Here is a 52,103-nt window from a genome sequence, read left to right as displayed (position 1 = left end):
TTTTACCTTCGGGAGAAAAATAACTTTTACGCCCAAAAGGAGAGGACTTCAAATGCATTTGTCGGGCCAGTTCCGAGAAAGGGAACAGAGAATGGAGGCGACCTAATTCACTCGTTGCAAAACTTTGACGATATTTTTTAAGCATATCGAACTCGGTAAAACCTAAACAAGGTTCGATTTCTGAGATTTTTTGTATCTTTACCATGTGTTTTTATTTTTAATTACCCCCGTTTTGGCCGTCAAACCGTTTTTTGGGGGGAATGCTTAAAGATACAAAAAAGGCAACTAACTCGCAATGAATTAGTTGCCTTAAATTTTATTATTTTAGGAATATCCCTAAAATAAAGGCATAAAAAAAAGTCTGTGCATGCTTTCGCATGGCAGACTTTCAATTCTCTCTAAGCTGTTTCTGAATTATTCAGCTACAGTTTCAGTTGCAGTGCTATCAGCATTCAAAGAATCTGCTGCTGCGGCTGCTGCTTGTTCAGCTTCAAGAGCTGCTGCTTCTACTGCTGCGATTGAGTCAGCGATACGGATAGAATCTGCAGTTGCTTTTGCTGCGTCAGCTGCTTTGTTACCACATGATGCGAATGATACTGCTACGATAGCTACGGCCATCAAAACTAATTTTTTCATTTTCTTTGCTTTTTAAAAACGTAATACAATCAATTGCTTTATTAAAACGATGCAAAGGTATGTACTTTTTCAATATGTTGTTCTCGAAACGCCAACTTTTTTTATATTTTTTTTTGTAACTGGCCACTTTTCTCCCCTTTTTATATGTTTTAGAACATGCTAATCGACAGCAATACTGTTATATAAGTATCTTTTTATGCTTCTTTTGGGCGTTTTTTCAAATTCAGTAGGGTAGAGTTGGATCTTGCTGATTTTCTCATAAGCGGCTACGTTGCTGTTCAGGTTCTTAAGATTTTCATCCATGATTGTTTTCAGGTTATCCGGATTATTTAATCCGAGAGAATCCAACGCTTCGTAATCGGCATAAACAAGTGCCACTAATTTTTTATTGCGTTCGATAACAAGACTTTCGAGAATGAAAGGCAGGTTATTCAGTTTGGTTTCCAACTCTTCGGGGAAGATATTCTGTCCGCTAGAACTTAAGATCATAGTCTTGAGTCGTCCCCGGATGAAAATATTTCCGTTGCTGTCCATGGAACCGAGGTCACCGGTACGTAGCCAGCCGTCCTGCGTGAATACTTCCTGTGTTGCTTCCTGGTTCTTGTAGTAGCCCACCATCACATTTTCTCCCCGAACCTGGATTTCTCCGGTTTCTGCTTCCGGGGTTTCCTTATAGATACGTGCTTCCATTATATCTAGAATCTTTCCGGAAGAACCTAGTACAAATTCATCCCAGGGGGCGTAGCTGATAAGCGGACCGCATTCTGTCATTCCATAACCGATAGTAAAAGGGAATTTGATTTTGTAGAAGAATTCTTCTACTTCCTTATCCATAGCGGCGCCACCGATAATGATCTCTTTAAACCGTCCTCCCAGTGCATCAATCAGTCTTTTACGTATCTGGTTGTAGATTTGGGTGTCGAGCAGAGGGATATTGAGTGCCCACTTCATACCTTTTTTATTAATGAGTGGCTGGATAATATTCTTATATATCTTTTCAATCACTAACGGGACGGTAATAATAAGGTTAGGTTTCACTTCCTCAAAAGCCTTCATTATAATTTTAGGAGAAGGCGTTTTTCCAAGCAAAGTGACATGGGTGCCGACAGCCGTTGCTGTCAGAAAGTCGAATGCGCAACCGTATGCGTGGGCGAGGGGAAGGAAAGAAAGCACTTTATCCCCTTTTTTAAGGAGTTCGGTACGAATACCGAAAGTGACATTGCCGGCAAGGTTGTTTCCTGTCAGCATCACACCCTTACTGAAACCGGTGGTTCCGGAAGTGTAATTTAACAGCATCACTTTGTCATTGGATAAAGTGGTGTACTGAACATCTTCACGGGTAAATCCTTTCGGATACAAAGCATGCATCTCTTTATCGGTATTTTTCAGAAACTTCTGTATGGTTTCCCCGTCACGTTGATAAAGACACCGGAAATCCGTCAATGAGAATACTCCCCGTAGTCCCGTTAATTTTTCCTCTTCCAGATTCTCCCAAATGCTGTCACTGGTGAACAGGAATACAGATTCGGAATGATTGACGATATGATGAACGTCATTAGGCGTAAAATCTTGAAGGATAGGGACAATGATCGCTCCGTATGTGATCGTTGCCATATAGGCGATGCACCAATGAGCGTTATTTTTGCCGATAACTGAAATCTTATCTCCTCTGCGAAGGCTACAATGTTTGAATAACAGATGTAAACGGGCGATTTTTTCAGCTACCTCACCGTATGTATATTGGGTATCTTCTCCATAATCAGTATAACAAGGCAGATCCCAATTCTCACGAAAACTATTTTCGTATAGTTTAATGAAATTCTCTTTAATCATTGCACGTTTTTTAGTGAATTGTGCAAAAATAGGAATAAACTTTCGTATCCTAAAGTGTTTTACTGATAATAATGTGTAACTTTGCAAAGTTAATGTGTTTATAACAGCTTATGATAGATACCACTGTATTTCAAAATAAGACAGCCGTTTATTATACTTTAGGCTGCAAATTAAATTTTTCAGAGACTTCAACTATCGGTAAAATCCTGCGTGAGGCAGGAGTCCGGACTGCGCGCAAAGGAGAGAAAGCAGATATCTGTGTGGTAAATACCTGTTCGGTGACAGAGATGGCGGATAAGAAATGCCGGCAAGCCATCCACCGCTTGGTAAAGCAGCATCCCGATGCTTTTGTGGTAGTGACCGGATGTTATGCGCAATTGAAGCCTGGCGACGTGGCAAAGATAGATGGAGTAGATGTAGTGCTGGGAGCGGAACAGAAGGGAGAACTACTTCAATATCTGGGCGACCTCCAAAAGCATGAAAAAGGAGAGGCTATCACCACTACAACCAAAGATATCCGTTCGTTTTCTCCCTCGTGTTCACGGGGAGACCGTACCCGTTTCTTCTTGAAGGTGCAGGATGGATGCGATTACTTCTGTTCATATTGCACGATTCCTTTTGCCCGCGGGCGAAGTCGTAACGGGACTATTGCTTCCATGGTTGAGCAGGCCCGGCAGGCAGCTGCTGAAGGCGGAAAAGAAATCGTTCTGACCGGAGTGAATATCGGAGATTTTGGTAAAACAACAGGAGAGAGTTTTTTTGATCTGGTAAAAGCATTGGATCAGGTAGAGGGAATCGAACGTTATCGTATCTCTTCCATAGAACCCAATCTGTTGACTGATGAGATTATCGAGTTTGTGTCTCATTCCCGCAGTTTTATGCCTCATTTTCATATCCCTTTGCAATCCGGTTGCGATGAAGTTTTGCAGTTAATGCGCCGTCGTTACGACACTGCTCTTTTTGCTTCGAAAGTGAAGAAGATAAAAGAGGTGATGCCGGATGCTTTTATCGGAGTGGACGTGATTGTGGGAACCCGTGGAGAAACACCCGAATACTTTGAACAGGCTTATCAGTTTATTGACGGATTGGATGTGACGCAGTTGCATGTGTTTAGCTATTCCGAACGTCCCGGAACGCAAGCCTTAAAAATAGAATATGTGGTTTCTCCGGAAGAGAAGCATCAGCGTAGTCAGCGTCTGTTGGCACTATCGGACCAAAAGACACAGGCTTTTTATGCACGTCATATCGGGCAGACAATGCCGGTATTGATGGAAAAATCGAAAGCTGGTGCTCCGATGCATGGATTTACGGAGAATTATATTCGTGTAGAGGTGGAAAGTGATGACTCGCTGGATAATCAGGTAGTTAATGTACGTCTGGGAGAGTTTAATGAGGAGATGGCAGCACTTAAAGGTACAATTTTGATATAAGTTATGAGATCAAAACTTATCTATTGGTTGGTATACAGTGGAATGTGGCTGTTTTCAGCTCTTCCGTTCCGGGTTTTATATATGCTTTCGGATTTAAATTATCTGCTGATGTATCGTGTTGGAAAATATCGTCGGAAAGTAGTTCGGGGAAATCTATTGAGATCATTTCCGGAAAAAACTGATGCGGAGAGATTACAGATAGAACGCAAGTTTTATCGCTATTTGTCGGATTATATGCTTGAAGATTTGAAATTGTTGCACATGTCTGCCGAAGAACTTTGTGAGAGAATGACTTATAAGAATACGGAGCAATATCTTGAACTGACAGAAAAGTATGGAGGTATTATAGTAATGATTCCTCATTATGCCAATTATGAGTGGTTGATAGGCATGGGAGCAATCATGAAACCGGGGGATGTTCCCGTACAGGTTTATAAACCGTTGAGGGATAAATATTTGGATGAGTTGTTTAAACGTATTCGTTCTCGTTTCGGGGGGTATAATATTCCGAAACATTCTACAGCCCGTGAAATTATTAAGCTCAAACATGATGGAAAAAAGATGGTAGTCGGTTTGATTACTGATCAATGGCCCAGTGGATATGATAAATATTGGACTACCTTTTTAGGACAGGAAACTGCTTTTCTGAATGGTGCGGAGCGAATTGCCAAAATGATGAATTTCCCTGTTTTCTATTGTGAGCTTAGTAAGAAGCGCAGAGGATACTGTGAAGCGGAGTTCAAGTTGATGACGGAAACACCGAAAGAAACAAGAGAAGGAGAAATCACGGAAATGTTTGCTCATAGATTAGAACAGACGATTCGTAAAGAACCGGCATATTGGTTGTGGTCTCATAAACGTTGGAAAATGACTCGTGAAGAAGCCGATCGATTAGAAGAGAAAGAGCTGAACAAGAAAAAAGAATAATAATGAAAGTTTCAGTTGTAATTTTAAATTGGAACGGGTGTGATATGCTCCGTACTTTTCTTCCGTCCGTCGTCCGGTATTCGGCAGGGGAGGGGATTGAGGTCTGCGTGGCTGACAATGGTTCTACGGACGCTTCCGTTACTTTGCTTCAACAGGAATTTCCTTCTGTCAGAACGATTGTTCTCGACCAAAATTATGGCTTTGCGGATGGATATAATTTAGCATTGCAGCAGGTCGACGCAGAATATGTAGTTCTTTTGAATTCGGATGTCGAGGTGACGGAGCATTGGTTGGAACCAATGATTGCTTATCTTGATAAGCATCCGGAGGTAGCTGCTTGTCAGCCGAAGATACGAAGCCAGCGGCAAAAAGAATATTTTGAATATGCCGGAGCAGCCGGTGGCTTTATTGATAAATACGGTTATCCTTTTTGTAGGGGGCGTATTATGGGAGTTGTGGAGAAAGACGAAGGTCAGTATGATACGGTAATTCCTGTTTTCTGGGCCACGGGGGCAGCGTTGTTTATCCGGCGCACTGATTATGTGAATGTCGGAGGATTGGATGGACGTTTCTTTGCTCACATGGAAGAAATAGATTTGTGCTGGCGACTCCGTTCGCGGAATCGTGAGATTGTCTGTGTACCTCAAAGCATTGTCTATCATGTGGGGGGAGCTACTCTTAAAAAAGAGAATCCTCATAAGACTTTTCTTAATTTCCGTAATAATCTTGTCATGCTCTATAAGAATCTTCCACAGGAGGAGTTAAATAAAGTGATGCGTATCCGGACCTGTCTCGATTATCTGGCGGCGTTCAATTTCTTGTTGCAAGGGCACTGGGATAATGCTAGTGCTGTGATGCGTGCGCGGAAAGAGTATAAACGATTATGTCCGTCATTTTCTTTATCCCGTGAAGAAAATATGAGAAAAAAAACTTTGAATCCGGTACCTGAACGGACAAAAAGTAGTATATTGTGGCAGTTTTATGCGAGGGGATGCAAACGATTCTCTCAATTGTCGGATTTAAAAGGATAGCAAATGAAATCAAAGGTTAGAAGAGGCATCGGGCTGGTAGCGCATGATGCAATGAAAAAAGACCTCATCGAATGGGTACTGTGGAACTCGGAACTGTTGATGGGTAATAAATTCTACTGTACAGGTACTACGGGTACTTTGATATTGGAAGCATTGAAGGAGAAACATCCTGATGAAGAGTGGGATTTTACGATTTTAAAATCAGGTCCGTTAGGTGGTGACCAACAGATGGGATCACGTATTGTGGATGGGCAGATTGATTATCTCTTCTTCTTCACGGACCCTATGACATTGCAACCGCATGATACGGATGTAAAAGCATTAACCCGTTTGGCCGGTGTAGAAAATATTGTTTTTTGTTGTAACCGTTCTACGGCGGACCATATAATTTCCAGTCCGTTATTTATGGATCCTGATTACGAACGCATTCATCCGGACTATTCCAGCTATACAAAACGTTTCCAGGATAAACCTGTGGTGACGGAAGCTGTCGAATCGGTAAATAGAAGAAAAAAGAAGAGAAAATAAGCCGGTAGTTTACGGCTGTGAAAATAGAAGCAGATCTTGCTTAAAAAAGGAATGCAGATGATACGGATTACTTTATTAATATCGTATTATCTGCATTTCGTCATTTATGTTTCATTTCTAGCTGTGATTATCTTATTTCTTGCTGCAGTGTAGCTCAATTCCTGCGGACTCTATATCTGCTCCCATCGGTGGGTTTCGTTTGGAAAGCCGGAGTTCGATTTCTTCAATACAGGGGAATTGGTCAAAGAGTTTTTGTATAATCCGTCTGCTAACGTGTTCCAGCAATTTCGAGGGAACAGCCATTTCATTTTTTATCACTTGATGTACTTCGGCATAGTTGACGGTGTCGGTAACTTCATCTGTCTGGGCAGCTTTGCTGATATCTACTTTCAGTTTCAGGTCAATGAGATATTCATTCCCAATCAGATTTTCTTGCGGTGCGACTCCATGATAGGCGTAACAACGAATTTCTTTCAAAAGGATATAGCTACTATTTATCTTCATATACTGTCTTTTTAGTGTGATCTTGTTTGACTTTTAACAGGTCTTTCTGTGCAACCATTTGTGGAATCACTTTAAGAAAGACGGGTGTGAGCAGAAGGCAGATGCTTAATGTTATAAGCAGAAGTGCGCTTGCTTGTGCCCAACTATTGTGAATATAACGGCTGACTAATGGACCTAAAAAATGAAGTATCGGTCCATGAATACTCAAGGTGATGATTGAATATCGTCCCAAGTAAGAAACAACCTTTATCTTTTTCACTTTTTTGCAAAGTAACATAATCATAAATATTCCTGCAAACGCAGCGATATATACTTGAAAAATATTTCCCGCATAATTGTTGGTACGCATACCCAATGTGGTAGCGGTAAAGTACATTACCACCAGTGCCAATACAACAAAAACCGGTATCAGTTTGTCGAAACGATGGCTGGGATATAGAAAGAAATTATACCGTCGGATCCAGAAACCGGCCACATAGAAGGGGAGGGCAGTCATGGAAACATCTATATACAGGGGTAACTCTATCTGTAATTTTCCGAGATAAAATCCTGCGCAACCAATCAGGATTGTCACAGCGAACATGACAGGCAGATGCTTTTCGCGCAGAAAGTGAATTAGATAAAACAGGATGTTGCAATTGAATAATGCGAGTAGAAACCAGATCGGTGGATTGAACTTGATAAGGTCGTGTCCATGAAATACAACCAAGAGTTCATTCCACGACACAGGCAGTTGAAATACCCCCGGAGCAATCTTCCAAACAATGTATTTCATTAGAAATGCACTTAGATAGAAGAAAAGAAAAGGAATAATCAATTTGTTTATTTTTCGTAGGATGAATCCGAGCAGGCCTTCGTATGATTTGAAAAACACTCCCGAGATAAAGAAGTAAAGCGGCATGCGGAAACAGGATAACATCGAATTCGTATCCAGTTGTTCGAAGGCCCCTCCAACGTGTGCCATTACCACAAGGATAATGCAGACTCCTTTGGTTAAGTCCACAAAATCAATACGTCTGCTCTGGTTGCCTTCCATTATCTCTTTTAATTTCTCTTTTTCGGCGCAAAGATACTTTATAAATCGGAATAAAAAGAGGAACATTGAAAAAATAAACGAATGATGCGAAAAGCGAAAAAGTATGATATATAGTAATGATATTATTGCGAAAAAAACGGTTGACTATGTTTTGAAACTCCTTATTTTACCTCTGTTATCAATATATCCTTGAAAAACGAATGACGCGGATCACATAGATTTTTAGCGTTCTTAATCTAGTGTTATCCGCGTCGGTAGTGTCCGGAAAATATCCTTTTTGAAAGTTACTTGTATCTTTTATTCTATTTATTCGGATCTCTTCCTGTGTATTTAATCAATTCGCTAATCTTATCATTAAGTGTTTTTGCTTTCATCAACTGTTCCAGAGTGAGATGCATCCGGTATCTCCAGTAGTTTCGTGGATTGGATGGAACATTAATTCGCTCTTCCGTCACATTCGGATTTCTCCATTTCCCGTCTATCGATAACCAATCCTGGAAAGACAAGATACAGAGAATGGAATTACTGTTGAGATGGTTGCGTACGATTTCCTCGCACAACTCCGGGGTGGCAGTTGTCGGTGCAACTCCGTAATGTCCTAACGTTGCATTATAGTAACGTTGGGTCTGTTGATAATCTTCTTCCCACCAGCCACGCAACGTAGACATATCGTGAGTGGAGATTGTGCAGACAGACCGGTACGGATACTCATTTAAATGCCCGAATTCATGCATCGGATTCTTAGGCATTCGCTGAATTTCCAGACTAAGAATCCGGAGATCATTCATCACCGATGACACACAAGCAGGAATCATCCCCAAATCTTCTCCACAAACCAACATGCGGGTTGATTGTGTCAGTTGAGGTAACTTCTTCATAGCCTGTTGATACCAGAACTCGTTGTGCCGGTGATAATAATACTGGTCGTATAGTCTGTTAAACGCATTTTTCTCTTCTTCGTTCAGTGACCGGAATACGAAATCCCGTTGTACACCGATGCGTGGGTGGTATTTACCTTCCTCTTTCTTATCCGCAACAAATAAGACGTTGCTGATTAATGAATAAAGCCCTTCCCGAATCCAGACACTATCTTCATCATTTCTACCGATAAAGAATTGTTCTACCTCCCGTTGTGTTTCGAATCCCGGTTTCATCCGATAAAGTCCGGAGTCATCAACCGATTCAAGGAAATCCTGTTTGACTAAATGGGTATGCGGTCCGAACAACTGTCCGAGGAAAGATTCATGAATGAATGGTAGCAGATATTCATCGCGGAACGTTAGACCATAACTTTCGATTTCTTTCCGGCTCATCGGCAAAGAAGGATCAAACTGGCCTAACAATCCGTGTACAGCGTGCATTGGTATTTCCCAAATACGGAAGAAACCGAGGATATGATCGATCCGGTAAGCATCGAAGTATTCCGCCATTTTCTGAAAACGCTTCATCCACCAGCGGTATCCGTCTTTTTCCATGACATCCCAGTTGTATGTGGGGAATCCCCAGTTTTGCCCGTTGATCGAGAAATCATCGGGCGGAGCACCCGCTTGTCCGTTGAGATTGAAGTAATGAGGTTCTGTCCAGGCTTCCACGCTGTTGCGGCTGATACCAATCGGAATATCCCCCTTTAATACAACACCGTGTTGGCGGGCATATTCGGTTGCAGACAACAATTGCAGATGCAAATGATACTGGATATAATAATACAACGAGATGTGAGGATAATCTGCTGTTCCCGGTTGGCACATTTTTTCTATATCTTCCGCTTGGTAAACAGAGTGTCGCGGCCATTGGCGGAAATTGGGCGTTTTGTAGGCGTCGCGCAGATAACTAAAGACTGCATAAGGTTGCAGCCATTCCTTGTTCGTTTCAAAGAAATCTTTGAAACCTTTGGAAGCCAATACCTTTTCTCCTTCCTGTCGGAACAGTAAGTTGAAAAACTCCCATTTAGTTTGGTTGACCGCTTCGTAGTCAATAGCAGGGAGGCTGTTCAGTTCCTTTTGCTTCTTGCTGAATTTCGATGCTGCTTCTTTATCTTTCAGAGTTCCCATTTGCCTGATATCCGCATACATCGGATGGAAAGCATAAATAGAAATGCTGTTATAAGGATAAGAGTCCGTCCATGCATGTGTCATGGTGGTGTCGTTGATCGGTAAAATCTGAATAACTTTCTGGCGAGTATTTACTGCCCAGTCGACCATACGTTTCAAGTCACCGAAATCACCTACTCCGAAACTTTTCTCTGATTTTAAAGAAAATACGGGTATAGCGATTCCTGCCCCTTTCCATGCGGGAATATCGAAATAAACATATCGGTCGGAAATCACGAGCGTTTCGTTGGTCTTCAGTTCCGGGTCTGCCAGATAGCGGTTAGGATTTTTCTCCCAGCAGTCTGCTTTCTTTTCCTGTTTGTTGTAGAGGATGAATTTATATTCCAGCGGATATTTTAGTTTGCTGGCATCCAGCTCTATCTGCCATTCCGGGAAATTGGTATCACTCATCAACACCGCTTTCTCCGGGTCCCAGTGACCTAATGATTTCTGGTTGCCACAAATTGCCAGGCAATAATCTTTGTTGATACGTGGGGCGTAGGCCTTGATAACCAGTCCCTTCTTATATCTTTGCGGGATATTCTCTTTTTCAGGATGTGCCAGTAAGGCTTCTGTAAAAGCAGAACTATAAAAATACAGTTGTTCCGGGATATTTTTCCAGCAATCATTGATTCTGTATATCTTCCTGGAGCTTCCTGATAAGAAAATAGATCTCGAAAAACTGTCCCATTCCTTGCGGATAACTATTCCGTTTTGCTCTATCTGATAGCTATAATTGATGGTCATCCCTTCTTGAGGGACTTCAAGCTCAAGTTCTGCCGTCCAATAGATACCATCGGTGGTGTGTAAAGGAATTGATTCCGGAAATAAGCCGGAAATCCTTACTTCTTCTCCCCAATTGGTGCGGTATTCAATATTAAATGATAGAATCATATATATTAGATTTTGATTGTATATGTAAGACACTGCAAGTATAAGACATTTTTTTGAATAAAAAATAAAAGGAGCCGCACCGGACTCCTTTTAATCTTTTGTTTATATATTAATTAACATACGTAGGACTATTATCCACATCTGGAAGCGCCGCAAGTAGTACAAATCAGACAGCCTTCCTGATAAACCAATGTCTCGTTGCCACAGTTCGGGCACTTCTTACCTTTGGCTTCCGTTCCATCCTGAATATACTTCTTCAATGCACGTTCTACACCGTTTTTCCAAGTGTTGATACTTTCACTGTTCAATTGCAGAGAGCCAACCAGTTTGATAACCTGTTCAATCGGCATCCGGTAGCGAAGCACGCCAGAAATCAATTTTGCATAGTTCCAGTATTCCTTGTTGAACTTCTCTGACAATCCTTCAATGGTCGTCTTATATCCGCGTTTGTTCTCGAATTGGAAGTCGTAACGTTTGGTACCGTCTTCATCCACATTTTTGATGATACGTCCGCAAGTTACGCTCTTAGGCAGCAAGATACCTTCGTCGTCATCTTGCAAACCAGTGAATATTTCATAAGGGTGTCCGTCCAATAATCCGACAAAAGCTACCCATTTTTCCTTGTTGTTCTGGAAACGGACAACGTCTGCTTCCAATATTCTCGGACGTACCTCTACAACCGTAGGCGGTTTGCAAGGAGGAAGTCCTTCTTTCTTGTCTTTATCCGATTTCGTAGAGATCAGCACTCCGGAGCGTGAACCGTCACGATATACGGTACAACCTTTGCAGCCGGATTTCCATGCCTCTACATACAGGCGGTTTACTAAATCCTCGTCCACATCGTTCGGCAGATTGATGGTTACGCTGATAGAGTGGTCTACCCATTTCTGGATTCTTCCCTGCATCTTCACCTTCATCAACCAGTCGACATCGTTAGAAGTCGCTTTGTAATAAGGAGATTTGGCAACCAGTTCGTCAATCTCTTCCTGGGTGTAACGTCTGGCCGGATCGTATCCGTTAGCTTCCATCCAGGTAACAAATTTATGATGGAATACGATGTATTCTTCAAATGCGTCCCCTGTTTCGTCTACAAAGTCTACATGCACGTTCGTATCGTTCGGGTTCACTTTTCTTCTACGTTTGTAAACAGGCAGGAATACAGGCTCGATACCCGAAGTGGTCTGCGTCATCAAACTGGTCGTTCCGGTTGGAGCAATCGTCAGGCAGGCAATGTTACGGCGACCATATTTCTTCATGTCCTCATACAGTTTCGGATCAGCTGCTGCCAGGCGTTGGATGAACGGATTGTTCTGTTCGCGTTCGCTATTGTATATTTCAAAAGCACCGCGTTCTTTGGCCATTTCCACTGAAGAACGATAGGCGCCGAGAGCTACTGTCTTGTGTACTTTTTCAGAGAATTCCGTTGCTTCTTCCGTTCCGTAGCGCAATCCTAAAGCAGCAAGCATATCACCTTCTGCAGTGATACCTACGCCAGTACGACGACCTTGTCCGCTCTTCTTGTAGATTTTCTCCCAAAGTGCACGTTCCGCATGTTTTACTTCTTCGTTTTCCGGATCTTCGTCAATCTTGGTCATGATACGTTCGATCTTCTCTAGTTCGAGGTCGATAATATCGTCCATGATCCGTTGAGCGAGAGCCACGTGTTTTTGGAACAGGTCGAAATCAAAATAAGCATCCGGTTTGAACGGATTTACCACATAAGAATATAGATTGATAGCCAGTAAGCGGCAAGAATCGTAAGGACATAGAGGAATTTCTCCGCATGGGTTGGTAGATACCGTTCTGTAACCCAGGTCTGCATAACAATCAGGCACAGATTCACGGATAATCGTATCCCAGAACAAAACGCCCGGTTCTGCCGATTTCCATGCATTGTGAACGATTTTCTTCCACAAGGTAGAAGCGTCGATTTCCTTGGTGAATGCAGGTTGGGCAGAGTCGATAGGATATTGCTGTACATACGGCTTTTCGTCTACGGCAGCCTGCATGAAAGCGTCGTCCAACTTGACAGAAACGTTTGCTCCGGTCACTTTACCTTCGGTCATCTTGGCATCAATGAATGCTTCCGAATCCGGATGCTTGATAGACACGCTCAACATCAATGCACCGCGACGTCCGTCTTGAGCTACTTCACGAGTGGAATTCGAATATCGTTCCATGAACGGAACAAGACCGGTAGAAGTCAACGCCGAGTTTTTAACGGGAGAACCTTTCGGACGGATGTGTGATAAGTCATGACCTACACCACCGCGTCTTTTCATTAGTTGTACCTGTTCTTCGTCGATTTTGATAATAGCGCCATAAGAGTCGGCTGCACCGTCCACTCCGATAACGAAGCAGTTGGATAGTGAAGCAACCTGGTAGTCGTTACCGATTCCTGTCATCGGGCTACCTTGGGGGACGATGTACTTGAAGTGATCCAGTAAATCATACAGTTCTTTTGCTGTCAACGCATTCGGATACTTCGATTCTACGCGTGCCACTTCATTTGCAATTCTCCAATGCATGTCTTCCGGGGATTTTTCATAGATATTACCGAAAGAATCCTTTACTGCGTATTTGTTTACCCAAACCCTTGCAGCAAGCTCGTCGCCTTGAAAATATCGTAAAGATTCTTCATAGGCTTCGTCGTAAGAATAAATCTGTTTTTCCACGATTCAATTTGTGTTAAATCTCGTTTTTAATAAGTAATATGTAGAAGTTTACTTATCGTTAACAAATGTAGGCGCAAAGCTAAGAATGTTTTTTCATCTATCAAAATAAAAATGAATTAATTTATTAACAAGTTGCAAGTTTTCCATTTGTTTATGCTAAGTGTTTGATAAACAGTTAGAATTGAATTTTGTTCAAAGGTTAAAGTTCTCCAAAAAGAAAACTATTCTATTCCACTAGTGTGGTGGATTATTTTTTTCTTTTTATATCTTTGCAAAAAAAAGATATGTTTGAAACCGTAAAGAACAGAAGAACTATCCGGAAATATCTGCCTAAAGATATAAATCCGAGTTTGTTAAATGATTTGCTTGAAACCTCTTTCCGTGCTTCTACGATGGGTGGGATGCAACTTTATAGTGTGATTGTGACTCGCGATGCGGAAATGAAGGAGAAACTTTCGCCTGCTCATTTCAATCAGCCGATGGTAAAAAATGCTCCGGTCGTACTGACTTTTTGTGCTGATTTCCGTCGTTTCAGTAAATGGTGTGAACAGCGGAAAGCTGTGCCGGGCTACGATAATTTAATGTCTTTTATGAATGCGTCTATGGATACTTTGCTTGTTGCACAGACTTTTTGTACACTGGCGGAAGAAGCAGGACTCGGCATTTGTTATTTGGGAACTACCACTTATAATCCTCAAATGATTATTGATACCCTCCAACTCCCCGAACTGGTATTCCCTCTCACCACAATAACGGTAGGCTATCCGGATGGTATTCCCGCACAAGTAGACCGCTTGCCTTTGGAAGCTGCCGTGCACGATGAAAAATATCACGACTATACACCGGAAGAAATAGATAAACTCTATGCCTACAAAGAATCATTGCCGGAAAACAAGCAGTTTATCGAAGAAAATAAAAAAGAAACATTGGCTCAAGTCTTTACGGATGTGCGTTACACAAAGAAAGATAACGAATTTATGTCCGAAAATCTATTGAAAGTACTTCGCCAGCAAGGATTCTTGAAATAAGTATTAAGTATAAAGTATTAAGTATTACCCTGGTGCGAAACCGCATAATAAAGCCTGTCCGCATGGATAATACTTAATACTTAATTTCAGTTTCTCTTTTTCAGTAACGATTCTATTTCCTGTACTTCTGCACTAAAGCTTTTGTCCACCTCCAATTGTCCTTTTACGGTTTTGCAGGCGTGAAGTACCGTTGCATGGTCTTTGTTACCGATAAACTTACCTATCTTAGAAGTTGAAAAGTCTGTGTGGTTTTTAGCTAGATACATGGCGATCTGTCGTGCTTGAACGACTTCCCTTTTTCTGGATTTTGTATGTATGGCAGACGGTTCCAGATCAAAATGTTTGCATACCACTTTGAGGATATCATCGATGGTAACCGCTTTTGTTTCGTTATGAACCACGCCATGTACAATGTGTTGTGCCAAATCCAAATCTATTTCTTTGTTGAAAATAGTGGAACGAGCCATGATAGCAATGACGATACCTTCCAGATCGCGTACACTTTCATTCACATTTTCGGCAATATAATCAATCACTTCCGGCGGGAATTGTAATCCGTCGCGGTGTATCTTGTTGCGTAGAATGTTTTTGCGAAGTTCTACCGTCGGCTTTTCAAGCTCGGCTACCATACCCCATTTGAAACGGGTCAGGAGGCGTTCTTCAATACCTTGCAACAATACAGGAGCACGGTCTGAAGTTAATATGAGCTGTTTGCCGTTCTGGTGTAAATGATTGAAGATATGGAAGAAGTTGTTCTGCGTCTTGGTGACACCGGCAAACTCTTGAATATCATCAATGATTAATACATCGATCGTCTGGTAAAAGTTAATAAAGTCGTTGGTCGTGTTATTGCGTACAGAATCCGTATATTGTACCTGGAACAAATGTGCCGAAACGTACAATACTCTTTTCTCTGGATAAATTTCTTTGATTTTCGTGCCTATTGCGTTTGCCAGGTGCGTCTTTCCTACTCCGGATGCTCCATAAAGGAATAACGGGTTGAAAGCAGTCCCTCCCGGTTTTTGCGCTACGGCTTCCGCCACACTTCTTGAAAGTTTATTGCTGTATCCTTCAATGAAGTTCTCAAAATTATAATTGGGATTCAAATGCGGGTCCAAATCCTGAACGGCAGGAGCCTGTAGGAAGCTGGGAGCTTTGTTTCCTCCGATTATGCTTTTGGGAGTAACAGCCGTAGAACGATTGCTTGCTTCGAGATTCACGGTTTGATTCGGAATCGAAGTCTTGTCCACCATGACATTGTACATCAACTTGGTTCCTTCGCCAATGACCTTATATAATGTCTTACGTATAAGATCTACGAATCTCTCTTCCAGTATTTCATAGAAAAACTGGCTCGGGATCTGTAAGATCAACGTTTTGTCCTCATATTTCAACGGAACAATAGGGGCAAACCAAGTATTATATGTCGTCTCGGGAACATTGTCTTTAATAACGTCGAGACAGCGGTTCCAAAGTACGACATGATTTGATTCAATCATAGTAACTTTTAATACATTTATTAATTAAGCAAAACTTCTACGTTTGCAAAATTGGGAATCTTATTCGGAAAAAACAAATCTATTATTTCTTGTTTTTTTCATGCTAACAATAATGTGTTTACTTTCAATGACTTATGCGTTTGTTGTCGGACACACTCTGTTTACCCTCTCTTGCAGTTTTATAAGTATCTGTATGTTAATGTCTTATATATATAATTTTAGCCTTTTTTCTCACTTTTGTACGTTTGTACGGGAATATTATTTCGGTTTGTAGATAGACATTTGAAGAGCAATCTACTTTCTTTTGAAAGCCCTTCGTTATTTAGATAAAATCTATATAACGATAATTTGCTACTTGTCTTTCTTGCCGAATAATGAGAAGTGAACGTACCGTTTCGGATGCTCTTTCAGGTCTTCTAATAAGCTGGCTGCATTTTCAGTTGTTGCATTCAGATTATTATATAAAGTCGGGTCGTTGAAGAGCAGTCCGATAGTGTTATCTTTGCTGTTTAATTTTTCTGTAAGTATTTTTACGTTAGCCAGCGTTTCGTCTATTTTTTTGAAAGTGGCTGCATAGTCTACTTCTTTCAAATTTCCGCTGATGACAACGAAGTTGTCTCCGATGGTGTTCAGTTTACTGGTGAGTTGAGGTATGTCATTACTCATCAGCCCTTTTACCTGCGAACTGACTACTGCCAGGTTGGCGGTTGTCTTCTCTATCGAGTGCAGGGTGGCAGGGATGCTCTTGTCTCCTAATATATTGTTCAGAGAGATGAGGATAGAATCCAGTTTCGGAAGCATTTCTTCTACCTTGGGGATCAGTTTCGCCGCGCTTTCCATCATTCCGTTGTTCAGTGTGCCGGGGATCGTATCTCCTACGGCATATTTTTCGCGCGGGTTGTTTGCCAGAAGAATATTCATGCGTACGCCTCCCATAAGTTCGGATACAAGCTCGGCGCTACTTCCTTTGGGAATCCGCAGTTCCGTGTCCAGTTCCACTTCGACAATTACATTTCCGGGTTTGGCATAATCATAATAGATGTCACGCACGATACCTACACGAACACCGTCGGCAAATACCGGGCTTGATTTGGTGAGTCCGTTTACGTTTTCAAATTTGGCATAGAAATAGCTGGAAGGTTGAAACATGTGTATACCTTTCAGCCAGTTAATTCCGTATATAAGCACACATAGTGCAACGATACCTGCAATACCTATTCTGACTTCTTTTGTAATGTACTTCATTTTATCTTTTTATTTATTTCTTCTTTTCTTGAATTCGGCAATCGCTTCATTGACGTTCATTTTCTCGCCGTTCCGGAAAGCGATGATAAAGGCGTCTTTGAATTGTGCCGTAATGGTGCGCTTCGTACGCAACACCTTGTTATAATCGGCGGAGGCTCCATACGTATATTTGTATATTCCCCCTTCCTTATAATAATCTACCTCTTTCAGTCCTTTCAGCCGTTTGTCGTTTTTGGCGAGAGGTTTGGAAGAAGTAAGTATCTGTATCTTAAACGTAATTTCACTGTCATTGGTTGTACTCTCTACTACAATTGGGCGTTTCGGTGCTGTTTTTGCTGTCGCGGCAGGTTTTGTTTTTGCTTCGGCCAATAGCTTTTCCTGTTGGAGAGCTGTGTTCACGCTTTCGGTATCCTTTTGGGCAATTGCCGGGGCATTGTCTTCTTCCTGTTCGGTTGGGACGATCGTTCTGCTGACTCCCGTTAGGCGCAGTTCATGTTCTCTCTTATAATTTAAGAAAGCACGGTAGATGCCTTTTGCCATGGTGCCGGCCCCTTCTTCGGAATTCAGATAGCGCTCCTCTTCGGGCGTAGAGATAAATCCTAGTTCTATCAGAATGCTCGGCATGGCACTCGCTTTTAAGACAAGGAATCCGGCTTGATGCACTCCACGGTCTGCTCTTCTACAAGTTTGGCGAAATTGTTTCTGCATCAGCGAAGCCAGGTGTACACTCTGCTCCATGTATTTATCTTGCATGAATTCAAATATAATATATGACTCGGCAGAGTTCGGGTTGAAACCGGCATATCTTGTTTTGTAGTCACTTTCGTAGAGGATTACGGAGTTCTCTCGCTTGGCAACTTCCAGATTAGCGTCTGATTTGGCCAAACCCAGTGTCCAGGTTGAAGCACCTTTTGCGGTACGGTTGTTAGCCAGTGCGTTGGTGTGAATGGAAATAAAGAGGTCAGCCTTCGCGTTGTTCGCAATTTCTGCGCGTCGGTCTAAAGGGATGAATACATCTTTGCTACGAGTGTAAATCACTTTGACGTCGTCGCAATTCCTTTTAATCAGATTTCCCACTTTCAGGGCGACGTTCAGATTGATATTTTTCTCTTTCGAGATTTTGCCGATGGCGCCCGGATCATGTCCGCCATGTCCTGCGTCGATAACTACTACAAAATCCTTCCCCCATAAGTGGTTAGTACATGAGGGTAGAAAAAGTAGCCAGAGGCAAATGAATATGTATAATATGTACGGTCTATTCAGTTTCATATCTATAATACGGTGCAAATGTAGTAGAAATTTGTAGAAAACTCATTATTTGCCATTAAGTTTTGTGTTTTTTTCGGTTTAATGGTAGCTTTTTTCCTGAAATCTCCGTTACTTTGTGCTTCGAAGTTAAAATGTACGACGATGCTTAAGTTTTTGAAGAATTGGACGTTACCTATTGCTATGCTGGTAGGTGCTATAGGTTATCCGCTGTTTATCAGCCTTTCTTTTCTGACTCCCTATCTTATTTTTACGATGTTGCTATTGACCTTCTGTAAGGTATCTCCTCGTGATTTGAAGCCTAAACCTCTCCATATGTGGTTGTTATTGATTCAGATTGGCGGAGCGTTGGCTGCTTATTTGTTGCTTTATCGCTTTGATAAAATAGTAGCAGAGGGAGTGATGGTTTGTGTTATTTGTCCTACGGCAACGGCTGCTGCGGTGATTACTTCCAAGTTGGGTGGGAGTGCAGCCAGTCTGACTACTTATACATTGATAGCAAATATCGGTGCGGCTATTGCTGTGCCTATTCTTTTTCCTTTGGTGGAGGTGCATCCTGATGTCACTTTTTGGGAGGCGTTTCTTGTTATTTTAGGTAAGGTATTTCCGTTGTTGATTTGTCCTTTTTTGGTGGCCTGGTTGTTGAGTAAGTGTTTGCCAAAAGTGCATCAGAAGTTATTGGGCTATCATGAACTTGCTTTTTATTTGTGGGCTGTGTCTTTAGCTATCGTAACAGCGCAGACATTGTATTCCTTGCTCAATGACCCAGCGGATGGTTTTACGGAAATCATGATTGCTGTCGGAGCGCTGATTGCCTGCTGTTTGCAGTTCTTTTTGGGGAAGACAATCGGCTCAATTTATAATGACCGTATCAGTGGCGGGCAGGCGTTGGGACAAAAGAATACAATTCTGGCTATTTGGATGGCACATACTTATTTGAATCCATTGTCTTCTGTGGCTCCCGGTTCGTATGTGTTGTGGCAGAATATTATCAATTCGTGGCAGTTGTGGAAAAAGAGAAAGAAAGAGGCTGAGATTTCTGCATAATACTAAAAAACTGAGATTGAAATTAAGGGCAAATGTGGTGGAGCAAAAGATATTTGAAATAGAAGACTTAAAAGAACTGGAAGAATTTTTGCAGTCTCAATCAGAAATAGAACAGTTGCGCGAACGCTTGTTTGCCGAGTTTCTGAAATATGCGGATTATAAAAATGCCGGAGAATGGAATAAAGCCGTTCGCCTTTGCGAGAGTCTGGCTATTATCGGCTGGGGAAATCACGAACCCGTCGAAGCATTGAGAGGACAATTCTTTAATGGAAATCCCGCGACTTGTTTTCAAAATAAATTTGGAGAAACTCGTTTTGTCGATGCCATTTGGTCGAAAAGAGTCAACGGTTTTACTATGGAGCAGGGAAGGACAAGTTATTGTTTCAGTCCTGACGACCCGAATCAAAAGCAATCCGTATTTTGGGAATATGAGATAAAGGAAGATATACAGGATATAAGGCTTGAAAGCCAGAGAAACTGGATTCCTAAAAATCCGGTTTGGATAAAGCGGACAATTGGTAACTGCTATGAAAACTCCAAGGTAGTAATCGAGAGCGTTGACAAAGAACTGAAACCGGAGTTGGATAGAAGGATGCGCCCCGAAATATACGGACGTGCTATTAATCGAATTATAATTAATTGTTCGTATAGTTATTATGACCACGACCATTGTAAAACAAACTATATCATAGCCGATGAAAAGTTGAAATTGAAACAAAAAGATTTCTATCGGACACTGCTCACTATGTTTACCAGGCAAGAAATAGAGAAGAACGGATATATCCTTCGCAATCGTTTTGAATTTGGACCATTCAGGGCAGATACCGGGAAAATTAGAATCGGACTAAACCTTGAAAAAGAATTCAGCGAATTAAGTCATTCCGAACAGAGGTTAAAGCTAAGTGAATATATTCTGTTTGCTTTAAACCACGTAACTGACAAGCTAAAAAAGAAGAAGCTGGATTATGACTTCGACTTGATGCTTGAAGATTTTAATTCAATACTAACCGAGTGGAAAGCATGAAAGATATAATAGAGTTATTACAAAACGAAAGAACAAAAACAGTTGACGCTTTAAAACAAGGCGAGCAGGATAAGTTATCTCATCTTCAACAGTTAGACAAGGCTTTAGGCTGGCTGAAAGTCGTTGAAGATAATGAGTTGGCAACTGTAGGGAGCTATAAGATTCATAGATTGCCTGATCCACGCTCTGGCTTCTCTTATTATCATTTAATGATAGACAACGAAAGGGGCGATCCGAAAGATTGGACAGAGTATAAACCCGATAATCAGTCATTGGAACTCTGCTTTGATGATATTATAATAACACGAAAGTAATCTTTTACGTCAGTTATATTTTAGAACTGGTTCTTTTTTGTTATCTTTGCGTCGAAACATTGTAACACACAAAGAAAACATGAAAAATAAAGCCGTTGTAGTCCTTGTTATTTTAGGAAGTTTGATTATATCGATATTTGCAGGTTGCCGACAATCTCCTTTGAAATACATTCCCCCGACAATAGATTCTGTCAATAACGACAAAAGCAGGATGGGGTTGAACGGAAAAGTCAAAACGTTGGATATCTATTATTATCGTCCGGAAAATACATCGTCTTTCTTTTCGACGAAATTCAAAAAAGGCGAGAAATGGGAAGAGGACGGAATACATCACTACCATTTTCATTTCAATATCGACGGCAATCTTGCTCAATGCAACGAGTACGATAAACAAGAAAATATTATCCGAAAGACCGATTATACCTATGAGACTTGGGGACATACATCTACACTTAGCTTTCCGAAAACTAACAGTACGATTGTCAGTAAGTATAATACTGACGGGAAACTACTGGAAATTGTGTATAGTGATTCCCATGGGGAGATAAATACTTATGACGACAGGGGAAATCTTATCCGAACCAAACAGATTGACGGCACGATTGACAAACCGGCTATGACCGAATATGATTATAACGAACATGATTTGTTGGTAGAGAAGAGGGAATATTATAATATAGGGGAATTATCGGGAAAAACAGTCTATGAGTATGATACAAATGGCTTGTTGGCGCAGACCCAAGTGTATGATTTGTTGAGTCGTGATAGGTCGGAAACGCATTTCATCTATGAATACAGTGACAGTAACCGCGTTGTGAAAAAATATAGGATTGACGATGAAGGTAATAAAGAGTTAGAGTCCTGGTGTAAACGTGAATATTATCCGAACGGTAAACTGAAAACCGTTGTTCGTAATAGTATCGTGCAAGAGAAATACGATGAACAAGGACGGCCGATTGACGAGCGGCCAGGATTTGAAATACTCTACAAAGACTTCCAAGACTACGGCTGTGATGCGAATGGTAACTGGATTGAAACAAAGAATTTTAAAGATTATGTTGATTTTGGTACGGGGCTCGGTCGTATATTAAAACCTTATGTCGAGCGTATCTTTACTTATTACGAAGAATAAAAACTTAAAATTGAACAATATGCACACAAACACACCCACATAGCAAGCGGTAAGATTCCAGAAATCATAGTAACATTGTTAGTGCATACTAAAAAAAAGAAAACGATGGGAAAAGTAATGAAAGTATTCAAGACACTGATGAACGAGTTGTTTGGAACTAAGAGAGAGTATAAAGTGGAAGGTTTGGGCATCTTTACCTGTAAGGTTTGTGATTGGTGGCGAGATAAATGTTACCTTTGGAGTGGTGCAGTGCAATTGCCTTTTTACTCGGTAGAAACTCTTGTATTGATAGAAGGGGACGCTTCTGCTCCGTTCTCCAGGCAATTATTGGAATTACAGGTGCTATTGCAGAACTGGGTACCTATGGCAGAACAACTAGATAGCATGCTGTCCAGCAAAAGCCAGCAGAAACATAAAGAAAAAATATACGGATCCTGGCAGGATGATTTTTATCCCTATACGATCGTGCCGGCTGTACTATATAGTGATAGTTGGGAGATTGTGTTTTACAGGAATAGTGGTGTAAATTATAATTTCACTGTTTTTTGGAAAGAAAACAAAATACAAGATTTACATTTGGGAGGTTTTTGAATCCTCCCTTTATTTATAGCATTTCCCGTTCTTTCTTTGTCAAACTTTTAACTACAATATCGTAGGAGTTGCTTACAAGCTCTTTGATTTTCTCATCAGGTACATCTTGGTTGAAATAAACACTGATCCAATATTTCTTGTTCATGTGCCATCCTGGTCTTATGCCGGTATATTCAGTCTGCAGTTCTCCGGATTCGTCAGGGTTGCATTTGATACAACAAAAATCGAAAATCTCAATGTTAACGAAACAGAACCATTTGTCCGCTACATAAAAGCATAGAACGTCACGGCTATATTTGTCGGGCACATTGGGAAACGGCATCTTTTCATGGACTCCCTTAAAAGACAGGCAGTATTCTCTAAATTCTTCAATATTCATTTCACTTTTTTATGTTCGGTTATCTATGCAAAAATAGTTAGAATAAAGGAGTGGATAACCATTTTTCTATGAAAATATTCAGGTGAGATGTGTTTCCACGTCTTTGTTTGGTTAGTCGACTTCTTCAAATGAATAGCCGATCTTAAAAACTACTTGACGCTCCACCGCCACCGCTACGTCCACCACCAAAACTGCCGCTACTGCTACTGCTGCCGCTACTACTACTGCTGCTACTGCTACTGTGACTATTACTAGGACTGTCACTATTTGGGGGTGTCTTGCGGGGAATCTTCTGTGTTGCCTGCTTTTTATCTCCGCACATTAGGCAAAGATAGTCGGCAACCTCCAATCCGGCATCGGAATATGTGGCTTCTTTAACTGTTTTCCACGGACTGATACGCTTGGAAGCAATGGTATGGCATTGATTACACATCTTATATTCGCTTCCGACGACAGATTTATACCGCAATATCCAGCCGCAGGAAGTACATTGATAAATACGGTGGATGGCAGAACCTAGTTTGTGTTCCATTTGTTCGGAAGCAGATAATAAAGGGGTTGCAAGCTCATTGGATAAAAGTTGTAAAGCCACAGCTTTGCAAGAGTCGCAGGTCTTACTCTGCAAAATAACACGTTGTTTTTGGTAGAACTTATACCATAAGGATGCCGCAATAAGTGCAGGCCAGACCGGAAAAAACAACACAAGACATCCAAGTGGGCTGTAAAGTGTCAGGACTTTGATTGCTGCTAATGCTGAACCGTCTTTGGGGCGAGCTTTATTTACCTTCATGCGATAAGTGAGAACATTTACCAGTATCAAGAATATCCAAAGCATAGGCGACTGATTTGCCAGAAAATTCCACAACGTATTGCTGGCACTTTTCCAGTAATTATCAGAAGTGCTTTGAGAAACTGGTTCATAGTCGCTTCCATAAAGCACCAATGTTACAGCCCGGACTCCCTCTGTCATTCCTCTGTCAAAGTCGTTTTTTCTAAACCACGGAACCATTTCATTCTGTTGAATGCGAAAGCATAAAGCGTCGGGAAGTACTCCTTCTAAACCGTATCCGGTTGCGAAAGTGACTTTACGTTGATCGAGTACTAAAAGAATCAGTAATCCGTTGTCGTCCGCTTTCTTTCCGATGCCCCAGTGCTCAAAAAGCTTGTGGGCAAACTCTGCCGGAATATCTTCTCCGATAGAAGAGAGCGCAACAATCGCCACTTCAATACTCAATGAATCTTCTAACTGTGACAACATATTATTTATCTCCCACACATAACTTTCATCCAATATCTGATTCGGATTGCTAACCCAATTGGAAGAGCTTTCATTACGCGGATTGGGGACATCTGTTACTTTATAAGTTTCTACTGTTTGTTCGTGCTCTAAAGCCAATGCAAAAGTATGACTACCAAAGGCATAACAGAAAACAAGAAGTAATGTCCGGGCTATTCCCCTGAAGCTTTTTTGTGTTTTATCTTTCATTGTTTTGTTATTAACTGATTGTTCTTAGAGTAGAAAATAACTATCATAACTCTCATTCTTTTTGCTAATATAGTTATAATCTGATGAATAAGAATGATAGATGTCTCTGAAATTTTGTATCTATCATACTTTCTTCATGAAATATGGGTATCTATCATTCTTATTCCACTGTTTTTACTGTTTAATCTTTCATGGTATTAACTCGCACATAAATTTTATGACTGCCGCTTCCAATGGTGTCAAGTACTCCTTCCTTTACCCATCCGTTCAATTCATTCAGCGCTTTGTTCTTTAGTAGTCCCGTCAGTTGCGTATACTCTTTGCGTCGTATCATCGGTCGTTCATCCAGAAACTTCTCCAACCTGCGGCGACGTTCTTCCACCGGAACTTCGGCGGAATGTGCAAATCCCGACTTCGCTTTTTCCACAAATCCGCGAACCTTCTTTCGGAAAGAAGATGATGGACGAAAATTTACATTATCGAAATAAATGGACTGTGCATGTATCTCTTTGGCATCCATCACCGGACGTGCTTTCAGCTTGGCTGAAAAATATCCAAGGTTTCCCAACTGAACGTGATGTCCGCTGACTAAATATTCGGATATTTTATTTTCAATAGCCAGTTGAACTCCTTCAATATCTGCCGGCGTAAAGCTGGAAGCTTGAGCGATCTCTTTTACAATTTGTTGAAAGTCGATGGTTCCGTTCGATACGATGCGGGGATACAACGGCTGTTCGTCTTCGTCTTCTTTCGAAGACGGCTTTTTGCGAAAATCATACTTTGCGTACATGTCTTTTCTATTATGGGTTAATGTGGCTAAAACGCCTTTTAATAGGCATTTTAATGATTGTCTTGCAGTAAGATAACCTACAATTGCAACCTGGATAATCAACTGGAATCAGTGGCTTTTCTTGGGCACACATTTGTGGGCTCTACAGCCCACGAATGTAAACTATACAGCCCGCATAGGTGGGCTGTACGGCACACTTATGCGGGCTGAAGTCTTACTGCCTGCAAAGATACATTATCCTGCCTTTATTCGCAAATTTAGTAAGCATTATTTCTATAAAATAAAGTCGTGTGGCGTAGCAAATAAAAGCAGTGAAATTTGTTTGGGCGAAGAGCATGTTGTATCTTTGTATGGCTGTAGTGCAGCTTTCCTTTTACTGGAAATAATAATAAAAAAAGATGAGAATAACATTAGTCAGAGACGATGGCAAGGTAAAAACCTTACGGACGTTGAAAATGGAGCTCCTTTTGGAGCAGATGAAAACGGAAGTCAAGGCGCAGCCCGTCTCAAAGATGAGGGAAGTCTTGCGGTATACTCTTCCGGGAAATTCGATTGAAGAGGTGCGTAAAGTTCCCAAAGTGATGCCTGCCGCAGCTTTTGTCCGTAAAGAAGGGGTAATGACCCTGAATGAATATAACGGCATAGTGATGATGGAAGTCAATAACCTTTCGGGGAGGGCGGAAGCTGACGAAATAAAAGAACTGGTCAAAGAGCTTCCGCAAACATACCTTGCTTTTACCGGATCTTCCGGCAAATCAGTAAAGATATGGGTGCGGTTCACCTATCCGGACGACCGCTTGCCGACTTTACGCGAGCAAGCGGAACTTTTTCACGCGCATGCTTATCAGACGGCTGTGAAATATTATCAGCCACAACTGCCTTTTGATATCGAACTGAAAGAACCGTCGCTCGAACAATATTGCAGGCTGACGTATGATCCTGAACTTTATTTCAATCCGAAAGCAATGCCCATTTATATGAAGCAGCCCGTCAGTCTTCCGTCCGAAACGACTTTTATCAAACGAACGCGGGAAACTGATTCTCCTTTGCAGCGAATGGCGCCCGGATATGAAAATTATGAAGCATTGTCGGTGCTTTTCTCCGCTGCATTCAACAGGGCGCTCGAAGAACTGGACGGATACCGGGAAGGAGACGATCTGCAACCGCTACTAGTGTGTTTGGCGGAGCATTGCTTTCGGGCAGGTATCCCCGAAGAAGATACTGTGCGGTGGACAAAGGCGCACTACCGGCTCCCTTCGGACGAGTTACTGATTCGCGAAACTGTGAAAAGTGTCTACCGTTCCGCCAAGGGATTCGGCAAGAAGAGCAGTCTGACGGCCGAACAGCTTTTCGCCATGCAGATGGACGAATTTATGAAGCGCCGTTATGAATTTCGATACAATACGCTGACCACGGAAGTGGAATATCGCGAACGGAATAGTTTTAATTTCTATTTTCGTCCGGTAGACAAGCGGGTGCTGGCGAGTATCACGATGAATGCGATGTATGAAGGGGTGAAAATGTGGGATAGGGACGTAATCCGCTATTTGGATTCTGATCATGTGCCTGTTTATCAGCCTGTGGAGGATTTTTTGTATCATCTGCCTCACTGGGATGGTAAAGACCGGATTTTGGAACTGGCCAACCGTGTTCCCTGTGATAATCCACATTGGGCGCCGTTGTTCCGTCGGTGGTTTTTGAATATGGTTGCCCATTGGAGGGGAATGGATAAAAAACATTTGCACATAATACTACCATTTATTATCTTTGTACTATATTAAAATAGCCAAGATTTATGAGAGGTGCAATTTACAGTAGAGTATCTACAGAAATACAAGATTATGGTAAGCAAACGGATGAATTGAAGGATTATGCTGCCCGTAATAATATTGAGGTAAAATATATTTTTGAAGAGAAAGTTTCTGGTTTTAAAGATGATAGAACAGAATTTAAGAAACTAGAGAAATTAACTAAAAATGATATTGATATTATTTTAGTGTGGGAATTATCTAGGCTTTCTCGAAGGTCTATCTTCATTCAGCAAACGGTAAAGAATTTCGCTAATAAGGGAATCTGTATCTTTACTAAAAAAGAAGGTCTCTATACTTTGAATGATGACGGCACGGAAAACAAGAACGCAATGTTTACCATTGGAGTAATATCAATGATAGCAGAGCAAGAAATAGAGACCTTGAAAGAACGAACAATTTCCAGTAAAAGAAGATATATTCTAAAAGAAGGGCATAGTTATACTCCTATAGCCCCCTATGGCTATAATTATAATTTGACAACAAAGCAATTAACAATAAATGAAGATGAAGCAGAAGTTGTTAGAAGGATGTATCAATTATCTATAGACGGAGTATCAACCAATAGGATTAGTAAAATTTTAACTAGTGAGGGTATAAAAACAAAAAAAGGCAATCCTAATTGGAGTTTAGCAACAGTAAGAGATATATTGCATAATCCTGTATATAAAGGAGTGCCGAAATATACAATGACTATTAGAAATAAAAAAGTTGTTGAGTTAGTTTCAGCACCACCAATAGTAAGTGAAGAAGTATTTGAACAATCTGAAAAGGAATTGACTGAAAGAAGGAATAGAAGTAAGTCTGAAATGGTTAATAAACCATTGTTAAGAGCATTGATATTTTGTACAGATTGTGGTAGAAGGTATATATGCAACAGTGGTAGAAGTATATATGCCTGCCAAACGAGGTTTGATAACATTAGAGCTAATTATGTTGCAGATTGTCATAGTGCAGGTATTAGTGCAACCAATATTGAACCTATAATTTGGAATTTAGTTGAGAGACTATTTAAGAGTACTATTGCATCTAGCAAGGCACAAGAACGGATTGAACCCTATCAAGAACAACTATCTAAATTGTCAGAGTCGAAAAACAATTTTGAGATGCAAAGAGATAAAATCAATAAAGATGCAGCTAAGCTATTTGATACCCTTCTTTTAATTAGAGACACTAACCCTACAGTGTTTACTAGCAAAATGGAGGATTTTAACAAAATGAGTACGGAAGCTAATGATTATCAAAAAGAAATAGACATTATTGAAAGTAAAAAACAGGCAATTCAAAGAAGGATAAAAGCCATTGAGGAAATTAAAGACATAGATATTACGGATGAATCGGAAAAATATGACATACTTCATAAAGTAATTGAAGCTATCAAGATTTATTCCGTAAAAACGAATCAAAAGGTATTCACTGTATTATTTGCCAGTGGGCTTGAATATAATGTTCTTTATAATGTGAACAAACCCAAGTTTAGAATAGAATACGCTTTTGCCAGTGACGAAACTATTACTTTTAATAAGAAAGATAAATTGTTGATAAACAAGCTCTATTCTTCTGTAAGGGATATATTGCCTGATTTTTCTATAACTGCTGGAAATAATGATATGTTTGATAATGATGTATGTGGTGACTATAGTTTTCAAGAAGTGTGGGATTTACTAGAAAAATACAATAAAACAGAAGTCCTTAGAGAGTGGAAACCAGACTACACAAAGAGAACAATCAATAGGAGAAGCAAAAAGTAACAATCTTTTAATGTACATACTTTTTATCGGTTTGATATTCAGTAATCACACTTTATTAATGCTTCTAGTCGTTTTTTTCAGTTTGTGGTACTAGTATTAGGTCACTCCCTAAAAACTTAGTACCTTTGTATCAATATATTACAAATAGTATATAAGATAGCACAGGCACAAAAGATACACTATTTTATCACCATTTTTTATTTAAAACACTACTATGCAAACATTCACCTATGAAGAAATCAGAAAAAAAGCATTGTTACATGGAGTTTCAGATAACAAGGTACACATCGGTATGTGGGCTAGTTTGAACGGCTACATTAAGACTAGAAAACAGATAAAGAAGAAGGTATATACTATATATTATGCACCACAAGTACAGATTTTCAAGACATACAGATTTTAACTTAGAATATAAACAGCAATAATTATGGGCTTAAATAAAGCTGGTGGAGAAATGTATGAATTTGTAACGCACACATGGAATACAGTAAAAGGCGACTGTTTCCATAATTGTAGATATTGTTATATGAAAAAGGATATAAGGCACAATGAATTTGCTAATGAACCTAGATTGGATTATAATGAATTTAGAACAGATTTAGGAAGTAACAATTTCATATTTGTGGGGAGTGGCATAGACTTGTTTGCCAATGACATTCCGAATAGCTGGATAGTCAAGACATTGGATTATTGTAATGCTGCATGTAATACACTATTCTTTAGCAATAGATACTTATTCCAATCTAAAAATCCAAAGAGGATATTGGAATTTATTAAACATCCAGTGTTTAAATATTCAACTGTTTGTACTACAATTGAAACAAATAGATTTTATAAAGATGTGATGCAATGTTCTCCAAAAATCGAAGATAGAGTAAAAGCTATGGAAGATATAGCAGATTTAGACATAGATACCTATGTAACAGTTGAGCCAATTATGGATTTTGATTTGGATGAAATGGTTGACTTCATAAGACGTTGCAAGCCAAAGCAGGTCAATATAGGTAAGAATACTAATAAGATGATTCAGTTGCTAGAACCACCCAAGAATAAAGTATCAAGCCTTATTAATGAATTACAGAGTTTTACGAATGTGCATATCAAAAACAATATAAAAGATTGGATTACATATAATTGTTTGCAAGAACATCAGACTATACAACGGCAAATATCCGTGTAAATATTTTACCTCTAAACAATTATTTGATTAGGGAAAACAGGGATTAGGAATCTATCTGCAAAATTAAACTCTACAACACAAAAAGAAACCAAAATATTCTTTGGCAATCACAAGTACAGAAAATTAGTAAGAAAAAGAGGTATCTATTTTAATGACCAAAGTAATCCCGTTGCCAATACGATATACTTCCTAGTACGGTTGCAAACTAAACAAGATTTTTATAAAGTGTCAGATTCTCGTTTTTCAAAGTGTCAGATACTCAAGGATAATATACTAATACAAAATATACTAATATCCATAGGGGTACACCCCGTTTTTCGTATTTTATATATGATACTACACAAACCAACAGGAATAATTTTTAAGAATAGAAAAGAAGCTAAGATATTTTTTGGTACTTCACGATACAGGAAGATAGAAAAAGAAAAACAGGAGATTGTTTTGATTGATAACCACGACTTCATAGCTACTGATGAAATATATAACGGTAAACAAAGACCTGATACGTATTCCTCAAAGTAAAAGTGCCAATATGGAAGCATTATTACTTTATTATATACGGACTAAATGCAATAAAGAATGTGCTTCCGCTATTGGCGAGAAAAAGATGCAAGAAGAACTAAATTTATCTGAAAGTACAGTTGAGGGCTATATTGGCAAATTGAAAGAATATAAATCAATATTATCCATAAAAACTTTGAATCCCAATAATGAAGAGGATAAAAAAGAAATTGATAAAGCTCTTGGTGTACCTTATGAGGGAGATAAACGGAAAAAGAATTTATACTATTTCCATGAACCACAAAGATTCTACTTTTTAAATCCACAGTTTATATACAGGACAGATATTGAGAACGAGATAAAAGGCTTTTTAATTCGTCTTGCTTGTTTATGTGACATAGGTACTACTAAGATTTATACTCCTATTTGCAGAAAGGAGAAAGCAAATATAAAGTCCATAGCAGAAGAGTTAAAGATGTGCAGGGAGAAAGTTAAAAGTTTATTGAGTAGGTGTGAGAATTTAGGATTAATAAGAGCTATACCACGTGGGTATATCATTTTAGAAGATTCCTTTCTACTTAATCTCAATGGTACATTAGAAGATAGGGTATATAATAGTATATATAAGTATTGTTTAGAAAAAGAAGTAGTACCACCGAATAGATATGAATTTAGTAGCAAAGGTAATCCAATGGAATGTGACGGGCTTCTAATGTGTGCTCCTTATATATTTGACAGGTGGAATATATATAATGCAAAAGCAGTAAGATGTAAAGAATATCCCCCTTTAATGTTTGAAGCTTATATAAACGCTATTCTTTTACCCATGAGATTTCCAACACTTCCAGAAGAACCACATTGGGAGTATTTTAAAAAAGTATTTTTAAACATAAATACAAAAACAAGAAAGCCACAAATAGTAGAGATGTGTATAAACAATGAAAGTGAATATCCGTTTATAGCAGCTAGAAGTATTTATCCCGAAAAGTTACAAAAATCAGCAGTTTGGGATTGTGACGATTGAACCTAGTTTATTAGAAAACTCGATAAATGAAGTATAGGAAAAGATGCTTACTAAGGTCAAATAAGCTCATTATAGAGACTTTGACGAATAAATTAGTCTACTCCCAACTAAAAACAAAAATAGCCGCAAGCGAGTACACTTACAAATGTGCTCAACTGCGGCTTTTTTTGTGGAACTTCTAAATTCCTGTCTAATACAAGGGATATAGCAGTTCGCAATTTTAAATATGGGAGTTAATTTTCCCAATGGAAGTGTGGGAAAATGCAACTATGACCTGTTTGATTTACATATAATTCAAGGAGTTGAATCATTGTCAAACAGGTAGTTCTTGATTTTTAAGAATACTCAAAGTTACTCATAATAAACAAGGTAAAAAAATAAACAATGCTCATTCTTTGATATTACTACTTAGTGTATCTTTATATAGTAGTATAATACTCTCCTTTCTATTATAGTGCATAGTAATACATAGGCACGCAATAAAGTATAGGTACTTATATATAATCCCCCCTACCTATAAAAATAGGAGCTTAAATATATATCAGCTTATTTCTCCTATGATTTACTGAATTGAAAGTTACGTACGAATGAGTAGAGTAGTTCTAACGTCCCCCGAGGGTAGTTGGATAGAAAACGAAATATATTTCAATCCACGTAATCAATTTATAAATCATTTAAAATTTTATTCGTTATGAGAAATCTACAAATTATTGGCAATGTGCCACAGGTAAGAAGAGAAAGTAACTTTGGTGAGTATGCAGAAGAAGCGGTAATAATCGAAGAACAACCAAAAGTTAAAAAAGAGAATCCTCATTTCTTGGAAGCTAATACGCTAGAGGTAACAATGCAACATTTAAAAGAAGATTGTATTACACCCGTATTCGCCAAAGATAATGAGCTTACAATTCCTCATCCTGCATTTATTGATACTGTTTATGACGCTGCAAATACGTTTTTCAGTGGTGAAAGCATTGATAAGCCCGATATTCGTGTAAGTCACATTATCAAGGGGAGAATACCCGAAGCAATACACAAACCTGCAAATCAACTTCTTGAAAGTGATAAGACTATCTACTACGAAAGATGTGCTTTTATTATTCAGATTCCTACGATTTACGAAACGGTGAACGGAAATAAGCTAACTCTTACTATTGGTGGTGTGAGAGCTTATAATCACACAAATCTGTATTCAAAGAAAGGAGCAGAAAGGTTTAAGGTATTTATTGGCTTTACTTGTAAAGTTTGTACAAACTTGTGTGTATCAACAGACGGTTTTCTTAGTTGCTTGGAAGTTACTAATACCAAAGATTTATATCGGGCTGTATTGGAAATGTTTCAGAGTTACCAACCTGCAAAACATCTACACTTAATGCGAACACTTAGTAACTCATATCTCACAGAACATCAATTTTGCCAATTACTTGGTAGAATGAGACTTTATCAATCATTGCCACAAGGTTATCAGAAAGATATTCCTAAAATGCTCATCACTGATTCGCAAATAAATACAGTTGCAAAAGCATATATCAATGATAAGAACTTTGGGAGCTTGGGGAATGACATAAGTATGTGGAAATTGTATAATCTATTGACAGGAGCAAACAAGAGCAGTTATATAGATTCATTCTTGGATAGAGCGGTAAATGCAACCGAAATAGCAACGGGAATAAATGCCGCTTTGCATGGAGACACTAAATATAAGTGGTTTATTGATTGATTAAACAGGGGAATATTCAGAAATGGGTATTCTCCTATTTTATTAACTACGTAAAACAAAAAATCATGTTTTATTATAAGATACTTGTTTGGCTCTTTTGGGTGGTATTGTCTTTTATAACAGGTTGTGTTCCGTTAATCTTGCTTATTCTTTTAGTTGGCTTATGGGATATTGAAGAAGCGAATAAACCTCGTTAGTGTTCAAAATAGAAATGTGTTCAAATAAATCTGCAAAGTTGCTTTGAACACATTCTTTCATGTTATCAATTTAATCAAAGAATAAAATGAAAACAGCCGTAATATACGCTCGTGTTTCGTCAAGTAATGACAGACAGGACACGAGCAGACAAATAGAGGATTTAAAGAAATATGCTATCTTACAGGATATAGAAATTGTGAATATATTCCAGGAGCATATTTCAGGTGCAAAGAGAATTGAGGAAAGACGGATTTTAGGGGAATGCCTGGAATACTGTAAACGTGAATCTGTGAATATCCTACTTTTATCTGAATTGTCAAGGCTAGGAAGAAGTACATTACAGGTTCTTCGCTCTTTAGATATATTGCATGAATCGAAAGTATCGGTTTACATACAGAACTTGGGCTTATATACTTTGCAACCAAATGGGGAAGTTAACCCAATAGCGTCTATCATGGTGACAGTACTTGCAGAAATGGCAAATATCGAAAGAAGCAATATTCAATACCGTTTGAATAGTGGTAGGGCAAATTATATTGCCAAAGGTGGTAAACTTGGTAGAAAGACAGGTTCAACCAAAACGGATGATAAGAAGAAAGAAGAATATAAAGAAGTCATTGCTTTACTAAGAAAAGGCTATTCAATCAGAAATATAGCTAAGCTACAAAGTATTGGTATTTCCACCGTTCAACGGATAAAAAATCAGTTTATAAAGCCATAAGCATGAAATATCGGTGGGGTGGAAAAATTCAGAGATTTAGTTTTTGTATGGGGAGTCTTGAATTTTTCCACTACCATGGATTTATAAAGAAGGGATAGCTCTCAACTTTTAATAAACAATAGTTCTTGCTATTACAAACGCTTTTCGTAACTTTGTGGCAATTTCAGATACCTAATGTGTTAGGGCTGAAAGGACATATTACGAAAGGTGTTATTGAAATTATCTTCCATTCTCAAATCTCGCAAATTTGAACAAAGGTACGAAGATGATAGCAATAGCACCACACCATTTGATATATACCTACCTTATATCTTTAAGGCTTTAGATATTGTCAATATTGGTGTGGGCTATTGTTTTATCCGTACCAAAGGCAATGCGAGAGCCAGAGAATGAGATAAGACAATACGTTCCACACCTTTTTTATTGTATAACAGTATCTAAAGGGAACAAGATACCTAAAGTGAAATAACTACGAATCAGACATTAAGAAACAACTTTTGCTACTATCTTTCAAGTAGCCAACTCAATTTTTGAGCAACTTATACTACAAATTAATTTATTAATCAAAAAAAAGAAATAATGGCATATACTGTAAGAGATTTATCAAATGCTCAAAGGTTTGAGTATAAAGGATATGAAGTTTTTATGTATTGTGTTGAGGATAGTTTTTGGAGTGGAGAAAGAACTTATAAAGTTGATATAAGTATTAGTAACCATGTTTATTATAGAATAGCAGAAGATATACAGATAGCTCGTTATCAACAGCAGAGACAAAGTTATTTTCCAATGACTTATAATAATGGGTACAATGGAACTTATGACATAATGAAGAAACTAAAAGAACGCATATTGTTTAGTTCCTCTTTTAATGTTATTGTAAAACGTAAATTTACTATACTGAAAGATAATGAGCCTTATGTTAGAGATGCAATGGGACAAATAAAATCTATCATTGATAGTAAGTTTGGTAATGTGAATGATAAATTTAAAAATATTCGAAATATTATTTGACATGACAAGGATTGGTTGGATTATTGTAGGAATACTTGTTTATTTCCTGTTGGGTTGGATTTTAAAGGATATAGTTTTTTCTATTATCACAATCGAAGGTGATACTACAATGGGAGATATTTTGAAGTATGAGCAAATTGTTTACTCTGCCTTAACAGCTATTTATATCATTATAATGAATATTGTGCAAGGAGATGATAATGGAGACTCATCATCTCCTATTATGTTAGTTATTGCTACCTATTTAGGAGCAAGGTTTCTCCCTCTTTCAATGGGAAGCGTTATATTGTACAGTGTATTAAACATTGTGGCTATAATTTGGGGAGCTTGCGAGTTGAAAAAAGGCTAAATAAAAAGAAGGCTAATGGAAGAGTTTTTAATGATAATATTAGCAGGAGCAGTAGGTGGTTTTATCTTTTCACTCATAGTTAAATCTGAAAACAAAAGAAAACATAACTGATAAAATAAAGATTTATGGGAGCAGTAATAGGAATTATAATTTATGCGATAATAGCATATATTACCTGTCCACGTAAAGAAAATGGGAGTTTTGAGGAAGGAGCAATAGCATTGTATATCATCGTTCCTGTTGTGGTTTTGGCGATTTATCTTATATGTAATAATTGATTATTTTATAGAGAATAGTATTATTCATGAAGAATATATATGCGATTTACATATTACTATTAATGCTATTACTATCTTGTACTAGTAAAAAGGATAGTAATATACAGGCTACTATTGACAGTTTATTTATATATGACAATCATCCTACTTTGGAAATATCATAAGCTAAATATTTGCAATGGGTAGATTCGGTATTAGGAGTAAAAGGTGTGAAACTGATTGATTATAGAAATGGGATATACCAATATGATGATACAAGGTTTTATTGGAATAGAACTTTTGATTATTTCTTAGTATATCCCTCTAGCTTTACACATGGAGAAGAATCAGATTTAGGCAATGGAAATCATTTCGTAAATGAAGATAGTACAATCTGTTTGAATGTGTATGCTACTTACTTCGATGTTTTTAAAGATGATTATTCGCTTCATGAATGGTTTGATATAATGATTGATACAGAAGTAGAACAAGGCAATAGAATTGTCAAGAAAGATATTACAGACCATAGTTATACTATTGAAGGTAATACTAAGGGTGGTAGATGTTTTTATAGTAAAGCTACTCATAAAAAAGCTTATGAACGTGAGATTATTGTAACAGTGAAATTGAAGTATACAGATTCAAGAAGAAAAGAGGTAGAGAAACTTTTACCAAATATATTCAAATATGTCTCAACAAATGAGTTATAAAAAACAATGGTGCTACGAATTGAAGATATATCTTTCATTGGTGTATATGTAAATGATAGCTTTAGAGACTTTAAAGATATAAATGATTATGCCAATTATCATGTATCATTACTAAACAATAAAAGATATCAAGCTTTTAGTGGTGGAGACTTTATTGATAGAGTAGTTAAAGGTGGATATGCTACTGACCCTAATTATAAGAGAGCATTATCTAATGTATATAATCAGATAGCTAAAGCCCAAGAAGGAATGAAGATTCCTAAATTAAAGGGTGTAGGAGAACTTAGAAATAGAATATTAAGACAGTTCAATAGAGAAAAAGCTGCCAACAGAAATGAAGAACAATTAATTGGCTTCGATTGGAGTAGATATAAATCTAATAAACCTAAGCCAGAAACTACACCTACTCAAAGTGAACAGTTAGAGAATGGCGGTATTATTAAATATCAGAATCCTTCTAGTGGGATTCAGAGGATAGGTAAACCAGTATCGGTTAATAATAGTAAAGACGGAGGTTATAACCAATCTACTTTAAATGATAGACAGGAATTACTAAAGAAATGGGACCCAACAGGTGGTTTTGATGCTGCAAGTTGGATGGCATCTAAATTCTTTGGAAACATGGCAAATGGTGAAGAGAATGAATATTACAAGACTTATCTAGGATTGCCTAATAAAGTTCAGCCTATGAAACAGGGTGCTCAAACAAACTGGGACTATCAGGAGGAAGAACGTAAGAGAGAAGCCAAAGAACAACCATCTGACTTCTATGGTACTACTCCTAGAATGGATTACAACATTCAAGCTATAGCAGATACTTTGAATACAGGCAGGATAGTAAGGAACTATGACATATATAAACAGAAGGAGCCTTCTTTGCCAGATAAGGAATATATAGAGAGAATTTATAATTCTGGTAAACAAGTAATGGAGAATCCCAGTAAGTGGGTGCAAGTGGAAGACGGGAGAGCAATAAAACAAGGTTACGATAAGCAACTAGAAGAATCAGACCCATTGGGTATGCTAGGTAAGTTTGGAATGAGGTGGGAACCTAATCAGAAAGCTTTATATGTTCATGATACTTATGACTTTCCTTGGAAAGCACGTGCAGCAACTGGGATTCTTGTTAGACCAAGAGAAATGAAGATTAGAGGGAGGATTAACTTTGACCCAAACAGAGGGTCAGCATTGTTGAGAGATTCACTTAGTGGATTTAACTCTAAATATCCAAAACCAATTACAGATGAAGAATAAAATTATCAAGATTATTAAATGGTATCTAATGATACACATGGCTATATCGAGTTTGCTTCTAGTAGACTACGCTCTCTTTGTTAAAGAATCTACTAAAATTACATGGAAAGGTAGAGGTTATCCTGTAACTAAGATGATATTATTAGGACCATTAAATATATTATACTCTAAATGAATTAATATGGAAAATGAATTAAATAAATGGGTTAGATGTGAAGAGGGCTTGACCTATTCACGATATACATTAAAAGGACACGAAGATTTAGGTCTAGTAATTGCAACAACTAAATTTATAAATGGAGATAAACAATTGTATGTTTATAAGTCAATAGAAAATAAATCCTTCTTGTTTATGGTAAAGGAGGGAGATACATGGAGTACTCTCTCCTATATTCCAGAAGAAGTTATTAATAACATGGTTGGTACTATAATAATTGGAGATAAGGTTTATTAGGGAGCAGATGAATAATGCTTACGGTGAAATCTTGGAAATGAATTAATATGGATAATAAATGGATTAAACAAAAATGTGCCCACTTTACTATGATTCCCTTTGGGTTAGAAGATTTGGGCGAAATGACAGAAGTATCTAAGTTTAAAAAAGGAGAAGATATTATTACACAATACATGATAGAATCAGACCATTCTTACATATTTGCAGAAATAGACGAGGGAGAGACAACATGGAAATTGCTCTCCCGTATTCCAGATGAGATTATTCGTCAGATTGATTATCTTGCTTGGGAGGAAGAGGGCATAGCCATTCCCTAAATGCCATAAATTCTCCTTCAAATATATGTGATTCTTTATATGTGTCATTGCAAATATTACAGGTTGGATAAATATAGACCGTGCCCAGATAAACGACGTGAGCACCTACAAAGTCTTTAATGTTACGATTCTCCTTGCAACAATGACATTTAAAATACCCTGACTTAGGAATGTCAACTTCTAGTGTTTCACTCCAATATTGTAACCAAGAATCGCATGGAGGAACAGAATCCGATTCGGGAGCATGATAAACAAGGACTTTAGTTGGAATTATTTTCATGACTATAGATTTTAAATTAATAATATGCAAATATAATGAAAACAACTGATTATATAAATTGTAAGATAATTAAATATCAAAGAGGTGACAATATCCAGAGGAAAGATGCCATTAAAGATTATAGACCTCAAATTCAAGAGCCTATAAAGCAACAATATACTCCAACTTATTCTGAAATAAGTCAAGATAATAGAAGTGAATGGGAGAAATCACAAAGTCGTGAGAAAGCCGATAAAGCATATAAAGATTATATGCAAGCTAAGAATACAGAAGAAGGTTTGCATAATTTGAATGGATTCCTTACTTTTACAGATTATGTGGGCTTAGGTACTGGTGTTGGAAGTATAGTTGGCAGAGGATTGAAGTATGCTGGTAAACAAGCCATAAAAAGAGCTACAAAGAATAAGATGCTAAAAGAATTAGGAGAAGATTATACTAACAGATTGATAAGGGCATTGGGAGATAATAAAGAATCCATTTCAAAAAGTCCCGTTAAATATACCATAGATAATAGAAGTTTTGTTTCTTATCTTGAAAGTATAGGAGTAGATGTGTCACAATTTACCAATCGTGACATTGCAAGACTTAGAGAGTTGAGAGCATCTAGTATCAGTCAAAATTTGCCTACTAGTGGTAGATATACACTAATTTCAGATATATCCAATGGTAATAAAACTCTGTATGATGCAGACTTATTCTCTTCTTCTAAATCATCTCCTATTGGAACTATTAATGGAGAAGAAAGTCTTAATAAGATAAGTATTGGTAAAGTAGAAAAATTGGACAATACAGAGAAGGGAGTTAGTGAAGATTTATATAATTCGATTATACAATATGGTAAACAGAAAGGACATAACGGTTTAATCTCTGGAGAAATATTAGAAAGTCCAGAAATTACATATAAAATATGGGAGCACTTTCCTGATAAAAAACTGATTGGTAAAACTGGGGCACATTATTTTAATTATGGAAAGACAATTAAAAATCCTAATTCTCCAAGTTGGAATATAAATAATGGAAATATCTATAAGTTAACTAAGCCGTCTAGGTATGTTCCAACTAAGCATAAGGGTATATTTAATCCAGAAATTATTGACCCTAAAACGGGCAAACTGAATCCACCAGATTGGAATAATCCAGATATTTATAAAGCAGTAATTCCACTTGGAGTGGGGACTTTAAACAATAAGGAGAATGATAAATGAAAGAAAACATCAATTATAAAATACTATATAGAATATTAAGGCAATACTCCTATAACCGAAATATGGAGGCAATGAATATACTATATAAAGAACTCGTATTAGAGGGAGTTATTCCAGAATTCAAATTCAATATGGAAGTTTGGAAAAATGATAAATCGGGTAAAGATGTATGGAAATGGTATCAAGAAGGAATTTTAGATATTGAATGGGAAGAACCTATGTTAATTATATTATTAATGCAAGAATATCCTTATTTTATGCATTATAAAAAATGATAAATACGAAAAGGCACTCCTTGTACTTTGGAGGAACTAGGTAAACTATTTTAAATGAACCAATAAGACTAAAAGATTGGTATGATATAATAATAAACAAATGAATTATTTATAAATATTGAGTAAAACAGCATTTGAAGAAATTCATTTGCTGTTTTTTTATTGTTCTATCAATAATTACAACACATCTTTTACAACAAGACTTGTTAGAGAATATATATAATAAAATCTGATTAATTAATTTGTTTTTTGTACATTTGAACACAAAAATACATCATACTAATAGTAAGCTTCAAGTCAACATGAAAAAGATTATTTTTATAATGTTATTAGGATTAGTCTGTAATACAATTAATGCCCAAATTGTAACCAAACAAGAATTAGAAGAATATACTAATATAGGGGATATGTCTTGGTCAGCTAAGGCTAAAGAGCTATCCAATGAATATAAGTTGAATGAATTGGGTGAACTATCATTATCGATTATAAAAGAGTATAAAGGTCAGTCCAAATCTCAATTATATCGCAAAATTATAGATTGGGTCATATCTATGTCTTCTGATGCAAAGTCAGCTATACAGGTTTCAAATGAGGAAGAAGGAACAATCATAGCACGTTGTTATCTGCCTAATATTGCAAAACGGACTATGGGAGATAACTCATATAGAGTAAGTATTCGACCACTTATTAAATTTGATTTTAAAGAAGAACGTATTCGAATGACATATACCTTACAGAACTATGAGGTATTGAAGATAAATGACGATAGTGGATATGTCATAATGTTTGGTGGTGGTTTTGGTGTAACAGGTAATGGCGTTACTAAAGATACCCAAATATGGGCACTTTCTGATTGCTTTCCATTTGCAGAAAACAGACAACATCCTAAAGTGACCTCATCACGAGCTTTTGTTTATTCACTATCATGTTATAAAATCCTTGTAGACAAAATTGATACAGTTCTAAAGAAGCCATTGCAAACAAGTAATGATGATTGGTAATTACCCTTAAATGTAACTTTGACATTTTGAATTAAATATCTCTTTGGTATGGTGGTAACTAAGATGGTTATCACCATTTGAAGAAATTCATTTGCTGTTTTTTTATTATCATTGCAAACAAAAACACTATGAAGCCAGTAGATAAGTTCTCAATCCAGTATAGCGAGTTGCTAGAGTATATATATCCAGTGACACAAGAATATTTCCCTGATTTTGATTATGACGAAGAAACAGGACAGGCATATATATTGCCGTCACAAACGCCAGATACTTTTAAAGGAAGATACAACAGAGGAATATTGAAAGGCAAATTCTCGTTTGATTCATACATAAAGAATAACGAACTTCAAGAATTGCTTGCTGTATTGGGCTTAGACGCTGAAAAGTTTTGGTATCTATTGCTTTTCTGTTATGATTGCAGTTGGGGTAAATGTATGGAAGGTATAGAAATAAAAGAATCCCCTAAAGAACAGATAGAAAAATTTGTTAATGCTATCAGTGAGGATTATAAAAGAGATACTCCGTTTGGTGCAGTCTTTAAAAGCCCAATTTGTATTACCTTGAAAATAGGTAGGAAGAATATCGTGATAGATAATAAGACGGCTATTGCTAGTATAGCGAAGTTTTGTGCAGACGGATTGGAAACAGTAAATTCAGACCAAATGAATACTGGTAGCGTTGATTTGAGTAATCCACATACTGAATCATTCTCCGTATTCGCTTATTATTTCTCACAAATGATTATCACTGCCTTGAATTATCAAGAACAGGTAAAAGAAAAGAGAAAGAAGGGAGCTAATATGTCTGACAAGGAAAAGACGCTGATTTCTCATCTACTATACTTCACTGGTATCGTGAGCAACGAAAGTGTGTTGGTTGACTATGACTACTTGAAGTCCCTGTTGAAACAATATAAGGATAAGGACATAAGGAGTTTGAACGCATTTTATTATTGATTGAGACTTATTTTATTGTTTATTTCTGCTTTCTTATTCTCTAAATACTTCATTCTACAGCTTGTGAAGTAGGGGAATAAGAAAGCAGTGTTTTTTTATTCCCGTTAGCTTCTCAAGAAAAGGGCAATCTTTGTAGTATAAAATTAATTAAAGCTGGAGCGCACCAGTCTAAAAACTGCAAAGGTATTATGACTACAAAAGAATGTAAGAATGAAATCTTTACTCTGGAATCAAGAGAATTGAACGAAGGAAAGAAAGTTGCTTTTATTGCTGGTGGTATTAATCGGGACATCAACAAAGCGAATGTGAAAGCTAAAATGAAGTCCATTAAGGAATGTGGTCAACTATCGGAGTTGGAAGTTGTCGATGGAGAAGATGTAGTAAATGAAGGTCTGAGTTTGAAAGACCCTATGTCAGGGCTTCCAATAGAAGATGAAAAGGCAAAGGACTATCTGGCTATTATTGATGGACAGCACAGGTATATGGCTATAATGGCACTTCGAGAAGAGGACAGACGTGGCAAGAAGAATTATGAAGAAGCTGCGAGGAAATGGCAGAAGGACGGTAATAAACCAAAAGATAAGCCAGAAGAATACACTCCTAAAGCCCCTGCACACATAAAAGCTAGGTATCCATTGAATAATGAGATACTCATACAGACTCTTATTACAGAAGTAAATAATACATCCGTTAAATGGGAGAAAGGTGATTTTGCAAGACAGGCTTTTGCTATGTATCCTGATAATGAAGTTTTGAAGTTTATTGCCAAATATATGGATATGCAACATCAAAAAGCAAAGAAAGGTGAAGCAGATGATATGTTACCGAATGGTGGATTCAAATTGACAACGCTTAGCAAGTATCTGACTTATTCTGCTGACATAAAAGAATCGGTATTGGCAGAGACGTGTAAATATGGAGAGTATATTCTTGCTAAATATGTGGGTGATGAAGCAAACAAGCTGGTTGAAAGGGCAGAGAAAATTATTAAAGCTGGTGTGGATGCAGGATTTACTTACCGTTTTTTGGCTAAAGGATTCTTCATCGACTGGGTTATTAAGAAGAACAATCAAGGAACTAGCTTTACAAAATTGCTTGGAATGTTAAAGAAAATAAAAAAAGAGACTACGAACAGTATTATGAAAGAAGCACAGAAGCATAACTTTATGGAAATATTAAATGAGAAAATAAAATAGTTAATCTTTATCCGTTGATGTCAGTTGCCAGCTAGCGTAATGTTAGCTGGCTTTTTTATTAGTTTTATTGTAAATAAGTATTAGCGTTTATTATGATAGTATTATGTGTAAGTGAAAATAGGATAAGAAACACGCCAACAGTACGTCACCTTTGCTGATTGGCCCGCAGGCATATCGGAAATCGACTTTTTGCAGAATGCTTCTTCCTCCTGCTTTACAGGCGTACTATACGGATAGCATTGATTTCAGTCGGAAACGGGACGCGGAGTTGTATCTGAATCGCTTTCTGCTTATCAATATGGATGAATTCGACCAGATTAGTCCTACCCAGCAGGCTTTTCTGAAACATATTCTGCAAAAGCCGGTGGTGAACACACGTCGTCCGAATGCTTCGGCAGTGGAAGAGCTTCGCCGGTATGCATCGTTCATTGCCACGAGCAATCATCGGGATTTGTTGACGGATACTTCCGGTAGCCGTCGTTTCATCGGTATTTACATGACGGGAGCTATAGATGTGTCGCGTCCTATTGATTATGAACAGCTTTATGCACAGGCGTTGGAGTTGCTTTATCACAACGAACGTTATTGGTTTGACTCCGAAGAAGAGGCTATCATGACGGAAAATAATCGTGAGTTTGAACAATCTCCTGCCATCGAACAGTTATTTATGGTTTATTATCGTAGGGCGGAAGAAGAGGAAGAAGGAGAATGGCTACTGGCTATTGATATTCTGCGGCGGATTCAGAAAGCAAGTAAAATGACGTTTTCCGCCAGGCAGGCGTCTTATTTCGGGCGTATCTTGCAGCGGCTCGGAGTGAAATCTAAACGGAAAACGTATGGTACGTATTATCATGTTGTACCTTTGGAGGTAGAATAGAATTTGCTATTTATTAATTATTTACATCAGATATATAATGCTATGACTAAAAAAGATGCTATAAAAGTATTTGAAGATAAAAAGATCCGTGCTGTTTGGGATGACCAAAAGGAGGAATGGTATTTTTCCATTGTGGATGTGATTGAAGTATTAACAGACAGTGAGCGTCCTCGTAAGTATTGGGGGGATTTAAAAAAGAAGTTGAAAACAGAAGGAAGTCAGTTGTCCGAAGAAATCGGACAACTGAAATTACCCTCTTCTGACGGCAAACTGTATAAGACAGATGTAGCTACAACCCAACAACTTTTCCGTCTAATTCAGTCTATTCCCTCGCCCAAAGCGGAACCCTTTAAAATGTGGATGGCTCAAGTCGCCAAAGATCGTCTGGATGAAATGCAGGACCCCGAACTGACTATAAATCGGGCGATGATGGAATATAAATCTTTAGGTTACTCGGACAATTGGATTAATCAAGTATGATAGATACTTCGTTTTTGATGGTCTAAGTATGATAGATGCCGGAAATAATAGTTGTCTATCATACTTATTCTTTTAATTATAAGTGGTTTATGAAAATGAATGAGAGTATGATACTAGTTTTTTTACTCATAGAGAAGATATTTTTTTCTGATCTCCTTGTAATCCTGTAATTCCTTTTGCCAACTATTCCGGATAGCCTCTTCCGATTCTCCTTTGAGGATAGCTTTGCGTACGCTGTCAGTTCCCATCAGCAAATCAAACCATCGGGCACGGGAGAAGAAAGCTGCGTTTTCGCCGGATAAGCGATAAAAGTTCAAGAAGTAGCGAAGCGTAAATCCATTTACATCGGTTACATTCCGGAGATCTTCCCCATAACAGGTGATACCTTTGTGCATCGGATTTTTGTCAAAACCGGGTAAGGAGCGGGGAGTAAAAGTGAAACTTCCGTATTTCTTATTAGGTGCGCCTAATACCTGGAAAGGGAAAGTTGTCCCCCGTCCCACGCTGACGCGAGTGGCTTCAAAAGGACAAAGTGAGGCATACAATCGGATAGACTGGTCGTTCGGAAGGTTGGGCGACGGTTTGATGGGAAGTGAATAAGGTGCTCCGTGTTTCCATCCGGTCATTGGAATTACCTTTAATGAACAAGGATTTTTCTTGTTGGCAATCCATCCTTCCCCGTTTATCATCTGTGCCAGTTCGCCGATGGTACATCCGTGGAGTACCGGAAGAGGTAACATGCCGACAAAACTCCGGTAGGCAGGTTTGAGTATCGGACCATCCACATAATCGCACGGATTGGGGCGATCCAGTACAACCATTTCTTTCTTGTTCTCTGCGCAAGCTTCCATCACATAATACATCGTGCTTATATAGGTATAAAAGCGTGCCCCTACATCCTGAATGTCGAATACAATCACATCGACATCTTTTAGTTGGGCAGCAGACGGCTTTTTGTTGTCACCATAAAGCGATACGATAGGAATGCCGGTGCGGGAATCTTTTCCGTCTTTCACCGTTTCACCCGCATCTGCGTTACCACGGAAACCATGTTCGGGAGCAAATACTTTGACCACCCGGACGTCTCTCTTTAATAAGGTATCGAGAAGATGAACCTGCTTTCTTCCTACAACAGAAGTGTGATTGACCACCATTCCGATGCGTTTTCCTTTCAGCAACGGCAGATATTGATCCATCTGTTCTGCTCCCGTGACAATTTGACTGTTTACACGCATTGGCAACAACATAATGAACAAAAATATAAGAATGAAGGAAACTCTAGTTTGCATATCGGTAATTTTTTTGTAATATTGCACAAAAATATTAATTTCTCATCAAGAGAGCAAAAAATAAAGCACATGAATCCATACGAAATCATTGATAAGTATTATCCGGAGAATACCCAACAGAGACAAATCTTAGTAATACATAGTTTGGCCGTGTCCGGAAAAGCAATGAAAATGCTGGATGCTCATCCCGAATTGCGTTTAAACCGGAGTTTTGTAAAAGAAGCCGCTCTGTTGCATGATATTGGTATTTTTCAGACCGACGCTCCAACCATTCAGTGCTTTGGCACTCATCCTTATATCGCTCACGGATATTTGGGAGCCGAAATCTTGCGGGCGGAAGGTTTTCCCCAACACGCATTGGTGTGCGAACGCCATACGGGAGCCGGACTTTCGTTGGAAGATATCATTGCCCAGCAACTTCCTGTTCCTCATCGCGAGATGCTGCCCATCACCCTGGAAGAACAATTGATTTGCTTTGCGGATAAATTCTTTTCTAAAACCCATCTGGATGAAGAGAAAACAGTGGAGAAAGCACGGCAAAGTATTGCAAAATATGGTGAAGAAGGTCTAAGCCGCTTTGATAGATGGTGTTCTCTCTTTTTATAGCACTAAAAAATAATTAAATAACGAAGATTCTAACTCATATTTGGTGAAGATTGTGTACTTTTGCCACTTCAAGCGTAAACTATTAGTTAATGGCGCCATTGAAAGCAAAAATACTTATATCATTCATACTGCTGATTGTCTTACTGATGCTTCCCGATGAGGCTACGTCTCAACGTCGAAGAAGAGGAATGATTGCCTCCAATACCGCGAAAACGGATTCCCTTCAGGGAAATGATTCGTTGAAAGCAGATACGGTAACGGTACGCATTGATTCTATCGCACCGGTAAAGAAAAAACAACCACTCGATGCACCGGTTGTTTATGAATCTAACGACTCCACTGTCTTTACTTTGGGAGGAGCCGCTACACTTTATGGTAGCGGAAAAGTGAATTATCAGAACATCGAACTGGCTGCGGAAGTTATTTCGATGAATCTGGATAGTAGTACTGTGCATGCTTATGGTATCAAGGATACTACCGGAGTGGAAAAAGGTAAACCGGTATTTAAAGAAGGTGATACCTCGTATGATACGGAAACAATCCGATACAACTTCAAAACCAAGAAAGCGGGAATTACTGATATCGTCACCCAGCAGGGAGAAGGATATGTGACCGGAAGCAAGGCGAAGAAAGGGGCCAATGATGAAATTTTCATGGAGCATGGGCGTTATACAACCTGCGATCATCACGATCATCCCCACTTCTATATGCAGTTGACGAGAGCTAAAGTGCGCCCTAAAAAGAATGTGGTGACAGGACCTGCCTATCTGGTTGTGGAAGATGTGCCTCTGCCATTGGCTGTGCCGTTCTTCTTCTTCCCATTCTCCAGCAGTTACTCTTCCGGTTTCATTATGCCGACTTATATGGACGATTCCAGCCGTGGTTTCGGTTTGGCAGAAGGAGGATATTACTTTGCCATGAGTGATATCATGGACTTGAAAATAACGGGAGATATCTTCACGAAAGGTTCATGGAGATTGTCCGGATTGACAAACTATAATAAACGATATAAATATTCCGGTACGCTGCAAGCGGACTATCAGGTCACCAAGACAGGAGATAAAGGGATGCCGGACTATGCAGTTGCTAAGGATTTTAAGGTAGTATGGAACCATCGTCAGGATGCTAAGGCTAGTCCGAATAGCACATTCTCCGCCAGTGTGAACTTCTCGACCAGTAGTTACGAACGTTCCAATATCAACAACCTTTATAATTCGCAGTTGTTGACTCAAAATACCAAAACATCAAGTATTAGTTATTCTCGTAGTTTTCCCGATATCGGTCTGACCTTATCCGGAACTACCAATATTGCACAGACAATGCGTGACTCTTCTATTGCGGTCACTTTGCCTGACTTGAATATTACGTTGAGCCGTCTGTTTCCGTTCAAGCGCAAGAAAGCGGCAGGAGCCGAACGTTGGTATGAAAAGATTTCCGTTAGCTATACAGGACGTTTGACAAACAGTATCCGTACCAAAGACGACCGTCTGTTTAAAGCCGGATTAAGTGAATGGGAGAATGCAATGAATCACAATATTCCTATCAGTGCTACTTTTACACTGTTCAAATATTTGCAGGTTTCTCCTTCGGTCAATTATACAGAGCGTTGGTATACTCGTAAGGTTAATCAGCAATATAATGAGGTAGACCATAAATTGGAAGCATTGCCGGGTGATACATTGAATGGTTTCTACCGGGTTTCCAATTATTCGGCAAGTTTGAGTTTGAGTACGAAACTGTATGGTATGTACAAACCTCTTTTTGCTAAGAAGAAAGAGATACAGATTCGTCACGTATTCACGCCGCAGGTAAGTCTTAGCGGTGCTCCGGGATTCAGCAAGTACTGGGAAGAATATACAGATTATAATGGCAATACGCAATATTATTCTCCTTTCACGGGGCAACCTTATGGAGTACCTTCGCGCGAAGGATCGGGAACAGTCAGCTTCTCTATTTCAAATAACTTGGAGATGAAGTATTACGACGCCAAAAAAGATACGCTTAAAAAGGTTAGTCTGATTGATGAATTGGGAGCGAGTATGTCCTATAATATGGCTGCCAAAGAGAGACCTTGGAGTGATTTAAGTATGAACCTCCGTTTGAAACTGACGAAAAATTATACTTTCAATATGAATGCATCGTTTGCTACGTACGCTTATACATTCGATAAAAGCGGTAATGTAGTGACTAGTAATCGTACAGAATGGTCGTATGGTCGTTTCGGCCGTTTCCAAGGATATGGTTCTTCTTTCAACTATACCTTTAATAATGACACATGGAAGAAATGGTTCGGTCCGAAAGAGGAGGATGAAAAAGGAAAAGATAAGAAGTCGGAGGATAGTGATGATGAAGAATCCGACGGAACGGAAGGAGATGGTACTACACCTAAGAAAGTAGAGAAAGCACAGGCAGACCCGGATGGTTATCAGGTGTTTAAGATGCCTTGGTCGTTGAGCCTTAGCTATTCGTTTAATATCCGTGAAGATAGGTCTAAGCCTATTAACCGCTATTCTATGCGATATCCTTATACGTATACGCATAACATCAATGCAAACGGAAATATAAAGATTTCTAATAACTGGTCGCTCTCGTTCAACTCGGGCTATGATTTTCAGGCAAAAGAGATTACGCAGACTTCTTGTACAATCTCCCGTGACTTGCACTGTTTCAACCTGTCCGCTAGTCTTTCTCCTTTCGGACGCTGGAAATATTACAATGTTACCATCCGTGCGAATGCAAGCATCTTGCAAGACTTGAAGTATGAGCAGAGAAGCCAAACGCAAAGTAACATTCAGTGGTACTAGGATAAGTTGAGAGTGGAAATTCGGACGTGTAATTGTTTTGCTACAATATAGAAAAGAAAAATGGCTGCGCTATCATTCGACGAATAGTGCAGCCATTTTTTTTACTCTTTACTCTTTATTCTTAACTCTCCATTCTCCATTCTCAACTTCTCCAACTACCATGCGATTTCTGTTTTTCCATGGGTTTTCAGGTAATCGTTTGTACGGCTGAAATGTTTGTTTCCGAAGAAGCCGTTGTAAGCTGAAAGAGGAGAGGGATGGGCAGAGGTGAGCACCAGATGCTTGTTGCGGTCGATAAACGCCCCTTTCTTTTGAGCGTATGATCCCCATAAGATAAATACCAGGTTTTCTTTTTCTTCTGCCAGGGCACGGATTGCAGCATCGGTAAATGTTTCCCAGCCACGATTCTGATGTGAACCTGCTTGGTGGGCACGTACCGTCAGAGTTGCGTTGAGTAATAATACTCCTTGTTCTGCCCAGCGAGTCAGGTTTCCCGTGGTCGGGGCATCTGAACCGATGTCGGCTTTGATTTCTTTGAATATGTTCACTAATGAAGGGGGAAAAGGCACTCCGTCGTTTACAGAGAAACAGAGACCATGTGCTTGTCCCGGTCCATGGTAAGGATCTTGTCCTATAATTACAACTTTCACTTTGTCGAAAGGACAAAGGTTGAAAGCATTGAAGATCAGTTTTCCCGGAGGGAAGATCTGATACTGGCTATATTCGCTTTTGACGAAATCGGTCAGTGTGCGAAAGTAGTCTTTGTCGAATTCGGGTTTTAAATGTGCTTTCCAGCTTTCTTCAATTTGTACGTTCATAGTTTGTTATATAAGGTGTATATCAAGTTCTTCACATTCTTTGCGCATATCTTCGGGCCAGATGCTGGCTTGTATCTCTCCAATGTGAGCTTTGCGAAGGTAGAACATACACAAGCGGGATTGTCCGATACCTCCTCCGATGGATAGTGGAAGGGTGTCATTCATCAATCGCTTGTGGAAATAAAGTTCCAGTCTTTTTTCTTCTTTTTCTTCTTTCAACTGACGTTGCAAGGCTTCTTTGTCAACACGGATTCCCATAGATGATAATTCGATGGAGCGTTGCAGTACATTGTCCCACAGAAGGAGGTCGCCGTTTAGTCCGGGCAAGTCGTTCAATCCTTTGGTTGTGTAGTCGTCATAGTCCGGTGCGCGTCCGTCGTGTTTCTTGCCGTCGCTAAGTTTACAGCCTATGCCTATGATAAACACAGCTCCGTATTTCTGGCAAATGGCATGTTCGCGACATTTGGGTTCCAGATCCGGATAAAGTTGGCGCAATTCTTCTGAATGGATGAAATGTAGCTTTTGTGGCAGGCACGGCTTGATTTGCGGATACATTTCGTATACCATATATTCTGTACGGATCATAGCCGCATAAATACGGTTGACGATCTCTTTCAGGAAGTTTACGTTCCGGTCTTCATTGGTGATGACACGTTCCCAGTCCCACTGGTCTACGTAGAGAGAATGCAGGTTGCCCAGTTCTTCGTCTGAACGGATTGCGTTCATATCCGTATAAATACCATATCCGGGTTCGATATGATAGTCAGCTAAGGTCAACCTTTTCCATTTAGCCAATGAATGAACCACTTCGGCTTGTGCATCGCCCAGATCTTTAATAGGGAAAGAAACGGGTCGTTCTATTCCGTTCAAATCGTCATTGATACCCATTCCTTTCAATACGAAAAGGGGGGCAGTCACACGTCTAAGGCGTAGCTCGGATGACAAGTTTAATTGGAAGAACTCTTTTATTTGCTTGATTCCCAGCTCGGTCTGTTTGAGGTCGAGTAGCGGATTATAGTTCTTAGGTTTTATCAAGTAACTCATAGGTTTGTTAAATGTTAATTGTCGGCAAAGATAGGAATAAAATTGATATATGTAATGGATATTCTCTAAAAGATTGTCAATTTGATAAAGTAAATGCTCTAAAGCATTTCAAAATAACAATGTCTTAACATGGGGAAGTACCTTAAGAACTATAAAAAAAGAAGAATCATTAGGAAGATGAGAAGATTTTTTATACTTTTGTCCTCGCATTTAGAAAGAATGGCCCCGTAGCTTAGTGAATAGAGCGTCAGATTCCGGTTCTGAAGGTCGTGCGTTTGAATCGCACCGGGGTCACAGTTGAATCCCTTGATAATCAGTAGATTATTGAGGGATTCTTTTGTTTTAGTGCTAGTCTTTAGGTACAAAATTTGGCTCAGTTGTAATTCTTGGGGGATTAAGTTTAGTCAATTCCCTTCATGCATATACCTTTGCTAGCCTAAAAAGGAAGAAGCTCATATCCACTACTCCTCTAAATGATGCCCTAAATGCTTTGATTTTAGCATTAAATGCTTCCGCTGCTGCATTTGTACTCCTGTTCACAAAGAAGTTCAAAATCCTTTCATAATGGTTCTCAATAGAGTTTGCTACTGTTGTGAATGTATCGTATCCATATTCTTCAATCTTATTATACCATA

45 protein-coding genes, 1 tRNA gene and 5 pseudogenes are annotated in these 52,103 nt (G+C 38.7%); 34 read left to right on the top strand and 17 right to left on the bottom strand.

The window, feature by feature from the left end; genetic code table 11:
* The 3 genes and pseudogenes from HMPREF0106_RS22770 to HMPREF0106_RS22780 form a co-directional block, all read right to left on the bottom strand.
* A pseudogene (locus HMPREF0106_RS22770) lies at nt 1–205 on the bottom strand (DDE transposase); the annotation flags it as partial.
* 209 nt (nt 206–414) lie between these two features.
* On the bottom strand, nt 415–636 hold the full coding sequence (locus tag HMPREF0106_RS22775) for a hypothetical protein (protein WP_004306615.1): 222 nt from the start codon (nt 634–636) through the stop codon (nt 415–417).
* Nucleotides 637–795: 159 nt separating this feature from the next.
* On the bottom strand, nt 796–2,469 hold the full coding sequence (locus HMPREF0106_RS22780; RefSeq protein ID WP_004299337.1) for a long-chain fatty acid--CoA ligase: 1,674 nt from the start codon (nt 2,467–2,469) through the stop codon (nt 796–798).
* 110 nt (nt 2,470–2,579) lie between these two features.
* Here HMPREF0106_RS22780 and mtaB point away from each other — a divergent pair, with 110 nt between their 5' ends.
* From mtaB to HMPREF0106_RS22800, 4 genes are read left to right on the top strand one after another with little or no spacing between them, the layout of a single operon-like run.
* On the top strand, nt 2,580–3,899 hold the full coding sequence (mtaB, locus tag HMPREF0106_RS22785; RefSeq protein ID WP_009038852.1) for a tRNA (N(6)-L-threonylcarbamoyladenosine(37)-C(2))-methylthiotransferase MtaB: 1,320 nt from the start codon (nt 2,580–2,582) through the stop codon (nt 3,897–3,899).
* Between the two features lie 3 nt (nt 3,900–3,902).
* Entirely contained in the window at nt 3,903–4,826 is a 924-nt protein-coding gene (locus HMPREF0106_RS22790; protein WP_004316248.1) for a lysophospholipid acyltransferase family protein, read from the top strand.
* A gap of 2 nt (nt 4,827–4,828) precedes the next feature.
* Nucleotides 4,829–5,857 (top strand): glycosyltransferase family 2 protein, encoded by a 1,029-nt coding sequence (locus HMPREF0106_RS22795; protein WP_009038850.1) that lies wholly within the window; start codon nt 4,829–4,831, stop codon nt 5,855–5,857.
* Nucleotides 5,858–5,860: 3 nt separating this feature from the next.
* Nucleotides 5,861–6,385 (top strand): methylglyoxal synthase, encoded by a 525-nt coding sequence (locus HMPREF0106_RS22800; RefSeq protein WP_004299341.1) that lies wholly within the window; start codon nt 5,861–5,863, stop codon nt 6,383–6,385.
* 132 nt (nt 6,386–6,517) lie between these two features.
* Here the strand turns inward: HMPREF0106_RS22800 and folB are convergent, their stop codons facing one another.
* The 4 genes from folB to HMPREF0106_RS22820 form a co-directional block, all read right to left on the bottom strand.
* Nucleotides 6,518–6,889, bottom strand: a complete 372-nt coding sequence (gene folB / locus HMPREF0106_RS22805; RefSeq protein ID WP_009038849.1) for a dihydroneopterin aldolase — start codon at nt 6,887–6,889, stop codon at nt 6,518–6,520.
* A complete protein-coding gene (locus HMPREF0106_RS22810) occupies nt 6,876–7,925 on the bottom strand; it encodes an acyltransferase family protein (RefSeq protein WP_009038848.1) in 1,050 nt (349 codons plus the stop codon). The genes folB and HMPREF0106_RS22810 overlap by 14 nt, the downstream gene beginning before the upstream one ends.
* Nucleotides 7,926–8,227: 302 nt before the next feature.
* Nucleotides 8,228–10,909, bottom strand: coding sequence for a 4-alpha-glucanotransferase (locus tag HMPREF0106_RS22815; protein WP_009038847.1), 2,682 nt, complete (start codon nt 10,907–10,909; stop codon nt 8,228–8,230).
* A 131-nt stretch (nt 10,910–11,040) separates the two neighbouring features.
* Entirely contained in the window at nt 11,041–13,584 is a 2,544-nt protein-coding gene (locus HMPREF0106_RS22820; protein ID WP_009038846.1) for an adenosylcobalamin-dependent ribonucleoside-diphosphate reductase, read from the bottom strand.
* 284 nt (nt 13,585–13,868) lie between these two features.
* On the opposite strand from HMPREF0106_RS22820, the gene HMPREF0106_RS22825 reads away from it, so the two are divergent.
* Nucleotides 13,869–14,612 (top strand): NADPH-dependent oxidoreductase, encoded by a 744-nt coding sequence (locus tag HMPREF0106_RS22825; protein ID WP_008024992.1) that lies wholly within the window; start codon nt 13,869–13,871, stop codon nt 14,610–14,612.
* 86 nt (nt 14,613–14,698) lie between these two features.
* Here the strand turns inward: HMPREF0106_RS22825 and dnaA are convergent, their stop codons facing one another.
* The 3 genes from dnaA to HMPREF0106_RS22840 all read right to left on the bottom strand — a co-directional run bounded on the left by dnaA (nt 14,699) and on the right by HMPREF0106_RS22840 (nt 18,625).
* Nucleotides 14,699–16,111 carry a chromosomal replication initiator protein DnaA gene (gene dnaA / locus HMPREF0106_RS22830; RefSeq protein ID WP_004299347.1) on the bottom strand — a complete coding sequence of 471 codons (1,413 nt, stop codon included), beginning with the start codon at nt 16,109–16,111 and terminating at the stop codon, nt 14,699–14,701.
* A 351-nt stretch (nt 16,112–16,462) separates the two neighbouring features.
* Nucleotides 16,463–17,356: an MlaD family protein gene (locus HMPREF0106_RS22835; protein ID WP_004299349.1), complete on the bottom strand. Its 894-nt coding sequence runs from the start codon at nt 17,354–17,356 to the stop codon at nt 16,463–16,465.
* Between the two features lie 9 nt (nt 17,357–17,365).
* On the bottom strand, nt 17,366–18,625 hold the full coding sequence (locus HMPREF0106_RS22840; protein WP_009038845.1) for an N-acetylmuramoyl-L-alanine amidase: 1,260 nt from the start codon (nt 18,623–18,625) through the stop codon (nt 17,366–17,368).
* Between the two features lie 81 nt (nt 18,626–18,706).
* Between HMPREF0106_RS22840 and HMPREF0106_RS22845 the strand changes: the two genes are divergently transcribed.
* From HMPREF0106_RS22845 to HMPREF0106_RS22865, 5 genes are all read left to right on the top strand, one after another.
* The gene (locus HMPREF0106_RS22845; protein WP_009038844.1) at nt 18,707–19,669 is read left to right on the top strand and encodes a bile acid:sodium symporter family protein; all 963 of its coding nucleotides are present in this window, start codon (nt 18,707–18,709) and stop codon (nt 19,667–19,669) included.
* Nucleotides 19,670–19,685: 16 nt separating this feature from the next.
* Complete coding sequence (locus HMPREF0106_RS22850; protein WP_009038843.1) at nt 19,686–20,693, top strand: hypothetical protein; 1,008 nt, start codon at nt 19,686–19,688, stop codon at nt 20,691–20,693.
* Nucleotides 20,690–21,007 carry a hypothetical protein gene (locus HMPREF0106_RS22855; protein WP_032850955.1) on the top strand — a complete coding sequence of 106 codons (318 nt, stop codon included), beginning with the start codon at nt 20,690–20,692 and terminating at the stop codon, nt 21,005–21,007. The genes HMPREF0106_RS22850 and HMPREF0106_RS22855 overlap by 4 nt, the downstream gene beginning before the upstream one ends.
* A gap of 79 nt (nt 21,008–21,086) precedes the next feature.
* Nucleotides 21,087–22,139: a hypothetical protein gene (locus tag HMPREF0106_RS22860; RefSeq protein WP_009038841.1), complete on the top strand. Its 1,053-nt coding sequence runs from the start codon at nt 21,087–21,089 to the stop codon at nt 22,137–22,139.
* A 105-nt stretch (nt 22,140–22,244) separates the two neighbouring features.
* Nucleotides 22,245–22,730, top strand: coding sequence for a hypothetical protein (locus HMPREF0106_RS22865; RefSeq protein ID WP_008024979.1), 486 nt, complete (start codon nt 22,245–22,247; stop codon nt 22,728–22,730).
* A 13-nt stretch (nt 22,731–22,743) separates the two neighbouring features.
* Here the strand turns inward: HMPREF0106_RS22865 and HMPREF0106_RS22870 are convergent, their stop codons facing one another.
* From HMPREF0106_RS22870 to HMPREF0106_RS22880, 3 genes are all read right to left on the bottom strand, one after another.
* The gene (locus HMPREF0106_RS22870; protein WP_009038839.1) at nt 22,744–23,109 is read right to left on the bottom strand and encodes an MmcQ/YjbR family DNA-binding protein; all 366 of its coding nucleotides are present in this window, start codon (nt 23,107–23,109) and stop codon (nt 22,744–22,746) included.
* A 142-nt stretch (nt 23,110–23,251) separates the two neighbouring features.
* A complete protein-coding gene (locus HMPREF0106_RS22875; protein WP_004316784.1) occupies nt 23,252–24,595 on the bottom strand; it encodes a TPM domain-containing protein in 1,344 nt (447 codons plus the stop codon).
* Nucleotides 24,596–24,776: 181 nt separating this feature from the next.
* Complete coding sequence (locus tag HMPREF0106_RS22880; protein ID WP_004316783.1) at nt 24,777–25,385, bottom strand: HU family DNA-binding protein; 609 nt, start codon at nt 25,383–25,385, stop codon at nt 24,777–24,779.
* Nucleotides 25,386–25,783: 398 nt separating this feature from the next.
* Here HMPREF0106_RS22880 and HMPREF0106_RS22885 point away from each other — a divergent pair.
* From HMPREF0106_RS22885 to HMPREF0106_RS22985, 21 genes and pseudogenes are all read left to right on the top strand, one after another.
* Nucleotides 25,784–27,151, top strand: a pseudogene (locus HMPREF0106_RS22885) (BT4734/BF3469 family protein); the annotation flags it as partial.
* A 29-nt stretch (nt 27,152–27,180) separates the two neighbouring features.
* A complete protein-coding gene (locus HMPREF0106_RS22890; RefSeq protein WP_009038836.1) occupies nt 27,181–28,944 on the top strand; it encodes a recombinase family protein in 1,764 nt (587 codons plus the stop codon).
* 214 nt (nt 28,945–29,158) lie between these two features.
* Complete coding sequence (locus HMPREF0106_RS27635; RefSeq protein ID WP_010538578.1) at nt 29,159–29,347, top strand: hypothetical protein; 189 nt, start codon at nt 29,159–29,161, stop codon at nt 29,345–29,347.
* A gap of 24 nt (nt 29,348–29,371) precedes the next feature.
* Nucleotides 29,372–30,124 (top strand): hypothetical protein, encoded by a 753-nt coding sequence (locus tag HMPREF0106_RS22895; RefSeq protein WP_009038835.1) that lies wholly within the window; start codon nt 29,372–29,374, stop codon nt 30,122–30,124.
* A 532-nt stretch (nt 30,125–30,656) separates the two neighbouring features.
* The gene (locus HMPREF0106_RS22900) at nt 30,657–31,649 is read left to right on the top strand and encodes a hypothetical protein (protein ID WP_032850954.1); all 993 of its coding nucleotides are present in this window, start codon (nt 30,657–30,659) and stop codon (nt 31,647–31,649) included.
* 691 nt (nt 31,650–32,340) lie between these two features.
* Entirely contained in the window at nt 32,341–33,366 is a 1,026-nt protein-coding gene (locus HMPREF0106_RS22905) for a DUF3871 family protein (RefSeq protein WP_004321954.1), read from the top strand.
* A gap of 283 nt (nt 33,367–33,649) precedes the next feature.
* Entirely contained in the window at nt 33,650–34,285 is a 636-nt protein-coding gene (locus tag HMPREF0106_RS22915; RefSeq protein WP_004307780.1) for a recombinase family protein, read from the top strand.
* Between the two features lie 579 nt (nt 34,286–34,864).
* The gene (locus tag HMPREF0106_RS22920) at nt 34,865–35,296 is read left to right on the top strand and encodes a hypothetical protein (protein WP_009038832.1); all 432 of its coding nucleotides are present in this window, start codon (nt 34,865–34,867) and stop codon (nt 35,294–35,296) included.
* A 1-nt stretch (nt 35,297) separates the two neighbouring features.
* Nucleotides 35,298–35,645, top strand: a complete 348-nt coding sequence (locus tag HMPREF0106_RS22925) for a hypothetical protein (protein WP_225493269.1) — start codon at nt 35,298–35,300, stop codon at nt 35,643–35,645.
* Between the two features lie 125 nt (nt 35,646–35,770).
* Nucleotides 35,771–35,923 carry a hypothetical protein gene (locus tag HMPREF0106_RS27320; RefSeq protein ID WP_004310239.1) on the top strand — a complete coding sequence of 51 codons (153 nt, stop codon included), beginning with the start codon at nt 35,771–35,773 and terminating at the stop codon, nt 35,921–35,923.
* Between the two features lie 26 nt (nt 35,924–35,949).
* Nucleotides 35,950–36,612: pseudogene (locus HMPREF0106_RS22930) on the top strand (hypothetical protein).
* 6 nt (nt 36,613–36,618) lie between these two features.
* The gene (locus HMPREF0106_RS22935) at nt 36,619–37,866 is read left to right on the top strand and encodes a glucosaminidase domain-containing protein (protein ID WP_009038830.1); all 1,248 of its coding nucleotides are present in this window, start codon (nt 36,619–36,621) and stop codon (nt 37,864–37,866) included.
* 181 nt (nt 37,867–38,047) lie between these two features.
* A complete protein-coding gene (locus HMPREF0106_RS22945; protein WP_009038828.1) occupies nt 38,048–38,320 on the top strand; it encodes a hypothetical protein in 273 nt (90 codons plus the stop codon).
* Between the two features lie 47 nt (nt 38,321–38,367).
* The gene (locus HMPREF0106_RS22950; protein ID WP_009038827.1) at nt 38,368–38,637 is read left to right on the top strand and encodes a hypothetical protein; all 270 of its coding nucleotides are present in this window, start codon (nt 38,368–38,370) and stop codon (nt 38,635–38,637) included.
* Between the two features lie 315 nt (nt 38,638–38,952).
* Nucleotides 38,953–40,122 carry a hypothetical protein gene (locus tag HMPREF0106_RS22955; RefSeq protein WP_009038826.1) on the top strand — a complete coding sequence of 390 codons (1,170 nt, stop codon included), beginning with the start codon at nt 38,953–38,955 and terminating at the stop codon, nt 40,120–40,122.
* The gene (locus HMPREF0106_RS22960) at nt 40,119–40,397 is read left to right on the top strand and encodes a hypothetical protein (RefSeq protein WP_009038825.1); all 279 of its coding nucleotides are present in this window, start codon (nt 40,119–40,121) and stop codon (nt 40,395–40,397) included. Before HMPREF0106_RS22955 ends, HMPREF0106_RS22960 begins: the two co-directional genes overlap by 4 nt.
* A 302-nt stretch (nt 40,398–40,699) precedes the next feature.
* Nucleotides 40,700–41,398, top strand: a complete 699-nt coding sequence (locus tag HMPREF0106_RS22965; RefSeq protein WP_227236190.1) for a DUF4468 domain-containing protein — start codon at nt 40,700–40,702, stop codon at nt 41,396–41,398.
* A 128-nt stretch (nt 41,399–41,526) separates the two neighbouring features.
* On the top strand, nt 41,527–42,354 hold the full coding sequence (locus tag HMPREF0106_RS22970; protein ID WP_009038823.1) for a hypothetical protein: 828 nt from the start codon (nt 41,527–41,529) through the stop codon (nt 42,352–42,354).
* A 188-nt stretch (nt 42,355–42,542) separates the two neighbouring features.
* Complete coding sequence (locus HMPREF0106_RS22975) at nt 42,543–43,550, top strand: hypothetical protein (RefSeq protein ID WP_009038822.1); 1,008 nt, start codon at nt 42,543–42,545, stop codon at nt 43,548–43,550.
* A 124-nt stretch (nt 43,551–43,674) separates the two neighbouring features.
* Nucleotides 43,675–44,427: pseudogene (locus tag HMPREF0106_RS22980) on the top strand (VapE domain-containing protein); the annotation flags it as partial.
* Nucleotides 44,428–44,469: 42 nt separating this feature from the next.
* Nucleotides 44,470–44,901: pseudogene (locus tag HMPREF0106_RS22985) on the top strand (Bro-N domain-containing protein); the annotation flags it as partial.
* Nucleotides 44,902–45,029: 128 nt separating this feature from the next.
* On the opposite strand, the gene HMPREF0106_RS22990 reads toward HMPREF0106_RS22985, so the two are convergent.
* The gene (locus tag HMPREF0106_RS22990) at nt 45,030–46,196 is read right to left on the bottom strand and encodes an exo-beta-N-acetylmuramidase NamZ domain-containing protein (protein ID WP_009038820.1); all 1,167 of its coding nucleotides are present in this window, start codon (nt 46,194–46,196) and stop codon (nt 45,030–45,032) included.
* Nucleotides 46,197–46,265: 69 nt separating this feature from the next.
* Between HMPREF0106_RS22990 and HMPREF0106_RS22995 the strand changes: the two genes are divergently transcribed.
* Together HMPREF0106_RS22995 and HMPREF0106_RS23000 are read left to right on the top strand one after the other, a co-directional pair.
* The gene (locus HMPREF0106_RS22995) at nt 46,266–46,802 is read left to right on the top strand and encodes an HDIG domain-containing metalloprotein (RefSeq protein WP_004312347.1); all 537 of its coding nucleotides are present in this window, start codon (nt 46,266–46,268) and stop codon (nt 46,800–46,802) included.
* A gap of 89 nt (nt 46,803–46,891) precedes the next feature.
* Nucleotides 46,892–49,606 (top strand): putative LPS assembly protein LptD, encoded by a 2,715-nt coding sequence (locus HMPREF0106_RS23000; protein WP_009038819.1) that lies wholly within the window; start codon nt 46,892–46,894, stop codon nt 49,604–49,606.
* Nucleotides 49,607–49,761: 155 nt separating this feature from the next.
* Here HMPREF0106_RS23000 and ung read toward each other — a convergent pair whose 3' ends face one another.
* Nucleotides 49,762–50,424 carry a uracil-DNA glycosylase gene (gene ung / locus HMPREF0106_RS23005; RefSeq protein ID WP_004299369.1) on the bottom strand — a complete coding sequence of 221 codons (663 nt, stop codon included), beginning with the start codon at nt 50,422–50,424 and terminating at the stop codon, nt 49,762–49,764.
* Between the two features lie 6 nt (nt 50,425–50,430).
* A complete protein-coding gene (asnA, locus tag HMPREF0106_RS23010) occupies nt 50,431–51,468 on the bottom strand; it encodes an aspartate--ammonia ligase (RefSeq protein ID WP_004299370.1) in 1,038 nt (345 codons plus the stop codon).
* A gap of 221 nt (nt 51,469–51,689) precedes the next feature.
* Here asnA and HMPREF0106_RS23015 point away from each other — a divergent pair.
* Nucleotides 51,690–51,762, top strand: a tRNA-Arg gene (locus HMPREF0106_RS23015).
* A 120-nt stretch (nt 51,763–51,882) separates the two neighbouring features.
* Here the strand turns inward: HMPREF0106_RS23015 and HMPREF0106_RS25555 are convergent.
* The coding region (locus HMPREF0106_RS25555; protein ID WP_009038818.1) for a transposase at nt 51,883–52,103 on the bottom strand (221 nt) is incomplete at its 5' end.

Source organism: Bacteroides sp. D22 (assembly GCF_000163675.1).
GTDB classification, from domain to species: Bacteria; Bacteroidota; Bacteroidia; order Bacteroidales; family Bacteroidaceae; genus Bacteroides; species Bacteroides xylanisolvens.
Note: the sequence above shows the minus strand (reverse complement) of the source record. Positions and strands in the feature narration are given on the sequence as shown.

Coding starts and splice junctions, on each gene's coding strand:
- HMPREF0106_RS27320 (WP_004310239.1), top strand. CDS start 35,771: ATGGGAGCAGTAATAGGAATTATAATTTATGCGATAATAGCATATATT.
- HMPREF0106_RS22825 (WP_008024992.1), top strand. CDS start 13,869: ATGTTTGAAACCGTAAAGAACAGAAGAACTATCCGGAAATATCTGCCT.
- HMPREF0106_RS22815 (WP_009038847.1), bottom strand. CDS start 10,909: ATGATTCTATCATTTAATATTGAATACCGCACCAATTGGGGAGAAGAA.
- HMPREF0106_RS22855 (WP_032850955.1), top strand. CDS start 20,690: ATGAAAGATATAATAGAGTTATTACAAAACGAAAGAACAAAAACAGTT.
- HMPREF0106_RS22840 (WP_009038845.1), bottom strand. CDS start 18,625: ATGAAACTGAATAGACCGTACATATTATACATATTCATTTGCCTCTGG.
- HMPREF0106_RS22950 (WP_009038827.1), top strand. CDS start 38,368: ATGGATAATAAATGGATTAAACAAAAATGTGCCCACTTTACTATGATT.
- HMPREF0106_RS22965 (WP_227236190.1), top strand. CDS start 40,700: ATGAAAAAGATTATTTTTATAATGTTATTAGGATTAGTCTGTAATACA.
- HMPREF0106_RS22790 (WP_004316248.1), top strand. CDS start 3,903: ATGAGATCAAAACTTATCTATTGGTTGGTATACAGTGGAATGTGGCTG.
- HMPREF0106_RS27635 (WP_010538578.1), top strand. CDS start 29,159: ATGCAAACATTCACCTATGAAGAAATCAGAAAAAAAGCATTGTTACAT.
- mtaB (WP_009038852.1), top strand. CDS start 2,580: ATGATAGATACCACTGTATTTCAAAATAAGACAGCCGTTTATTATACT.
- HMPREF0106_RS22890 (WP_009038836.1), top strand. CDS start 27,181: ATGAGAGGTGCAATTTACAGTAGAGTATCTACAGAAATACAAGATTAT.
- HMPREF0106_RS22945 (WP_009038828.1), top strand. CDS start 38,048: ATGGAAAATGAATTAAATAAATGGGTTAGATGTGAAGAGGGCTTGACC.
- asnA (WP_004299370.1), bottom strand. CDS start 51,468: ATGAGTTACTTGATAAAACCTAAGAACTATAATCCGCTACTCGACCTC.
- HMPREF0106_RS22970 (WP_009038823.1), top strand. CDS start 41,527: ATGAAGCCAGTAGATAAGTTCTCAATCCAGTATAGCGAGTTGCTAGAG.
- HMPREF0106_RS22995 (WP_004312347.1), top strand. CDS start 46,266: ATGAATCCATACGAAATCATTGATAAGTATTATCCGGAGAATACCCAA.
- HMPREF0106_RS22880 (WP_004316783.1), bottom strand. CDS start 25,385: ATGTACGCAAAGTATGATTTTCGCAAAAAGCCGTCTTCGAAAGAAGAC.
- HMPREF0106_RS22810 (WP_009038848.1), bottom strand. CDS start 7,925: ATGGAAGGCAACCAGAGCAGACGTATTGATTTTGTGGACTTAACCAAA.
- HMPREF0106_RS22920 (WP_009038832.1), top strand. CDS start 34,865: ATGGCATATACTGTAAGAGATTTATCAAATGCTCAAAGGTTTGAGTAT.
- HMPREF0106_RS22835 (WP_004299349.1), bottom strand. CDS start 17,356: ATGAAGTACATTACAAAAGAAGTCAGAATAGGTATTGCAGGTATCGTT.
- HMPREF0106_RS22900 (WP_032850954.1), top strand. CDS start 30,657: ATGGAAGCATTATTACTTTATTATATACGGACTAAATGCAATAAAGAA.
- HMPREF0106_RS22795 (WP_009038850.1), top strand. CDS start 4,829: ATGAAAGTTTCAGTTGTAATTTTAAATTGGAACGGGTGTGATATGCTC.
- HMPREF0106_RS22975 (WP_009038822.1), top strand. CDS start 42,543: ATGACTACAAAAGAATGTAAGAATGAAATCTTTACTCTGGAATCAAGA.
- HMPREF0106_RS22905 (WP_004321954.1), top strand. CDS start 32,341: ATGAGAAATCTACAAATTATTGGCAATGTGCCACAGGTAAGAAGAGAA.
- HMPREF0106_RS22960 (WP_009038825.1), top strand. CDS start 40,119: ATGAAAGAAAACATCAATTATAAAATACTATATAGAATATTAAGGCAA.
- HMPREF0106_RS22860 (WP_009038841.1), top strand. CDS start 21,087: ATGAAAAATAAAGCCGTTGTAGTCCTTGTTATTTTAGGAAGTTTGATT.
- HMPREF0106_RS22925 (WP_225493269.1), top strand. CDS start 35,298: ATGACAAGGATTGGTTGGATTATTGTAGGAATACTTGTTTATTTCCTG.
- folB (WP_009038849.1), bottom strand. CDS start 6,889: ATGAAGATAAATAGTAGCTATATCCTTTTGAAAGAAATTCGTTGTTAC.
- HMPREF0106_RS22935 (WP_009038830.1), top strand. CDS start 36,619: ATGGTGCTACGAATTGAAGATATATCTTTCATTGGTGTATATGTAAAT.
- HMPREF0106_RS22915 (WP_004307780.1), top strand. CDS start 33,650: ATGAAAACAGCCGTAATATACGCTCGTGTTTCGTCAAGTAATGACAGA.
- HMPREF0106_RS22775 (WP_004306615.1), bottom strand. CDS start 636: ATGAAAAAATTAGTTTTGATGGCCGTAGCTATCGTAGCAGTATCATTC.
- HMPREF0106_RS22845 (WP_009038844.1), top strand. CDS start 18,707: ATGGTAGCTTTTTTCCTGAAATCTCCGTTACTTTGTGCTTCGAAGTTA.
- HMPREF0106_RS22865 (WP_008024979.1), top strand. CDS start 22,245: ATGGGAAAAGTAATGAAAGTATTCAAGACACTGATGAACGAGTTGTTT.
- HMPREF0106_RS22955 (WP_009038826.1), top strand. CDS start 38,953: ATGAAAACAACTGATTATATAAATTGTAAGATAATTAAATATCAAAGA.
- HMPREF0106_RS22870 (WP_009038839.1), bottom strand. CDS start 23,109: ATGAATATTGAAGAATTTAGAGAATACTGCCTGTCTTTTAAGGGAGTC.
- HMPREF0106_RS22990 (WP_009038820.1), bottom strand. CDS start 46,196: ATGCAAACTAGAGTTTCCTTCATTCTTATATTTTTGTTCATTATGTTG.
- HMPREF0106_RS23000 (WP_009038819.1), top strand. CDS start 46,892: ATGGCGCCATTGAAAGCAAAAATACTTATATCATTCATACTGCTGATT.
- ung (WP_004299369.1), bottom strand. CDS start 50,424: ATGAACGTACAAATTGAAGAAAGCTGGAAAGCACATTTAAAACCCGAA.
- HMPREF0106_RS22875 (WP_004316784.1), bottom strand. CDS start 24,595: ATGAAAGATAAAACACAAAAAAGCTTCAGGGGAATAGCCCGGACATTA.
- HMPREF0106_RS22780 (WP_004299337.1), bottom strand. CDS start 2,469: ATGATTAAAGAGAATTTCATTAAACTATACGAAAATAGTTTTCGTGAG.
- HMPREF0106_RS22895 (WP_009038835.1), top strand. CDS start 29,372: ATGGGCTTAAATAAAGCTGGTGGAGAAATGTATGAATTTGTAACGCAC.
- HMPREF0106_RS22800 (WP_004299341.1), top strand. CDS start 5,861: ATGAAATCAAAGGTTAGAAGAGGCATCGGGCTGGTAGCGCATGATGCA.
- dnaA (WP_004299347.1), bottom strand. CDS start 16,111: ATGATTGAATCAAATCATGTCGTACTTTGGAACCGCTGTCTCGACGTT.